Consider the following 57,671-nt stretch of genomic DNA (forward strand, 5'->3'; position numbering starts at 1 on the left):
TTTCATTTTTGTCAGCCTGTGATTCGGTCGCCATCGGAATTTGTGCCTCGAAATGATTGTAATTGCCAAGGCCAATCAGTGCCGCCGCGGCGTCGAACAATCTGCCCAAACTCGATGTCTGCACAACATTAATATTTTTCTCGATTTGCTGTTCGATTATTTTTCTTTTTGTATTGTCAGGTTCGATTTGGTTGAGAAGTTTTTCCGGAATGACAATATTGTATTTTTTCGCAAGTCCCAGCAGCGGCCGAACAGCTTCCTTCGATGCCAAATCGCCGCCCGCAAGCGGATAATAGGATAAATGACCGAACCGCTCGAATTTTTCCAGCGACGCAATCAAACATTCGCATCCCCAAATCGCGTCATCTGTTCCATAGCCTGTGCCGTCGGCGACAAGGCCGATGACCGTTTCGGTTGTATCATTTTCAGCCAAGACAGACGCGATGTGCGCCCAGTGGTGCTGAACTTCGATTATTTTATCAGCTTTTAATTTCCGTGCGTATTGACTCGAAGGATAATTCGGATGCATATCGCACGCGACAACTTTCGGATTGACGTCGATGAGTTTTTTCAGATGCTCAATGGAATTCAGCCAATGTTTGTAAACGTTCGCGTCCTCCATATCGCCGATATGTTCGCTGACGATGAAGCGATTGTTTTTTACAAAGCAGAACGTATTTTTCAAATCCGAACCGGCTGCGAAAATTTCCGCTGACGCAGAGCGTTGAGAAATTATCGGCTGCGGCACAAAGCCTCTCGACCTTCGCAGCAGGGCAGGCGCGTTTGCGACAACGTGCATAACAGAATCGTCAACCTGTCGGTGAATTTCGCGATTGTGCATTAAAAATACATCCGCGATTTTGCCGAGTTTTGATAATGCAATGTCGTCTTTGCAAATCAATGGTTCGTCGGCGATATTTCCGCTTGTCATAACTAATGCGTTTATTTTTCCCTCGGCCATGGCGAATATCAAATGATGCAAAGGCGTAAAGGGCAGCATAAATCCGAAAGTGTTAACGCCTGCCGCGACAGATGGAGTGAGTGTGTTTGGCGTTTTTTTATTTAGCAGAACAATCGGCGATTCAATACTCTGCAATAATTTTTCAGATTGCTGGTCAACTTGTGCGAAACTTTTTATGGTTTCTATGGCCGCCATCATTGCGAATGGCTTTGCGTCTCGCATTTTTCTGCTGCGAAGAGTTTTCACAGCCTGTTCATTTTCCGCATCGCAGGCAAGGTGATACCCGCCAAGTCCTTTTATCGCTGCGATTTTCCCGTCTTTCAAAAGTTCAACGGTTCTTGCAATAACCTTGTCTGAATCTTCTTCGATGATTTTTCCGGTATTGTTGCAAAGATAAATCTTCGGTCCGCAAACAGGGCAAGCTACTGGCTGCGCGTGAAAACGCCTGTCTGTTACATCTACGTATTGTTGTTTGCACTTGTCGCACATTTTGAACTCGGCCATTGTTGTGTTAGGCCGGTCGTAAGGAATCGTTTTTATAATTGAATATCTCGGCCCGCAGTTTGTGCAGTTGATGAACGGATAGCGATAGCGAAAATCGTTTTTGTCAAAAAGCTCACGCAGGCAGTCTTTGCAGGTCGCAATGTCGGCGGTTACTTCAGCAGTGATTGAGCCGGTTGTTTCGCTTTGTTTTATCTCAAAAGATTTTTCGTTTTCTATTGTGTTAATATTCTGCGTTTGCAGAGTTGAAATTTTTATTAGCGGATTTTCTTTGTTGGAATTTTTAAGATTATCAATAAAGTCATTTATATTTTTTTCATTCCCCTGAATTTCAATTATTACTCCCTCGGTATGATTATAAACAAAGCCCGTGAGTTTGAATTTCTCCGCCAGCCTGAACACAAAAGGCCGAAACCCGATCCCCTGTACTTGTCCATGCAGTCTAATTTCTTTTCTGTATATGTGTTTATTCGTGTCCATTCGTGGTTAATAGTTTTTTTCTTTTCATTATTCGTGATTAATAATTTCGTGTGGTAAGCACTCCAACGGGCAGCCGCTGCACTTTGGTTTTGGTCTGCAAAATTCTTTTCCGATACGAACCAGCAGCGCGTGATATTCATTGAAAAGTTTTACATCGTTTTCAAGATTATCCTCAAACAGACTTCGTAGCTGTTCATAGTCTGCTTCCGGCTCGATAAGTTGATGCCGTGTTGTGATTCTGTAAGTATAAGCATCGACGACGAAAACACATTTTTCCAAAGCGTAGAGTAAAATTGAATAAGCGGTTTCTCTGCCGATACCGTTGACCGACAAAAGTTCCTCACGCAGACTGTCGGTGCGCATAGATTCGATTTCCTCAAGTGAACCGTTATGATTTTCAAAAAACCAGTTGAGAAAATTTTTCAGCCGTTTAGCCTTGATATTATAATAGCCGGCAGGGCGGATGAGTTCGGCGATTTCGTCCTGCGGTAAATCGTGAAGTTTCTCAAGACTCATCACGGAAGCATTTTTTAGGTTGTTAATAGCTTTTTCTACGTTCTGCCAGTTGGTATTTTGGGTAAGGATAGCGCCAACGATAATTTCGTCTTTGGTTTCACCCGGCCACCAATGCTGCGGCCCAAACCGCTCAAAAAGCAATTCATAAATCTGATGTATCTTGTCTCGTGTCATACCCTGCATTATTCAATATTGCCCATTTTCCGTCAATAATAATATATCGGATTTAACTGCTTTATTTAAAAGTATTTACAATAACAGTACCATTTGGTCTTGTTTTCATGGGTAAAGCAACGCAATTTCATATTTAAATTGACTGACTGGTCAGTCATTATTATAATATACATAGAGTCAGCATTAGTATAAATCGCTGATATTTTAGAAGGGTATGGCAATGAAATTTAAAAGTTTGGCAGATAGTATAAAGTTATACCGAAAGCCCATAATGCTTGTCGGTGTGATTGTCATTTTGCTGATGCTGTTTTCTTATCAGTATTATTTGTCTCGTCAGAATATTCCGTTCACCGGTTATGTAATCAGTGATAACATTTATATGTCTTCATCAGTTTCCGGCACAGTTTTTTCCGTTGAGGTCAAGCGCGGTCAGCGTGTTGAGATTGGCACGCCGTTGTTTCAGATGGATTTGACATCGCTCACAGCGCAGGCGGAAAAAATCGAGGCACAAATCAAAGAAGCCGAATCGCAAAAAGCCGTTAAGCAGGCGGAATTAGTTTCCGCCGAGGCCGAGAAAAAATTTGCGATATCTGATATGAATCGTTTTGTTTCGATTAAGGATGCCGTATCACAGCAGGACATAGATGCCGCACTTGAACGCGCGACCAAAGCCGGCGCCAATATAGTATCAGTTCAAAATCAAATATCCGCAGCGGCCTCGAATATTGAAAGCTGCAAAGCGGAGCTTCGGGACATAGAGCATAAAATCAAAGAGTTGGCTCCGAGTTCGCCCGTATCGGGAAGAATAGAAGAACTGATGTATAAGCCCGGCGAATGGGCGCCCGCAAACGCGGCGATTATTAGTATTGTGCCGGACAAGGAAGTAAAAGTCAGATTTTACATTCCGCAAAATCAGTTAAGTAAGTACAGCGTTGGCACAAAAGTTGCAATTGCCTGCGATGGCGGCCCGAAGGATATGACCGCGACGGTAGATTTCATATCGACTCGTCCCGAATATACGCCTCCGGTTATTTACAGTCTTCGAACAAGGGACAAGCTGGTATTTATGGCCGAAGCCGCGCCGACCCAGCCGCAGCAATTAATCCCCGGCCAGCCTATGGATGTGCAGCTTGCAGATAGGTGATTTATGGAATATGTAATAAATGTTAGCGGGTTAAATAAATATTATGGCGATAAACACGTTGTTAAGGATGTAGCCATAACAATTGGTAAAGGCCGTATAATGGGTTTCCTTGGCCCAAACGGCGCGGGCAAAACAACAACGCTGCGAATGCTCTGCGGACTTCTCACTCCAGACAGCGGACAGGGGCAGGTGCTTGGTTTGAATTTCAGAACCGAAAGTTACAAAATAAAACTTCGCACAGGATATATGACACAGCGTTTTTCGCTTTATGAGGATATGACAATCGCGGAGAATCTTCATTTTATGGCGAGGATTTATAGTTTGGATCGCCGCGTGGAACGTGTTGACGCAATGCTTGAGCAGCTTGGTCTTTCGGACAGACGGAATCAGTTGGCCGGTGCATTATCAGGCGGCTGGAAGCAGCGTCTGGCATTGGCTGCGACGACTATTCATGAGCCGGATTTGTTACTGCTCGATGAGCCGACAGCGGGCGTTGACCCCAAAGCTCGACGCGAATTTTGGGATGAGATTCACATGCTGGCCGCAAAAGGCCTTACAGTTATGGTTTCGACGCATTATATGGATGAGGCCGAAAGATGCCATGACATTGGCTATATTTTATCCGGCAAACTTATCGCCAGAGGAACCGCGCAGGAAATTATCGAGCAATCAGGCCTTATCACGTTCAGAGGCACCGGCGAAGGCATCAGCGATATTATGCATGAGCTTACCGTGAATAAAGCGGTGCTGACCGCGTCAGCGTTTGGAACAGCCGTTCACATCAGCGGGCTTGGCCTTGATGAACTCAAAACAGTGATAGGGCAGTATAATAAATTCAACTGGCTGCAGATAAGTCCGTCGCTTGAAGATGTTTTCATTTATCTTATGAGTAAAAGGCACGAACAATGATAATATCGAAATTGAGAATTTTCGCTGTGATGGCCAAAGAGTTTACGCAATTGCATCGCGACCGCGTTACTTACGCGATGATTCTGGTGATTCCAATAATGCAGTTGCTTTTGTATGGTTACGCTATCAATATGGACCCGCACCATCTTCCCGCTGCTGTTTTCTCGAACGACAAAAGCACGCTCGCGAATACAATTATTAGCGCGATAGAGCAGACGTCTTATGTCGATGTGAAATATCTGCCGACTTCCGAAGCCGAACTCGACAGGCTTATGCGTCTTGGCAAAGTTATGCTCACGATAACGATTCCGCCTGACTTTACGCAGCGTGTACTGAAACACGACAATGCGCAAATTCTTGTCGAGGCCGACGCATCCGACCCGCAATCTGCCGGCAACGCGCTGGCGGCAATTTCTGCTCTGTCGGAAACAGTGCTTGCGAATGAACTTCGCGGGCCGGTTGGAAATTATAAAACCCAAAAGCCGTTCGATGTTGTCGTTCACAGAAAGTTCAATCCCGAAAATATTTCATCATATAATATTGTGCCGGGTATGCTCGGCGTTGTGCTGACGATGACGCTTGTGATGATGACTGCGCTTGCGGTTACGCGCGAAACCGAACGCGGCACAATGGAAAGTCTGCTCTCAACGCCGGCAATGCCGCTGGAAATAATGATTGGCAAACTGACGCCGTATATTATTGTTGGAATAATACAGGTCAGCGTGATTTTAATATTGGGGAGAATATTATTTGGCGTTCCAATGGCGAAAAGTCTTGCCGGCTGGTTTGCGCTTTCGATAGGCGCCGCGTTGTTTATCATCGGCAATCTTGGGCTTGGGTATTTTATTTCAACACTTGCACGCAATCAGTTGCAGGCAATGCAATTATCCGTATTTGTGTTTTTGCCGTCGATATTTTTGTCGGGTTTTATGTTTCCGTTTTACGGTCTGCCCGGCTGGGCAAGATTTATTGGAAACCTGCTTCCGATAACGCATTTTTTAAGAGTTGTCAGAGGCACGCTTCTGAAAGGCCAGATTTTATCAGATATGGGCACCAGTCTTGCCTGCCTTTCGATTATTGTAGTTGTTATTTTAACCATAACAGTAGTGCGTTCACGTACTACACTTGATTAATATAGAAGGAATGAAAATGAACGACAGCAAAAAACTTACACGTGCCGAAAAAGCAAAGGAAAAACGTGTCGCGATTATCCAGGCCGCGAAGAATGAGTTTATCAGCAAGGGTTTCGAGGCCGCCAGAATCGATGAGATTGCGAAAAAGGCGAATGTTGCCAAAGGCACTGTGTATTTGTACTTTCCGAATAAGGAAGAATTGTTCAATGAAATGATACGAACTGTTATGATGCCGTTGATAGATGATATCAAACAGGCACTTGACGGCCAGACCCAGGCGACAAAGGAATTATACGAGCCGGCGTTTTCGGTGTTATTGAAAAGGATGTTGTCCGCTGAAGTCGGCCCTGTAATGCGATTGATGATTTCTGAAGCGATTAGATTCCCGAAACTCGGCGAATTTTTCAGGCAGGGGGTGGTTGCGCCGATAATAGAAAAGCAAAAAATGTTGTTGAAAAGCGCAGGCCAAACCGGAAAACTGCGTAACCCGTTAATAGCGGAATATCCTCAACTGATTCTTTCGCCGATTTTGTTGACGGTTATCTGGCAGGGACTCTTTAAACAGTTCGTTCCTGACGATGTCTCGGAAATGATGAAGCTGCATTTTGAGTTGCTGTTCAAAAATTAATCAAATATTCCTGTTGTTGATTTTTTTTGTTATTTAGGTTAAACTTCCACACGATGAATAGAAAGGATTCAAAAGTCAGCAGTCGGACTCTCAAGGCCGCGGAAGATAACGGATATTTCGCCCGCACGGCCCGGTCGATATACGCGCTGATTTTTCTGCTGCCTTTCATCGTACTTTACGAAATTCTCGTCCTAAAAATCAACCCACAGCTCCTTAGTTCTCCTTCCAGTCATGTCCGCGGCGGGGTTGTCGCGTTTGTCTGGATACAAAACTTCCTGCAATACATCGGCCTTGACGGCAAATCCTCATGGCTCTTTGCGCCGCTTGTCATTATCATAACGCTTATTATTTTGCAGATGACTTCCCGCAGGCCGTGGAAGATTGTCTGGCTTGATTTTGTCGCGATGACCGGCGAGTGCATTACGATTGCGCTTCCGCTGATTGTTCTGGCGATGGTTCTCAATCGTCCGTCGCAGCAGGGTAAACAATTGGCAGCGGTCATAACGAATCTTGCATCGGGGTATGGCGGCCATAGTTTCTCAATGGATATCATCACCGGAATCGGAGCCGGTATTTACGAAGAGCTGATTTTCAGGCTCGTTTTGATTTGCGTCTTTATGTTCTTCTTCGAGACAGTTCTTGGCGTAAAAAAGACTAACTCTATTTTGTTTTCGGTGCTAATTTCAGCGGTGCTTTTCAGTTTGCACCATCATTATGTTTTCATTCACGGCCATTTCGCAAGATCGGAAATTTTCGCATTGGCGCCGTTTATGTTTCGGACAATAGCCGGTGTTTATTTCGCCATTATATTTGTAGTACGGGGCTACGGCGTTGTTGCCGGCACACACATTTTCTACGATGTTATCGCCACAATTCTGAACATTTTACTGTTCAAACAGTACTGAAAACAGGGAAACCTGACGCCCTCAAGGGTAAAAAAAATTGGCTTTTTGACAAAGTCGAAAAAAATTATATATTTTTTTTACAATCATTATTGCTTCTGTCTGCTGAATTTGTGGAATAATCGTCCTATAAGAGCGCAAAACCCGATTATCAATACTGATAACGGCCTTGATTCAAATCTGCGTTTCTGCTAAAATAACAGGGTAAAGAACAAGAAAAATTGTCGTTCTAAATGGGTTCAAAGATGGATACACCAAATAATACAAATGTAGTTGTCAGCGAGTTGACCTTCACGCTTTACCAAAGGCCGCTTCATCCGGAGCTTTTCAATATTTTTGAGAAGCGCACAATCAAGACGGATAAATATGAAGCCTTGATTTGGGCGACAGGCGGTTCGCACGTGGTAAGTGTATTCTCGAATGAGCTTTGTCTTTCCGAACTTATCAGCACGCCGACTCAACTGCTGCCTCGTCGGGGGCTGATTGAACGTTTCCGTTTTGCCGGCCAAAGAAATCACAAATGCACGCTCGCCAAAGGTTTGAGCTATATGACTGATTTCCAGGTCGAGAAAATGAGCCCGAATCTCTATCGTCAAAGTCATAGCGACCTTGAAAAGTTCGCACGCAATCGCGGTATGTTTGTGAAGTTTCCGAAAATGGCTGTTGGCGGTCTTGAGCCGTTCAGCTATATCGACTTCGAAGCAAGGCGCGATGAACTGCACATTCACGCGTTCCACGCATATCCTGACCAGGTTACGATTATCAAAACCCAGTCGCTGTTCGATATGCACTAAGCGTTAAGCCTCCTTAAAAATAAACGCTTACAAAATTCCAACTAACCCTGCTGTCACAGGGTTAGTTTTTTTATGCCTAAAATTCTTTGTGCCTTCGTGTCTTAATAGCTATAATACCGGTTTTCTACCGGAGTTAATATATGCTCAGATTGGTAAGCTTTGTCGGCTTGTTTGTGATGGTAATTATTGCCTGGCTGCTTTCATCTAATAGGAAGAAGATGAACAGTCGGCTGATTATCAGCGGGATAATTTTGCAGTTTGCACTGGCGGTAATTATTCTTCGCACGTCTTTTGGCCAATGCGCCTTCGATAAGGTCAGACTTTTAATTACTAATCTAATCGGCTTTTCAGCGCAGGGCAGCGAATTTGTTTTCGGCACCGGCTTCAAGGAGCATTTCTTCGCATTTTCAGTTCTGCCTACGATAATTTTTGTTTCGTCATTGATGACGGTTTTATTTTATCTCGGCGTTTTGCAAAAGATTGTCGAGATTATGGCGAAAGTTATGGTTTATGTGATGGATGCTTCCGGCTCTGAATCGCTTGCGACCGCGGCCAATGTCTTTATGGGAATGTCCGAAGCGCCGCTTGTAATCAGGCCTTATATAAAGACAATGACGCGTTCGGAAATTATGACGATGATGACTGGCGGAATGGCGACAATCTCCGGCGCAACGCTTGCCGCTTACACCGGCTTCGGCGCAGATGCAGGACACCTGCTGACCGCTTCGATAATCTCCGCACCAGCCGCGATAGTAATTGCGAAAATTATGGTGCCGGAAACTGAAACCTCGCAAACCAAGGGCGTGGTAAAAGTTGTAATTCCTCGCGAAGACACAAATGTGCTTGAAGCTGCCTGCCGCGGCGCGGTTGACGGCGCGAAGATGGCGATTAGTATTGCTGCGGTAGTTATTTGTTTTATCGGATTTGTCGCGATGATAAATTGGCTGCTGGGTTTTCTGCCGAGTTTGAATGCCGAGCCGATTACGATGCAGCGTGTTCTTGGCTGGCTCTTTTCGCCGCTTGCGTGGACTATGGGAATAGATTTTAAAGATGCTTCGCTTGTCGGCTCATTGCTTGGCGAAAGAATTGTGCTGAACGAATTTATCGCGTACATTGATTTGGGCAAAGCGAAGGAGTTGATTTCACCTCGTTCGTTTACGATAGCGACGTATGCTCTTTGTGGTTTCGCGAATTTCGGTTCGGTTGCGATTTTGATTGGCGGAATGGGTACGATTGTACCGGAGCGTAAAAAGGATTTCGCGCAGCTCGGTTTTAAATCTATGATAGCCGGCATGCTGGCGTGCTTTATGACCGCCTGCATCGCAGGAATCTTAATTTAAAAAAAGGAAAAGGATGCCATTGTATTTTCAATCTTTAAGAAGCGGCAGCACTGGAAATTGTCTGCTTGTGCGCACGGATAAAACCACAATCCTGCTTGATTGCGGCCTGGGTACAATGAGACGAACGCGTGAAATTCTTTCACAGAGCGTAAAAAATCCCAGCCAAATCGATATGATTCTGGTTTCGCACCTTCATTCCGACCATATAAGTCATTATCCAATGCGGGTTATTGCTGATGAAGGAATTAAGCTGAAAGTTCACAAGGATTGCCTTAACGATTTGGAATGCAGACATTTTCGCAATAGCGGAATGGAGAATTTGAAGGTTGAATGTTATGAAACGAAGAAGTTTCAGTTTGGCGATCTTATCATCGAACCATTTCAAATTCCACACAATCCATGTTTTATAACCTGCGGCTTTGTCATTTATCATAACGATAAAAAAATTGTTGTCGCAACGGATTTCAGAGACGCAAAAGATTTGGAACAGTACTTTATCGACGCGGATTTTATTTTCGTTGAGTCTAATCACGACTTGGAACTGCTGCGAAAATTTTTCAATCCCAACAGTCTCTATCACATGCCGAATCCCAAGACAGCGAAATTTGTCTGCGATGTGATAAAAAAAAGCAGAAAAAATCCTTCGCTTGTAATGCTTGGCCATTTGAGCGGCGAAAGAAATACTCCGCAAATCGCGATAAAGGAAATTAAGACGGCGTTCAAACAAACCGGCATAGACGACAATTTAAAAGTCGTAACCGCTCCTCCTCACGAAACCAGTGAAATCATCGAAATATAAAAAAATTCGTGTCTATTCGTGAAAATTCGTGGTTTCATTTCAGCAAGCTCGGCAAATACGTCGCTATCGCCGGAAACAGCATCAGCAGAATAATGCAAACGATATACGCTGGCGTGAAAATGTTCACACCTTTATAAACTTCTTTCATCGGCACATCTTTCGCCATCGAGGCTACAACAAAAGTTACCGCACCGACCGGCGGGCTAATCGCGCCGAACGTAGTAATGACGGTAATCGTAACGCCGAACCACAGCGGGTCATAACCGAGGCTCGTCGCGACAGGGAAAAATATCGGAATTGTAATAATCAGCAGCGCCAGCGCATCCATAATCATTCCGCCGACGATATAAATCCCGAAGATAATCATCATAATCACAATTTTCGGAACCGCCAGCGTCAGCACCCAGTCCGCCAGATTATAAGGCATTCTTGTAACAGCGAGGAATTTTCCGAAAATCATCGCGCCCGCAACAATCATCATCACCATACACGATGACCGCAGCGTATCTTTCACAGCGCCGACAAATTGTTTGACGGACATTTGTTTTCGTATCGCTGCGATAACTAACGCCAGAAACGCGCCCGCACCGCCCGCTTCGGCAGGTGTAAAGAAACCTGTATAAAGGCCGGTCAGTATCAGTGCGAAAAGCAGAATCACTTCGCCGGTACCAGACAGCGATTTTATTTTTGTTTTGAAATCTACTTTATCGCCCACAGGACCCCATTGCGGTTTTATCATACAGATAACATATACGTTGAGTATAAGCAGCAGAGTAAGAACGACACCGACACCGAACCCGCCGTAAAATAATTTGACGATAGATTGTTCCGTTGATAAGCCGATTAAAATAAACACAACGCTCGGCGGAATCACAACGCCAAGTGTCGAGCCTGCCGCGACAGAGCCGGTACTCAACTGTGGATGATATTTATATTTTTTCATCTGTGGCAAAGCGACCGTTGACATTGTCGCCGCCGTCGCCGTATTCGAACCGCATATAGCCGCAAACAGTGAACAGGCCATAACTGTCGCCATCGCTATACCGCCGCGAATATGCCCAATCCAGTTGTAAGCGGTCTTATACAATTTTTCGTTTATGCCGGAATAGAAAACTATTTGCCCCATCAGCACAAACAGCGGAATTACGGTAAGGTCGTATTTTGAGAATGTCCCCCACAGCACCGAGCCGACCATATTAACCGCCGCGTCGAACGATACCACGCAGCAGAATCCGAAGAATCCGACAATCGCCAGCGCGAACGACACCGGCGTTGCCGTCAAAAACAGCACAACCATAAGAACGCCGATGCCCAATAGGCCAATCATCGTCTGGCTCATTGGACACCTTCTTCCAGATTAACTTCAACCGAAGTTGAAAGAGGCTTAACGCTTGTGTCTTTGCTCACAAAGTTTTTCAGCAAGTCGATGACAAAAACAAACGCCAGCGCAGCGAACCCTGCCGCGGTGATGAAGATAAACGGATAAGCTACGATTCGCAGTGTTTCAGTAACTTCGCCGCTTTCGAGATGTTTCAATCCGATTTTCATAATCTGCCACGCTGCAAGAATTGAAAACCCTGTACAGGCAGTGTCGTTCAGAATCGCCGCGACGAGCCGCAGCGATTTAGGAAAATGATTTACAATAATATCGACCGCGATGTTTTCTTTTCTTTTTTGCGTATAGCCAAGCACGCACGCGCAAACGATAGCGCCGAACAGACCGGTCAGTTCGTAAGTGCCCTGTATCGGCATTCCCAATCTGCGCATTATGATATTCGCAACCGTAATAGCGAGCATTGCCAAAAGAAACGCGCCCGCGATTGATACAAGTATCTTGCGAAGCACGTAATCGATACCATCCAAAAATTTAATCATATAAAAACCAATCATTCTCTGTCATTGCGAGAAGTCCTGCGCAGCAGGACGACGAAGCAATCTCAACTATTTTATTTTGGTTGTTCCATCATTTTCTTTAAATCATCAACAATCTCTTGTGCCGGAATTTTCGCCTCATTATCTTTGACCCATTTTGCGATAATCGGCTCAAGCAGTTTGTTCCATTCCGCTTTTTGTTCAGCGGTCAGTTCGATAAATTCAACCTGAAACTTTTCTTTTGAAAATGCGATGGACTCATCCACGTGATTATCCATATAATCGCCGGTCCAGTTCATTTGTTCTTCAGCGAGGTCTTCGAAAACTTTCTTCACATCATCCGGCAGCGATTCGAACTTGGCTTTATTCATAACAACCGCGAACGGATAAATCGAAGTATCGGTCATCGTTACATATTTGCAATACTCGGCATAGCTGAAATCCTTCATAACTTCCAGCGAAGAGAACAGACCCTGTACAACGCCTTTCTGCAGCGCTTCGGGAGTTGCGCTCATCGGCATACCGACCATATTTGCGCCCCAGGCCTTGAGGATTTCGCCCGCTCCGCCCGATGCACGCAGCGACATACCTTTAATATCTTCAAGAGTTCGCACAGGTTTTTTGCTCATAATATTTGATGTCGCCGTTGTGAACATCGTCAAAACTTTTACCGATTCGAATTCAGCAGGTTTATATTTTGTGTACACATCCCACAGCATTTTGCTGCCGGTTTTTGCGTCTTTGATTCCCAGCGGCAAAGCAAGCGAGTTAGTAACCACGAATCTGCCCGGCTGATATGCCATACACAGGCAGCCGATATCGGCCTGACCTGCGACAACGCCGTCGAACATATCTTTCGCGTCTAAAAGTGTTCCGCCGGGGAATGTTTTGATTGCGACTTTGCCGTTCGTGCGTTTTTCAACTTCAGTTTTCCATCTCTCCATCTGCACGCAAGGAAATGTTGAGGCAGGCGGGAAATTCGCGTAAGTCAGAGTAATCGTTACAGCCGCCGGTTCAGCGGGTGTATTGATGCTGCTGCCGGTTCCTTTTTTACATCCATTCAAGCAAGCACACATCATGATGAAACACATTACCAGATACACACACTTTTTCATTTTAAATACCTCCATATAAAATTTTATTTAACGCAACAATGTCATTTCGACCGTAGTCCTGCGCAGCTGTGGCGAAGCAAGACGAAGCAGAGAAATTATTTAAAAAGTATTCCACAATTTTTATTTTGATATTTAATTTTTAATATTATTTCTTATAGAAGACCCGTTGCGCTTTTCCTTCCTGCCTCGGCAGACCGCCGATTGGGAACACATCGCCTTTCGGACTGAAGCCCAGAGCTTCCTTCAAAACCTTTTCAACAGTATATCCTGTAACGCTCGAATCCGCCTCAACATTTATGCGGACATCCTGCACCCCGTTAACCTCTTCCATAATAATCTGATAATTTGCGCCGACGCCGGGTATTTGCATAAGAGCCTGCTCGACCTGCCGCGGGAAGAAGTTTACGCCTTTGACGATAAGCATATCATCGACTCTGCCGGTAATTGACGCGATGCGAACGTGAGTTCTGCCGCAGGAGCATTTTTCACGTGAAATAATTTTGGACAGGTCGCCGGTGCGGAATCTAATCACAGGCAATGCCTGCCGTGTCAGAGAAGTGATGGTAAGTTCGCCGAATTGTCCGTCTTTAACAGGTTTATTCGTTTCTTTGTCTAACACTTCGATATAATAATGGTCTTCCCAGACATGAATGCCGTTGTGTGCCGGGCAATCCATTCCCAATGTGCCTACGCCGCCGGTTTCCGTCATACCGTAAATATCGAAAGTTTCTATTCCAAGCCCTGATTCGATTTTTTTCTTCATAGATTCGGTAAAAATTTCCGCGCCGAAGATTCCAATTTTCAAATCAGGAAGTTCCTCTTTCATTTCTGTCATAACTTCCATAATTCTTATGCCGTAGCTGACAACGCCGGTGAGAACTTTCGTTTTGAAATCTTTCGCGAGTTTAATCTGCCTTTGCGTATTGCCTGCGCCGGCAGGTATGATAAATAATCCTGCCGCCCTTGCTCCGTGATACATTCCGAACCCGCCGTTGAACAGCCCGAACGAAGGTGTGATTTGTACGGTATCGCCTTTCGCCGCGCCTGCCATATAATAGCATCTTGCCATGCAGTCTGCCCATTGAGCCAGGTCGGCAAGTGTATATGGCATAACGACAGGGGTGCCCGTTGAGCCGCTGGACATGTGCATTTCTGCAAGCTGCGATTTATCCACACAGCAGAGATTTATCGGATAACTTTCACGAAATGTTTCTTTGTTTGTGAAAGGAAGTTTTTCAATATCTTCGAGTGTTTTGATATCTTTCGGATGAACGCCTTTGGCGTCGAACATTTTTTTGTAAGCCGCGTTGGATGAGTAAACGTGGTTTGCGATTCGTTTTAAATGTTCAAGCTGGAGTTTGCGAATTGAATCGAGTGAAGCTGTTTCTGTTTCTTTCTGGAAAAAGTTATTTTTCATTTGCAATTTCTTCCGGCTTCAAAGGCTTTCTTATTCAAATCAGTGTACTTTCCTTTAACCGCAGTTTCAATAGCTTTGTGCCAGCATTCCAGCGGCAGGTCAAGATGATTGGACATCGCGCCGAGCAGAACGGTATTCGCTGCTCTGATATTTCCGCACTTGATGGCGATTTTTGCCGCGTCAATGAATACGAGTTTCTTGAAAACGTCATCTAACATTTGCTTTACGTTCTGTGGATACTTTGCTGCGCCCGATGAAACGGTAACCGGAATAATCGCCTGCGAATTTGCGACGCACACTCCGTCTTCCGCCAGATAATCAGCGAATCGCAGCGCTTCAATTTGTTCAAGTGTAACAAGAACTCTCGCCGTGCCTTTTGCGACGATTGGACTGTAAACTTTTTTGCCGTATCGAATTTGCGCCAGCACCGACCCGCCGCGCTGTGCCATACCGTGCACTTCGTTTGTCTTTACATCGTAACCGGCCATCATTGCCGCCTGTGCCGATATTTCGCTCGCCAGTAAAATTCCCTGTCCGCCGACGCCTGCTAAAACTATGCTTGTAATCTTGTTGTCGCTCATTGTTATATCTCCTTTGTCGCGCTGATTGCGCCAAATTTGCATACCTGTTCGCAAAGTCCGCAGCCGTTGCAAAGAAGTTCGTTAATTACAGGTTTTTCGCCCGCGCCGTCAATCGCCGGACATCCGAGTTTCAAACACATCTTGCATTTCTTGCAAAGTTCGTGATTGATTTTGCGGATGTATCCGACCCTGCGTTTCTCACGCAGCGGACATGCCGCCCGTGAAACAATCAGCGATGGCTCATCAGCGTTCAGTTCTGCTTCGATTACCTTTTGTGTTTTTTCCAAGTCATAAGGAAATACCGTTACGACTCGTTTTACGCCGCACGCTTTTCCGATTTCTTCGATTGAGGCAGAGATTGTTTCTTCGCCCATCAGCGTTCTGCCTGTGCCGGGGTTATCCTGATGGCCGGTCATCGCGGTTGTTCTGTTGTCAACGACGATGAGAGTTGATTTGCCTTTGTTGTATGCGATGTCGAGCAACCCTGTAATGCCGGAATGGAAAAATGTCGAATCGCCGACAATGCCGACAACTTTTCGTTTCTCACCGGCCTTATCGAGTCCGTGCGCCATCGAAATTCCGCCGCCCATACAAAGAATAATATCGAGCCGACTCAACGGCTTGAACGTTCCAAGACTGTAACAGCCGATATCGCCGGTAACTATTACATCCTGCTTTGACAGCGCATAGAAAATTCCTCTGTGTGGACATCCCGGACAAAGCACCGGCGGTCGTGCCGGAAGTTCGTCTGCGTATTTCACAGGTTTTTCCGCAGGCAGTTGTCTGCCATCCATCATCGCGCGTGATTTCTGCAAAGTTGGAATTGAAAGCTCGCCCATCCCCGGCACAAATTCTCTGCCGACGCAGTTAATTCCCATCGAGAGAATATGCTCTTCAAGAAAATTATCAAGCTCTTCGACGATAAGAACTTTTTTAACGCCCGCGGCGAATTCTTTTATAAGTTTATCAGGGAACGGAAACGCCATACCCAGTTTCAAAACTGAAGCGTCCGGCCAAACTTCCCGAACATACTGATATGCGATTGATGAAGTAATAATACCAAGCGATTTGTCATTCCATTCGATTTTGTTAATATTGCCGTTCGTGCTGCCGAATTCAGCGGCGTCTATCTGTCGCTGCTCGACTTTCTTTCGCATTTCTCGTGCGTACATTGGAATCGGCACAAACCTCGACGGATTTTTTTCCAGCGCGACAGGTTTAGTATTAACTTTCCGTTCGCCGAACTGCACAAGACTTCGCGAATGACTTACGCGAGTTGTAGTCCGCAGAATCACCGGCGTTTTATATTTTTCTGAAAGCTCGATAGCTGCGATTAAAAATTCTTTCGCTTCGCTGCTGTCTGCCGGCTCGAACAATGGAACCTTTGCGAACCGTGCGAAATTTCTGCTGTCCTGCTCGTTTTGTGAGGAGTGCATTCCGGGGTCGTCTGCGACGATACAAACGAATCCGCCTTCGACGCCCAGATAGCTCAAAGTCATCAGCGGGTCAGCCGCGACATTCAAGCCAACGTGTTTCATTGTAACGATAGACCTTGCACCTGCGCACGACGCGGCCGCAGCAACTTCAAACGCGACTTTTTCGTTTGGCGACCATTCGCAGTAAATATCCTTTTTATATTGAACGACGTTTTCGAGAATTTCCGTGGAGGGCGTGCCTGGATAACCGACGGCGACCGTTACGCCTGCTTCGTAAGTTCCGCGGGCAATTGCCTCATTGCCTGACATCAAATGTACCAATTTTTTACCTCATCCTTAACATGTTGTAATAGTGATTCTAAATTCTAAAATAATTTTATTTGTATACCTTTTTCACTTGTCTTATCCATTACTTTTTTCATTTTTTCCAGAGCGAGTTTAAGTTCTTCGCTGCTCTCGACAAGATTGTAATAGAGTTTATCGTCGTTGACAAGTTTTCCAACGGTGCCTTGTCCGCTGTTGATTTTATTCATGAGCCGCTGAATTTCGATAAGAGTTTCGCCGAGTTGATCGCTGACGACAATGACTTTGTCATTTGCTGTCGTAGAGAACTGCCGTACCGATTGAAGCGTCGTGATGGATTCTTCAGTTGCTTTGGAAAGGTTGGCCAGTGTATTTTTTAAATTCGCTTTGTTGTTTGGGTCGCCGACAATATCATTGACATTATCAACCAGCACGCTGACTTTCACGAACAGCGTTTTGAGTTTATTCTGTAAATCTTCGGGTATGAGTTCGCTTCCGCCCGCTTCGCCCTGCAGAACCATATCGTGTTTGAGATACTTCGGCTCAAGCCTTTCCATTTCCTCTTGCGTGGCTTGAACGTTAGAGATGTCGATATAGCTGCTTCCCATTCCGCGTCTGTACAGTTTCACTCTGACGTTTGATGGAATATTGTTGTAATCGTTAGCGATGGACATTTCGACGGCGACCTGATAGATGTATTCGCCGTCTGGATTGCGATACCTTGCCGGCGGAGAAACGTGCGTAACTTTGCCTATCGGATAGCCGCAGTATTGAACCGGTGTGCTCTCCTCAACGCCCGGCGCGTTCGGAAACAATACCCTTACGCTGTATGAGGTATATTTCGCCGTAACTACCGGCAACTCGCCGAAAAGAAATACCATATAAACAAAAACACACAAGCCGACGATTACAAACGCGCCGACAACCATATTCCTTTTCTTCTGAATTGAATCATAATCACTCATATTCGTTCCTTCATTTTGGTATTTATGCTCTTCCTGCAAGAAACAACTCGCGAATCGCGCGAAGCGGATAACCCGATTTATTCAAAGTCTTTATCAATTTTATTCTTTCAACATTGCCTGCATCAAACAGCCGCCGATTCGTCTGGGTAACAGATGCCGGTTTTATCAAGCCAACCATTATATAGTATTGAAGCGATTGTGTCGAGACACCGGCCAATTTCGCTGCCTTACTTATCGACATCATTTTATTGTCTTCGTTCATAATGTATCAGGGTGGTTTGTCCCGTTGTCCTTTTCAAGTATAACAGGGTCGAACCCTTTGCCGCCGAAAGGGTTGCAACGCAAAATTCTGCCCAAAGACTTATACACTCCCTTGATAAATCCGAATCGCTCAAACGATTCTATCGCGTAATCACTGCAGCTCGGCACAAATCGGCATTGACCGCCTAAGTATCTGCTGATACTCGCTTTATAACAGCGAATCATAAATATCGCAGCCCTTACCGCCAAATTGTTTTTCGCTGGTTTCATTTCTTTATTTACGGGTTTAGGTATTGGTATCGGTAAGGTTGCGTCGAACGTTACTGTTTGAGGTTACGTTATGCACGCAAACCGTTTAACCAAACCGATAAACAAGACGTTACCGAAACCAACAACGAAAACTAATTCTCTGCATCCTTACGGCCTTGTATCTTTTTATATGCCTGCCGGACCAGAGATATAAACCCTTGTCTTACTTCATTTAACGTGATTTTCAATATATCAGATTTTTCCCGCTTCGACAACCACGGAGAATAAATAATTATATAATCAAAACCGCCGGGCAAATCGTTCTGACTCAATCGAAACGCTTCCCTCGCCAGCCGTTTGAGCCGGTTCCTCGATACCGCAGGCTTTATCCTGCCGCTGACAGAAACAGCGAATCGAGGTTTTTCTACAGTATTCGGCGCAATGTAAACCGTCATTAAGTTGCTTTTGGCAAATAACTTATAATCAAAGACAGCCTTAAACGCCGCCTTTGAGTTGAGTCGTAAACACTTTGAAAATCTAAAACCTGTCATACTTGATTATCGGCTTAACCGATACTAAATCCGAAATAAGAATAACGAAATCCGAAAACGAACGCAAATGTTAAAATAGGCAGATTGCTGGTAATTTCGCGCAACTATTCGCATGCGCGGAATTGTACAAAGTTGCATACATCTTTCAAAAACTTGCATATAATTTAGCATAATTTCGTGCGCGGATTCGTCAAACCTGCGTAATTTTATAGCTAACTTGCAGGTATTTTTGCTCAAAAGCCATCAAATTGCGCGTATTTACACGTGAATTGCGCGTATTTTAACGAAAAAACACCAAACTTGCGCATTATTACACGCAAAATCACACAAAACAGTAAATTTTCGCGCTTTTATGCAATTTTATGGCGAAAAAAGTGACAAATATTCAAAAAAACACAGAAAAAAACAAAATTTGTTCGAAATAGAGTGATAGTTGTTAGGATGTAGTCGTTAGTCGATAGTGGAACGCTTCACTTTAAAAGACGCAGAAGCGGATAAAATTTTAGTGTTTTTAGGTTGAGTTTCGGAAAAGAAAAAGTAAAATAGTTTTAAGAGAATTTTTTTAATCGCGGATGACGCTGATTTTTTTGTTGGCCACAGAGTTCACAGAGACGCACAGAGTTTTGTTTTAAGGCGTGTTCTAACGAACACTTGAAAAATCAAATAAAACTCTCCTGCGAACAAGCTCGCATCCGAGTTTTATATTTGACTTTTCTGTCCTAACGGACTATGCCTTAAAGCAATGAGTTGATAGTTGGCAGGTGATAGTCGATAGTAAAATAGTTTTGATCCCCACTCCCCGAACAGGTCGAGGGCAAGTTTCGTGAGGACAAGATTTTTAGTTCTTAGTTTTGAGTTAACACTTTGGTATATATGATTTTAAGACTTGATTTGTTTAGATTTGGTGATAAAATCCAATAATAATCAGTAGTCAGAATATAGTAGCTATCGAAAAAAGGAATTGAAACACAGGTTGAGGAAAATAAGGATGGTAAAGATCAAACCGTGGTCGATATCTACAACTGTTCGAAACCCAGAGCGGCTCGTTGATTTTCTGAAAGTGTTGAAACAATTAGAAGGAGACGATTTTGATACGGCTACACAAGTCAAATATCAAATAATGCTGATTCAACATAGACTATACACTCCTACAATTATTCCGGATAAGTACATAACCTTGTTTAAAGATGTAATTCAGGAAATTCCTTTCGAGGTAGCTCAAGAAGTTTTTGAAACTCAGAATTATGTTGGGCCTGACATGCGAGGCAGACAATCAGTAAACCCATTAAACAAACTAGGGTTTTCAGTGGCTGTTGAGAGGTTAGGGGCTGTGCATATAACAAATTTAGGTAATTTACTTTTGGCAACAGATTCTAAAGTCAGCTACATTTTCTTTAAAAGTCTTTTAAAATTACAATTTCCAAATCCAATGTCTGCACATTTTTCAGAAAAAAAAGGTTTTAATATTTGTCCTTTTATAGCAGTTTTACATTTAATAAAAAAAACTTCAGGGTTGAGTCAAGAGGAATTTTCTTTATTTGTTCCAACTTTGGCGAACTTTAAAGATATAGATAAATATTCTGGATTTATTTTGAAGCGAAGAACATTAAAATCTTCAAAAACAAAAAAGGAATTCGACGTAAATTTTTTAAAAAACTTTTATAAAACTGATGCATTAACAAAGACACAGTGGAATAATCCTTTTGAATATGGCGATAACACGATGCGATATTTTAGACTTACAAAGTATTTCCGTGTTGAAAAACATGCTTTAGGCCATTGGAAAATAAATCTTGAGCCATCTCGAATGAAAGAAATTGATCAATTGCTCAATATGTATGATGGGGCAGCACAAGAATTCAAGGATGTGGTTGATTATGTTAAATATATTAGCGATATTAATGAACCCAAATTACCTTGGGAGATGGATTTTAATAAATCCAAAGACATCTTTATTTCTTTGTTAGACATAGTACGAAATGATTATAAAACGCTTAATTCGAATTTACAAACAGAGCTTAAAAAGGAGTATGTTTGTTTTAATGAGATTGACTTGAAAAAACTTGATTTAAAACAAACAGAAAAATTTATTGAAATGCTAAGAAGTTTTCGCCTGAAAATATTACATCTCAGCAGAAGTAATTTCTTAAGAAAAAATATAAATGAACTTAAGAGAATTGTCAGTCTATTTAAAGATAGACAGAAAATGAAAAAAGTTGAACCTGTTGAGTTTGAATACATGATTTCTCAATGTTTTAAAATATTAAATGATGAAATTGAAATTAAACCTAATTGTATAATAGACGATGATGGAAGCCCAATAGGATTTGCCCCAGGAAATAAAGCGGATATCGAAGGATATTATCATTCATTTAATGGTATTTTTGAAGTAACTTTAGATGTTTCCAGGAATCAAGTATACCGGGAAAGTATTCCTATTATGCGACATCTGAAAGAATTTGAAAATAATAATCCAAGTAAGCCGGCTTTTTGTGTATTTATTGCTCCTAAAGTTCATGATGATACGGTTAATTATCTCTGGATTTCGGTTAAACACGGCTTTGAGGGTAGAAAACAAAAAATAGTGGCACTAGATTTAAATAATTTTTTACGAATATTAGAAATTTTCATTGTTGTAATTGAACAGGGAAAGACGTTTAATCATGGTAATATAGAAAGTTTATTAAATTCTATCGTTACTAATGGTGAAAACGAGAATTCAAGTGTTAATTGGTTTAGAAATGTCTCTTCCAATATACAAGAATGGGAAGCTTCATTAATATGAAAATAATGTCAAAAAATATCTACACTGGTGATTGTGTATCAGTTATGGGGAAAGACATCGGAAAAGAAAGTATAGATTTAATCTACGCAGATCCTCCTTATAACCTTTCTGGGAAGTCGCTGAATTTGGTTAATAATTCTACAGGTGGACCATTTTACAAAATGAATGAAGAGTGGGATACTTGGGATTACGACAAGTATCTTTCTTTTTCTAAAGATTGGATAGAAAAATGTTGGGATGTGCTTAAGCCTAATGGGAGTTTGTATATTTCATGCACTTATCACAACATTGGTGAGATTATTTTTGTTGCAAAAAAATTGGGCTTCAAATTGAACAATGTGATAACGTGGTATAAAACTAATTCAATGCCGAATATTACCAAAAGAGTTTTTACGCATGCTATTGAATATGTATGTTGGTTCGTTAAAGGGAAAAAATGGAAATTCAACTACCATGAATTAAAAGAATTTAATCCACAAAAAACAAAGAGTGGTGAATTGAAACAAATGAGAGATTTTATACAGCTTCCTATTGTTCAAGGCAAAGAAAGAATAAAAAATTCGGATGGCAGAGCGATGCATCCAACTCAAAAACCAGAAAAATTGATTGAGATGATACTTATAGCATCTTCTGATGTTAATGATTTAATTCTGGATCCTTTTTTTGGGAGCGGGACTACTGGGGCGGTTGCAACAAAATTACAACGACGTTGGATTGGTATTGAAAAGAATAGCCAATATGTTAGTATCGCAGAAAAGAGAATTTTTGGAAAAACACATGTTAAATAAAGGCAAAATTGAACTGTTTAAAGGCGATGCTCGAGAATTTCTTAACAATATCCCAGCCAAGAGTGCGAACCTTGTTTTTGCGGATCCTCCATATAATTTATCAGGCAAGAATAATCTTACGTGCAAAAATGGGAAAGTTGCTGTTTGTAACAAGGGTAAGTGGGACGAGATAGAAGACATTCACCTATTTAATAGACAATGGTTAGAAGCTTGCATTAGGGTTTTAGCAGATGATGGAACAATCTGGATATCAGGAACTTTGCATAATCATCCATCTGTAGGTGTCATTTTAAAAGAAATGGGACTTTGGATAATAAATGATATAATATGGTATAAACCAAATGCGGCACCTTTATTACAAGGCAACCGTTGTGCGCCATCTACGGAATTAATATGGTTGGCGAGTAAATCAAAAAAATATTATTTTGATTACGAATTAGCCAGGCAAATTAACGGTGGCAAACAGATGCGTAATCTTTGGGTTATTGCGGCAAGCAGACATCTAACAAGCCATCCGACTGAAAAACCTGAAAATTTATTGCAAAGGATAATATCAATTGGTAGTAAAGAGGGAGATACAATATTAGATCCTTTTATGGGGTCTGGAACAACAGGCGTGGTTGCTAAACAACTAGACAGGAATTTTATAGGTATAGAAATTGATCAATCATATTTTGATATTGCGACTCAAAGAATAGATAGCACCACCAGAAAAACAAACCTATTCGTAAAAAAAAACACAAAGTAAAGTTGACCATTATCAGCTTAGTTTTTCGTAACAATTTACGAGGACACCTTACTAATTTTCTTTTACATAATAATTAGTGCCAGCCATATTTTTAACTACGACCAATGACGGCGGGGCGGATTAAGTGAAAAGTTAAAAGTGAATAGTGAAAAGTTGCGGACATAATTTTGAGTTGAGGGAAACGATGGCGAAGATGAACGTATTGAACAAGGACGTAACGATTTATTCTCAAAATGATGAGGATTATATCTGTCTGACGGATATGGCGAGGTATAAAGACCCTGACAGGACAGATTACATCATACAAAATTGGCTTCGCAGCCGGACAACCATTGAGTTTTTGGGGATTTGGGAGCAATTAAATAATCCAGCGTTTAAACCCATCGAATTCGATGGGTTTAGAAAACAGGCGGGCTTAAACAGTTTTGTGCTTACCGCAAAGCAATGGATTGAAAAAACTCAAGCTATTGGCCTTGTATCAAAAGCCGGCAGATACGGCGGTACTTACGCACATAAGGATATTGCCTTTGAGTTTGCTTCATGGATTTCTGTTGAATTCAAACTATATCTTATTAAGGAGTTTCAACGGCTTAAGAGCGAGGAGTATAAACAGCTTGGCTGGGATATTCGGCGTAACTTAGCAAAAATAAATTATCGAATTCATACCGATGCTATAAAAGAAAACCTCATACCTGCGGAGTTGTCCAAGACGCAAATAAATATAGTCTATGCGACAGAAGCAGATGTTCTCAATATGGCTCTTTTTGGAAAGACAGCCAAACAATGGCGAGACGCAAACCCTAATATAAAAGGGAATATCCGTGATTATGCGGATATTTCACAATTAGTATGCCTTTCTAACCTTGAAAACTTAAACGCCCATTTTATCAATGACGGATTGTCGCAGGCGAAACGGTTAGTAAAACTTAATGAAATAGCAATCCATCAGATGAAACTATTAATGGAAATTCCAAGAATCAAACAAATCGAAGGAAATAAATGATTTTGTTTGATAATGCACGAACATTTATTTGTATTTAGAAAACCAAAAGATGATGAAGATTTAAGCAATGTGAGGTATTCCAGATTTGAGGATAAAAACAATGGCGAGAAAACAAACACATAAAGTAAGGTCAATTAGTGCCAGCCATATTTTAAACTACGACAAATGACGGCGGAGCGTTTTGATGGTAAAAATAGGAAATTCCACATTCGATGTTAAATGTTAAGATAATTCTTCGTGCCTTAGTGTCTTCGTGGCCGCGTAAGAAACAGCACGTTTTCAAAACACCAATTTTTCATTTTTATGATTTCTGACGATTTTACTGCGATTTAGTATCGTTCCAGTTTATTTCAGTGCATTCTACTGTCATTTAATAATTTTTTTTATTTGCGAAACTTGCGCCTTGCGCGATTTTGTTAGCAAAAGTGCGCACGTTCTGTTTTTGCAAAAAGTGAACTACTACATATAGTGTGATTAAAAATTTGCGCACGCGAAAACCTGCGCGAAATTTGCGGAAATTGATTTTTTATATGTTTTTGGCAGGAATTTTGACTGAAAAAATGAAAAATGCCTGAAACGTGCGCATTTTAAACAGTGTTTTTTATGGAAAATTTAAAAACTATAAAAAACGATAATATCTGATATGCCCGATAGTTAAGAAGATTTTCGTTTAAAACGTGCGCTTTTATGTTTTTGTCAAAAAGCGTTATAACCCTTTATTTTGCGTTAAATAGCAGAGTTTACGAGTTGCAGAAAATTGCAGTGTTGTGAAATTTTCTTTTTTTCACAACACCTGTTTTACGCGACGGCTAACTCGTCTGATTTTTCCTGATTCTTAATAATCGCGGCTCCGATTTTTCTTGTTACGGCTCTTAATTTAATTTCGCCGGTAACTGTGTCATCTGCTGAAACGACGGGCATATATTCAATGTCATACTTCTTCATATATTCCAGCGCATCGGCAAGCGGGGTGTCTGCTGTAGTTTTGTCGAGGATGGGCTGGGCGATATCACATGCCAAAAGCCAGTTCGCGACGTTCTGATGCGCGAAGGTTTCACGAATTGCTGGGATGGTTATCAGGCCTTTGATTTTTTGGTTTCTATCCACGACCGGATAATAAAGGCTGTCTGTTCTGGTAAATGTATTTAGAATCTGGTCGAGCGGCGTATCTTCGCGAATTGTTACAGGGTTGTCTGCCATAACATCTCTGACTTTGTATCTGATAATCAAATCCTCTTCGGTTACGTTCATTCCGATTTCGCCTGCGAGCTTGATGCCGAGCTTGACGCAGGGCGGGCCGATGAGCTGGACTATCAGCGTGGTAGCGGTAACGCCGAAGATAATGACTTCCGCCAGCGAAATATCCGGCGTAACCATAATGTTCGTCAAACGCGTACTTGCCATGATTGAAAGGCCGATAGCAACGCCGCCCTGTGCGAAAAGGCCCAGGCCGAGATAGCGTTTAACAACGTTTTCGCCATGTGTAACGGCTGCGCCGATGTATGCACCGGCCATTTTGCCGAGGCTTCTGCCGACAACGTATATAACGATAATCAGCCACAGCCAGGCGGGCATTTTTGAAATGCCGAGTCTCGCACCGACCAGTACGAAGAACAGTACGTAAATCGGAATTGAAAAACTCCGCATCGTGGCGAATATTTTTTCGCTTTTGCGTGGTTCGACGTTTGTGAGTACAAAGCCCAGTGCCATCGCGGCGAGGATAATATCCATCTCTAAATAAACTGACACGGCAATCATAAGAAATATCAGTCCGACGATAAACGCGAGATTTCTTTCGGCCTGAATCTTTAGCCATTTGAGCAGAGCTATCATAATCATCGCGCAAACGGCGCCGAGGACGAGCGAACCGATGAGGTCGATTGCAACGGCAATCATCTGGCGCGAGATTGAGCCGCCGTGGTTTGTAACCATCTGTGCTACGCTTGTGCCCAGTCCGTAAAGACCCATCGCAAGCGCATCGTCGAGCGCAACGATTGCGATTAGTGAAGTTGTCAGGACGCCCCTTGAGCGGTATTCCCACAGCACGTCGATGGTTGACGCGGGGTCTGTTGCCGAGGCGATAGCGCCATAGACGACTGCGCCTGCCAGTGCGGTCGAAAAGCTGTGGAAAAGCAGGTATAGGCAAATGAATATTCCGCTGCCGACGACGAAAAATGCGCCGAGGCCTTCGCCGAATAAAATCGCCATGAATTGCTTGGCGTATTTGCGGAATATGTCGATTTTGAGTTCGCCGCCGACGAGGAAACCAATGATTCCCAACGCGAAGAGATTGAACGGCTCAAGCATTTTGATGTCGGCTGTTGTGATGAGCTTGAAGCCGCTTTCGCCGATAATCAGGCCGATAATGATGTAGCCCATTACCTGCGGAAACTTAATCCTTTGGAAAAACCACGCTCCCAAAAGACCGCAAAAAATGCCAAGGCCTAAAATGAATAAAACGCTATGGCTGATATGGTACATTCTAAAACTTTCTAAATGTGTGAATCTATGTACCATCCGCGGGTTTTGCAAGGTAAAATTTAATTAAAACTGGGCAATATTAGTCCGGTAATTGGCTGCGGTGTCGCGGTTATAAACTGGTTTTTATTCTGCGTACTCGTCGCCGAGATAAATTTCCATTCCGCATTTTCCGCAGAGAAATTTGACTTTGTATTCTCTGCCGTCTTCATCCTGCAGAATCAGCGGCTCTGCGTTCGGCTCGCACATATTCAATTCTCTTCGCAGACAATATTTTGTCGTCATTACTTTTTCGCCTATAAGATTCAGGCCCGACTCTGCGCCTTGTTCGATGGCTTCAACGCCGTGACGGGTATAAAAATCGAACGCCATTGCATTTATTGCGTTGCCGTTGAATGACAAATGCTTTTCAAAATACGGAACATCATTTTTTGTAATCTTGATTTCCTGTCGCGGTCTGTTTTTTTTGCGTTCAATAATTAATTTTTCGACAAGCTGTCGTCTTGCTTCGTTCAATTGAGATGCCGGCACGAAATACATATTGGCAGTTTCGATTTGCAGATTATCGCAATTGAAAATAGTGTTCCCCAGTCTTGTAAGCTGATTATGAAAAGCTTCTTTTGCGGCATCGACTTTTAACGCCAGTTTCTTTTCGCCGGGAATATCCACTTTCTCACAATTCCCATCTTCATCGATACCGCATATAACCAAGCTATTGTCGGTTTCCTGTACTTTTATTGAAAGTCCGATTTTCCGCTCGGCGGGCTGATTGGTGAGTTTTTGCGAGAATTGATGGTCATTATTACGATAAACTTTTAGACCGACGCTGATTTCATTCATTTTTTGAGCGTAAACTTTTTGGCCTTCAACAATATTTATCGTTGTGCCGGACAAATTATTCTGCCAGTCGAAGAAGCATACACCGTCGCCGCTGTGCAAATCTAATTTTGTATCGATAATGAAAAATGTCTTTTCTACTTTTTTAACAGTGCCGACAAATTCGCCGACGGTTTTGGGCGTATTGATTGAACCGATTTTTGCCTGTTTGTCTGCGAAATTAAAATCAGTGAAGCCGCGATTGAAAGTTTTTTCCGGATTCGGCTCGAAATTAAAATGAATTTTGCCGGAAGAATTTTTTTGAAGATTTCTTTTTTCAAGAATCGAATCCAGCAGTTTACGGTAGTAGCTGACGGTATTGACGACATACGTAACATCTTTCAATCGGCCTTCGATTTTGAATGTGCTTATGCCGGCGTCAATCAATTCTTCCAAATGTCCGGAAAGGTTCAAATCTTTAATCGAAAGAAGATACCTGTCTTTTGTCAGTATATTGCCTTGTTCGTCTTTCAGCGTATAAAGCCTTCGGCAGGGCTGTGCGCATTGTCCGCGGTTTCCGCTTCTGCCGCCAAGTGCGCAGCTCAAATAGCATTGGCCGCTTTTGCTGACGCACAACGCACCGTGAACAAAACATTCCAAGTCGATGGAGACGTTGTCGCGAATATGTTTGATTTCCTCAATCGAAAGTTCGCGAGCGAGGATTGCTCTTGAAAATCCGACATCCTGCAGGAATTTAACTTTTTCCAGACTGCTGTTATCCATCTGTGTGCTGGCGATTAACGGAATCGGCGGCAGGTCTAACTCGAGCAGTCCCATATCCTGAATAATCAGGCCGTCAATTCCCATCGCGTATAATTGCTGAATCATTTTTTCGGCGATGGTAATTTCCCCATCGTACATCAGAATATTAAGCGCGATGTAAACCTTCGCGTAATATTGATGAGCGAAATCGAGGACTTTTTTAATATCTTCAGGTGAATTTGCCGCAGCCTGACGAGCGCCGAATCTCTCGGCTCCCATATAGACCGCGTCCGCGCCGCAGGTGATGGCGGCTATGGCGGTTTCGGCGTCTTTGGCTGGTGCTAATAATTCGATTTTTCTGTTCATTTGGAAGGATTATAGCGATTCTTTGTATATCGCAAAGAATATTTTGAAAAATGCGGGATTTTGTGTAGAATAGAGGTTTAGAGTCTTTTTATGATTAAAATCAATACGCCACTGACTGATGATATAGTTCGCACGCTCAAAGCCGGCGATGAAGTCGCGATAAGCGGTATGATTTACACTGCGCGCGATGCCGCTCATAAGCGTTTGTGCGAATTGATTGCGCAGGGCAAAGAATTGCCTGTTTCGCTTGCCGGTCAGGTGATATATTTTGTCGGCCCGACACCTGCACGGCCGGGCAAAGTTATCGGCTCGGCGGGTCCGACGACATCGGCAAGAATGGATAAATTTTCGCCGATGCTTCTCGATGCCGGTCTGAAGGGAATGATTGGCAAAGGCTATCGCGGCGAAGCGGTCAGAGAATCGCTCAAGAAAAATTGCGCGGTACATTTTGCAGCATTGGGCGGAGCAGGCGCACTTTTGAGTCAATATATAATTTCCGCCGAGGTTGTGGCGTATGAAGATTTGGGAACTGAAGCAATTAGAAAATTGGAACTGAAAGATTTTCCCGCGATTGTCGCGTATGATTCTTTCGGCAATACAGTATTTAAAAAAGCAAAATAATTTAATAAAGGTAAATAATGAAAACAGCATTTCTTGGTATAACCGGTTCAGGCAAAAGTACATTAATGGCGGCGGTCAGCGGCAGGAAGATGGCACAGGCCGGCGTGTCACAGATTGAAGAAGCCGTTGCCAAAGTGCCGGATGAAAGGCTCGACTGGCTGCGTGATTTGTATAAACCGAAAAAAAATGTCCCGGCGACAATTGATTGTCTTGATGTTCCGGGTCTTTCGTTTGCCGATGACCACACTCGCGCATCTGCACGAAAACTGCTCACAAATGCCCGCACAACGGATTTGCTTGTGCTTGTGATACGCGCGTTCGATAATGCGGGAATGAAGCCGGAGCCAATGAAAGAGCTTTCAACTTTGATGACGGAAATTCTGCTGGCAGACCTTGAGCTTGTCGAAACGAGAATCATAAATCTTGAAAAGCAGGTAAATAAGCCGTCGAAAGACCAGGCCAAACAAAAAACGGAACTTGCGTTTCAGTTGAGACTCCGCGAAGCGATTGAAAATGAAAAGCCGTTGAAGGCCGCAATTCAAAGCGCAGAAGAAGTTGAACTCGTCAGGCCGCTTGGTTTCCTGACACTCAAACCAATGGTTGTTGTTTTCAACACGCCGGAGGGTGAACCCTCGCAAAGTTTTGATACCAAAGGCGTACTTGATGCGAGCATACCGACAATCAGCGTTTGTGTGAGTATCGAATATGAAATAAGCCAGCTTGATGATGAAGAGAGTAAAAAAGATTTTATGAAGGATTTAGGCCTGACAGAATCCGCAGCGAAAAAACTTGTGCGAAGCTGTTATTCGGCGCTTGGCCTGATAGACTTTTTCACAGTCGGCGAAGACGAAAATCGTGCATGGTCGATTTTAGCAGGTACAACCGCGCTCGACGCGGCCGGCAAAATCCACAGCGATATCAAACGCGGCTTCATTCGCGCAGAGACAATCAGTTATGCAGACTTGAAACAATACGGCGATGAAAAAGCGGTCAAAGCCGCCGGTAAATTCCGTCTTGAAGGAAAAACTTATATCGTCCAGGACGGCGATATTATGAATTTCAGATTTAACGTATAAAATGAAATTAAAAATCAAAAATTAAATATCAAAATTATGGAACGGCCTTTGGCCGAGGTATTTTAATGAAGGCTCTGGCACTGACAGGTTTGAAAAGATTGGAAATTATCGACTGGCCTGCGCCGAAAATTGTGAACGATACGGATGTTTTACTTAAAATGGCCGTAGTCGGAGTTTGCGGCAGCGATATCCATTATTATGAAGATGGCAAAGTCGGTTCGCAGGTCGTAAAATATCCTTACCTCATCGGCCACGAATGTTCGGCGATAGTTGAGCAGGTTGGCAAAGGCGTGAAAAACGTAAAGCCCGGCGATAGAGTTGTTGTCGAGCCTGCGGTTTCCTGCCACAATTGCGATCAGTGCAAAATGGGCAGAGAAAACACATGCAGAAAAATAAAATTCCTCGGCACACCCGGCCAGGGCGACGGCTGCCTTTGCGAATATATGGTTATGCCCGAAGAAAGCTGCCTTGTTATAAATGACAGACTCACACTTATTCAGGCGGCACTTTGCGAACCTTTCACAATCGGTTTATATGCGGCAAAACAGGGACAAGGAACGCATAGTGAGAAAATCGCGATACTCGGCTCCGGCCCGATTGGCTTGAGTTGTATGACCGCTGCGAAATTTCTCGGCGTGAAAAAAGTTTATATGACAGACAAAATTAATTCCAGACTTGCTGTCGCAAAAGCGCACGGCGCGGATTGGACGGCAAATCCTGATGAGATTGATATTGTCAAAGAGATAACGAAGATTGAGCCGCTCGGAGTTGATGTGGTTTACGAATGCGCAGGTCAGCAGAGTACGATTGACCAGGCTCTTGAAATTTTGCGTCCAGGCGGGAAACTCGTGCTTGTCGGCATTCCGCGTCAAAGCACAATGTCGTTTTGTATTGATTATGCCCGCAGAAAAGAAATTACGATTGTTAATATCCGCCGGCAGAACAGAACAACGCACGAAACGATAGAACTGATTGCGGATAAAAAGGTGAATGTTGATTTTATGGTTACGCACAAATTTCCATTTAAGGATGCTGCACAGGCTTTTGAACTTGTCGCAGGTTATAAAGACGGCGTCATCAAAGCAATGATTGAATTTTAATATGAAAAAAGCAGCAATATTAAGCGTTGGTAACGAATTATTAAACGGCAGTACAGTTGATACAAACAGCAACTGGCTGCAAAAGCAACTACTCACAGTTTCGATTCCTGTCGTTTACACTTGTTCGATTGTCGATGATATTGACGAAATCAAAAACGCGATTGAATATGCATCAACAAAAGCCGACGTGATTTTAATCACCGGCGGCCTTGGCCCCACAGACGACGACCTCACGCGGCAGGCCATTGCAAAATACCTGAACGTCGAGCTTGAATATCATCCTGATATTTACGCGAAGATTGAAAATTTCTTCGTCTCAATCAAACGCCCGATGGTTGAGAAAAATAAAATTCAGGCGTATCTCCCTGCCGGCACAAGCGAAATCGAAAATAACCTCGGCACAGCTCCGGGCATTTTCTATCAGAATAATAAAATCCTAATCGCATCATTCCCCGGCGTGCCGTATGAAATGAAAGAGATGTTTGAAAAAATAGTTCAGCCGAAATTGCAGGAATTAAATCGTGGAAATATTTTAGTCGTAAAGAAAATAAAGTGCATCGGCGTAGGCGAATCTTCGCTTGCCGAAATGATAGGCGATATGATGGAGCGGGACAGAAATCCGCTGATTAACTGTACAGTTGACCACGGAGTTATCACTCTGCATATTATCTCGCAGGCAAAAGATGAAAAAACCGCGCAGGCTTCGGCGAACAAAGATATCGAAAAACTTCGCGGCATTCTCGGCGGATTTATTTACGCTTATGATGATTTGAGTTTGCCCGAAGCTGTTGGCCGAAAGCTTGCTGAAAAGAAAAAAACTCTGGCAATTGCCGAGTCCTGCACCGGCGGCCTGATAGCGAAATTACTTACCGATATTTCCGGCTCAAGCAAATATTTCACTTACGGCTGGGTTACATACAGCAACGAGGCGAAAATTTCACAACTCGGCGTTGATAAAAATCTGATAGACAAATTTGGAGCCGTCAGCAGCGAAGTTGCGGCACAAATGGCGATTGGCGCGAAGAAAAAATCCGGTGCCGATTATGCTATCGCGGTAACAGGAATCGCAGGTCCGGACGGCGGAACAACCGAAAAACCTGTGGGTTTAGTGTATGTTTCTGTCGCAGGGCCGAATGAAACAAAAACCGAGCGTTTCCTTTTTGGCGCAAGAAACAGAGATTTTATCAGACTACGAACTTCACAAGTCGCCCTTAATTTACTTAGATTAAACTTGTGTAATTGACCTGAAAGGCCGATAGTGGTATAATGTCCCGGGAAGGGGCGGAGTTAGATTGTATCATTATATTTAAGGCGTTATGAGTAAAAACCGGAGAAAATTAGGCGAAATTCTCTATAAAAGCGGACTGATAGGCAAAGAAGCCTTAATCAGCGCCATCAAAACGAGCCAGCAGAAACACAAGCGGCTCGGCGAAGAGCTTATAGAGCTGGGACTTACGACCGAAGAAGAAATCTGTAAAGCAATCGCCCATCAGTTTGGTCTCAATTACATCGACCTCGACAGATTCCACGTTTCCAAAGAGGCGATGCAGCTTATTCCTAATGAAGTCGTCCAAAAATTCAGCGTTTTGCCGATAGCCAAAGAAAACGGCAAACTTAAACTTATCATCAGCGACCCGCTCGACCTCGATATGCTCGATACTTTGCGTTTCAGGCTCAACAGCGAGCTGGAATGCAGTATCGCAAGTCCCACAAAGATTCGTGCTTTCATCGAACGAAGCATCGATAACGTTCGCAGCAGTATCGACGCCACGGCAGCGGAACTTGCCGCCGAGGGGCACTCGATTGAAGCGGAAATTCTCAAGGCTGAAGCTGCCGGCGAAGATGACGAAGGCCCGGTTATCAGGCTTGTAAACCTCATTATCGACGAAGCTGTTCGTATGAAGGCAAGTGATATTCACATCGAACCGATGACTGACCGCGTAAGGGTTCGTTATCGTGTTGACGGCGTTTGTTCCGAACGAGATACGATACCAAAGCATATGCAGGCCTCGCTTCTCGCGAGATTCAAGATTTTGTCCGGTATGGACATTTCAGAACGAAGACTGCCGCAGGATGGAAGAATTCAGCGTGAAATCGACGGAAAGAAGATTGACTTCCGTGTTTCGGCGCTGCCAGGCTATCACGGCGAAAGTACCGTGCTTCGTATTTTGTCGCCGGAATCGATTAATATCGGTATTCAGGCGCTCGGTTTGGGCGATGAAGATAATCAGAAATTTTTAAGAATCATCAAAAGGCCGAACGGCATTTTCCTTGTAACAGGCCCAACCGGTAGCGGTAAAAGTACAACGCTTTATTCAGCGTTGAAGGAACTCAACAAGCCTGACAAGAAAATTATTACTGCTGAAGACCCTGTCGAATATAACGTAGCCGGCATTAATCAGTGTCAGGTGAAAGAGGATATTGGACTTACTTTTGCAAAGATTTTGAGAGCTATGCTGCGTCAGGCGCCGAACGTGATTCTCGTCGGTGAAATTCGTGACGGCGAAGTTGCGGATATCGCCATTCAAGCCGCTCTTACAGGCCACTTGGTGTTTAGTACGCTGCACACAAACGACGCGTCGAGTGCGATTACGCGTCTTATCGATATGGGCGTAAAGCCGTTCCTTGTCTCAAGTTCCATTCAGGCTATTATGGCACAGCGTCTTGTTCGAAGGCTTTGCCCGAATTGCAAGATTATCGATGAGCATCCCGACCCGCACTATTTAAGACTGCTCAATATCGGGCCGGAAGATTTGAAAAAACATCAGATTTACAAAGGTGCCGGATGCAACAAGTGCCACGGCATGGGTTATAAAGGCCGACAGGGCATTTTTGAAATACTTGAAATGAACTCCCAATTGCGTGAGCTTGCTTTCGCAAGGGCGCCGGCTTCTGAAATAAGAAAAGCCGCCAAAGCGAGCGGTATGAGTACTCTGCTCGAAGACGGCAGACAAAAGATATTTAAAGGTATAACCACGCCTGAAGAAGTATCGAAACATTCACAGGCTGAAGGTTTGGTTTTGGATTAATTATACCGATTGGTATAATTGCTCGCGTGTCGTAAAGTTTGTACGACTTCGCGGCCCGCTTCGCTTTACCCGCGGAGCATCGTACGATAATTTTTTTAACATGTATTACAGGATTTATAAATGGCTACTGTACATATTGACAGGCTTCTCGAAGCATGTATTAAAATGGGCGGTTCAGACTTGCACATCACAGTCGGAAGACCGCCGGTATTAAGACTCCACGGCAGGCTTCGTTCGCTCGAAACAAAAGTTCTCGAACCTGAAGATACGACAGCACTTATGAAGAGTATCACTCCTGACAAAAACCAGCAGGAGTTCCAGGAAGTAGGAAGTACAGACTTCGGTTTTGCTTTTGGCGATAAAGCCCGTTTCAGAACCGCAGTTTTCCGTCAAAAAGGCAACGTCGCGATGGTTTTGCGTTTGATTCCGTCAGAGCTGATGAGCTTTGATAAAATCGGTTTGCCGAAGATTTGCGCGGCTCTGTGCAGAAGGCCCAGAGGTTTGTTCCTCGTTACCGGCCCGACCGGAAGCGGAAAAACCACAACGCTTGCCAGTATGATTAACTATATCAACGAAACGCTCGACCGGCACATCATTACAGTTGAGCATCCTATCGAATATTATCATCAGCACAAAAAATCGATTATCAATCAGCGTGAAGTCGGCATAGACGTGCCTTCATTTGCCGAATCTTTGAGAAGAGCTTTAAGACAGGACCCTGACGTTATCCTCGTCGGTGAATTGCGAGACCTTGAAACAATGGAAAACGCTATTCGTGCCGCGGAAACCGGACACTTGGTGTTCAGTACAGTTCACACCACCGGCTGCCAGGGTACTATCAACCGTATCGTCAACGTGTTCCCTGTTGACCAGCAGGAACAGATTCGTATTCAGTTGAGCACAAACTTGATTGCGGTTTTGAGTCAGGCGTTGTGTCCATTGAAAGTCGGCAAAGGCCGAGTCGCCGCTTATGAATTTATGGTGGTAACACCGGCTATTTCGAACCTTATTCGCGAAAACAAGACCTTTAGAATCGAGTCTGCGATTCAAACTGGTAAGGGACTTGGTATGCAGCTTCTCGATGACCATCTTTGGGAACTGTACGATTCGGACAAGATAAGTCTTGAAGAGATGGTTGAAAAGGCCAGACAGCCGAGTATGCTTCTCGAAAAAGCCGAGAAGAAACTGGGCGGCAGAACTGCCGAATTTATGAAAGAGCTGGAAGGAATCGGGCCTATTATTGGGGCGAAAGAGTAAATGCCGATTTTGAAAAAAATTTGCGGATGAACAGAATTTTGACCGTGATTTTTGAAAAAACAATGGCATTTCCGCTAAGTGTCAAGTCGGGATCGACAGAAAAGCGATAACTTTCCTCATCTAATTTTTCTGTTTATGAAAGTGTTTGTCAAAAAGATAGTTAGAATATGTCGACTTGTTGCATTTTACCCATATTGCCAGTTTAGTGATATGAAAAAACATAATTACTGGACTTTGTTGTTGTGTTTATTACAATAAACCAGTTGTCGTGTTCATAATTTTCTTGCTATAATAAAGTTACGAACGTATAGTTTAATTGTTAAGAAACAATATTAATTAACCCGTAAGGGTTAGTTGGAGGTCTCAAATGGCCAAAGACATTCCAATAGAACAGTTGCGTGGACGATCGTTAGGTCGCATCCTTGTTAAGATGGGCGTCCTGACAAGGGATAAAATTCATCAGTGCCTGGCCGTTCAAAAGAAAAAGGGCGGCGGTGTTCTCCTTGGTCAGGTTATGCTCGAACTTGCGATGGTCGACCAAAAGCAACTCAACAAAGCACTGGCTGCGCAGCGAGGTATGGAATTTATCGAGATGGGCGGTATGGATATCGATAAATCCGTCATCGAGTTGGTTCCCGCACAAATGGCTAATGCATATCGTGTTATTCCCCTTGAATACAGCAAAACCGACAATAGTATGCTGGTTGCGATTGACAGCCCAGACAATTTCAAGGCCACTGACGATTTAAGTACTCTGATGGGTTACAAGGTAAGGGCGAAAGTCGCCACTCCGACCGACCTTGATGAGATGCTCAAGAAATACTACTCCAAAGAAGATGAAAGCATTAACGACCTGATTGGTCAGCTTGAAGGCGATGATTTTCTTGGCGAGTTCGCCGGCAGAGACCACAGTATCGACCTTGACGAGTTGAAAGAGCTTGCCGAGTCGAACCCGGTTAAAAAACTGCTCAACCTTGTGCTGCTTCAGGCGATTAAGGACAAAGCATCAGACGTTCACTTCGAACCATTCGAAGCTGAATATAAAATGAGATACAGAATTGACGGTGTGCTGTATGAAATGATACCGCCGCCGAAACACATTGCCGTAGCGATTAGTTCGAGAATTAAGGTTATGGCGAACCTCGACATCGCGGAAAGAAGAATGCCGCAGGACGGAAGAATTCCGCTTACGGTTCAGGGTCATCAGGTTGACCTTCGTGTCGCTATTTTGCCGACGATGTTTGGCGAAAGCGTCGTGCTTCGTATTCTTGACCGTTCACAGCTCGATTTGAAGCTTGAGAATCTCGGTCTGTCTCCGCGTGATATGGAAACGATTCGTCTGCTGGTGCAAAAGCCGAACGGCATTTTGATTGTTACCGGCCCGACCGGCAGCGGAAAAACAACAACGCTTTATTCAGCTCTTAAAGAGCTTAATACAATTGACGCTAAACTGATTACTACCGAAGACCCCGTCGAGTATGACATCGACGGCATTATACAGGTTCAAATGAAGCCGGAAATCGGTCTGACGTTCGCGAGCTGTCTGCGTTCAATTTTGCGTCAGGACCCGGACGTGATAATGGTCGGTGAAATTCGTGACCTTGAAACCGCGCAGATTTCCGCGCAGGCATCGCTGACAGGCCACCTTGTATTCACCACGCTTCACACGAACGACGCCCCGAGTGCGATTGCCCGTCTTGTGGACCTTGGTCTTGAGCCGTTTTTGATTACAGCGACTCTCGAAGGCGTTATCGCACAAAGACTCGTCAGAAAAATCTGCGAGAATTGCAAAGAAGCGTACGAGCCGACCGAAGAGCAGCTTATGGAGCTTGATTTGAAGCCGGATATGATTCAGGGCAAGAAATTCTATTACGGCCGCGGCTGCGACCAGTGCAACAACACAGGTTACAGAGGTCGAATGGGACTTTATGAAATAATGATATTTGACGATGATATGCGCCAGCTTGTTATGAATAGCGCCTCGACGAACGTCCTGCGAAACGCCGCGAAGAAAACGGGTATGACTACGCTGCGTGAAAAAGGTCTCAAGGCAATATTCGACGGCATTACAACGATTGAAGAAGTTGTAAAAGAAACAGCAATGGAAGAACTATAACGAGTGAAGATTGAAAAATGAAGAATGAAGATTTAAGGAACGCCTTTGGCGTGATATTTATGAAAATCTTCAATCTACAATCTACAATCTTCAATATTCAATTTAAAGGTGATTTATGCCAGTATTTCAATATGAAGCTTTGGATGCCAATGGCGGCGAAATAAAAGGCCAGATTGAGGCGTTGAGCGGCGATGAAGCGTTGAGCAAGATTCGCAATATGGGCTATTTCCCCACAAAACCACCGAAGGCAAAAGGCGGCGTGCGGGAAAAATTAGCCGCTGCGGCAAAGCCCAAGTCTCGCAGAGGTTCCGGCGGTAAAGTTAAAGTTAAGATGCTTACGCAGTTTGCTCGCCAGCTTTCGACTTTACAGGATGCCGGTCTGCCGATTCTGCGTTCGCTTAGAATTCTCGAAGAGCAGCAAAAGGGCGGAACATTCAGGCGTGTTATCGGTTATGTCGCCGACGATATTGAAAGCGGCTCGACGTTATCCGAAGCGCTTGGCAAATTCCCAAAGGCTTTCAACAGATTATTCGTCAACATGGTGGCTGCCGGCGAAGTCGGCGGTGTGTTGGATGTCATTCTCGCAAGACTTGCCGATTTTATGGAAAAGGCGCAGAAGCTCAAAGCGAAAATCAAAGGCGCGATGGTTTACCCGCTCGTAGTTTTGGGCGCTGCGTTTGCTATCGTTATGGGTTTGATGATTGGCGTTATTCCGAAGTTCAGCCAGGTGCTTAAAGATATGACCGGCGGCGAACTGCCCGCGCTTACACAGTTTCTTATAAAGATCAGTAACTGGCTGGCGTTTCAATACGGCTGGGCGGTAATGCTTGCGGTTCCGTTTATTATGATGTTTACCCTGCGAATCATCAGAAAATTCGGCGCAGGCAGATACATCCTTGACGCCATCAATCTTAGACTGCCGGTCGTCGGCAAAATCGTTTACAAAACTACCGTCGCGAGATGGACAAGAACGCTTGGTACGCTAATCAGCGCCGGCGTTCCGATTCTTGAGGCGATTAATATTACAGCCGATACATCAGGCAACGAAGTTTATGCGGCTATGCTTCACAAAGTACACAACGGTATTCGGCAGGGCGACACGTTCGCCAATCCGCTGCGTCAGTCGAAAACGGCTGACGGCCTGGTCGTCAATATGATTGATGTCGGCGAAGAGACGGGCGATATGGACAAAATGCTTTTGAAAATCGCAAACAACTTCGACGAAGATGTTGATGTGCTGGTCGGTTCGCTTATGAGTTTGCTCGAACCGATTATGATTCTCGTACTCGGAGGCGTTGTCGGTACTATCGTGCTGGCGATATTCCTGCCGATGGTCAAAATTATTACATCGCTGATGTAACGAAAATTAAAAATCAAAAATTAAATATCAAAATTGTGGAAGTTTAAAATTAAATATCTCTGTGAGCTCTGTGTTCTCTGTGGCTATTAAAAAAGAGAACTCTGGGGCTAAAAAACGTTAACAGTAATAATATTATTAATAGGAAAGGCAACTAAAATGGAAACGAAAAGAAAATCAGGTTTTACAATCGTAGAATTGCTGACCGTTATGGCAATCATAGCTATTCTAATGGGCTTACTTCTGCCCGCGATGCAGGCGGTAAGAAAACTGGCTAAAGATGTAAGCCAAAAAGCGCAGTTCAAAACTATCGAAGCCGCTCTCGAAGCTTATGCCGGCGAAAACGGTACGTATCCGGAATCGTCAGTATCTCCTACAATTGTTACAAAGGCGACTGTTGGTGCTCACAAGCTTGCTGAAGCTTTAGTCGGAAGAGACATGCAGGGCTTTGACCCGAAATCAAGCTGGGATGCGGACACCGATAGACTTGGTACGGCTAACACTGAAATTTATGCAAACAGAGAGGCTCCGCAGAGTTCTGAACAGGTTGAAGTTGATGCGTCTTTGAAGAGAAGACAGGAAGTGTATCTTAAGATACAGGATGTTGAAGCATATCAGGTTAATCAATTATTCAATAATTGCGGTGTTGTTTATCCCGGCAGCCTTGATAGTATCGGTACAGTAAGTTCAACTTATTATTCGGCACCGGTATTAACAGATACCTATCGTGCTAAGAAAGTTACTTTGCCGAATGGTACAAATTTACTGGCAGGTACGCCGATTCTTTATTATAAAGCTGACACCAGGCCTGATTCAGCTATCATAGCCGCAAATGGCCAAGAAACGGCATTTCCTGATACGCAGAAGGCCACCAATCGTGGAACTGACGATCTTGCTCTGACGCCTTCAATTGATGCCATTGCAGATTATATATATGATGTCAATGATAACGATGATCTTGTTAAGTTGTATCAAATGATGAAACCGACAGCTGCAAACGTACACTATTTTGATTCACAACATGAAGAGCAAGTTATTGTTAGAGGAACATCGCAGACAGTTAATGGTTTGTGGTTATTCTATGATACTATCACAAATGAAAAAATGGCACAGCCGACTCCGTATAATCGCAACAGCTACATCCTGATTTCAGCAGGTTATGATGGCATTTACGGTACAAAGGATGACATCTATAACTTTGAAAAATAAATAACGGTTAGTAATGCCGCAAAGGCACAAAGATGCGAAATGATTTAAGATTGAAAAATGAAGAATGAAGATTTAAGGAACGCCTTCGGCGTGATATTTATGAAAATCTTCAATCTACAAGCTTCAATATTCAATTTCTTTGTGTCTTTGCGGCTGAAAATAAGGGTGCAAAAATGATGACCGAGAAAAAATATTGCCGTAAAAATGGTTTCACGCTCGTTGAGATTCTGACTGTTGTTTTCATAATCGCGATTCTACTTGGCGTTCTTATGCCGGCTATGAATATGGTTAGAAAAACCGCAAAGGACGTTCAGGAAAAAGCGCAGATGGCAAGTATTGACATCGGCTTGAATCTTTATAAAAACGAAAGCTGCTTCGGCGATTACCCGCAGTCTCGCGGTTATAACGAAACCGGTGCTGCGAAGTATTGCGGCGCACAAACGCTTTCTGAAGCGATGTTCGGTCAGGATTTACTCGGCGTTGACCCGAATACAAGTTATGCAGTTGGTACAGGCACGCCTCCTTATGCTCCTGAATATGATTTCGGCAATCCCGCATATAACCTTGATAACAGAAAAGGCCCTTATCTCGACAGAACACATATCAGTGTTATGACTGCGCAAAATATTTATGATTCGAGTGCGTCAGCTATTGAGCCTGATTTATTTTTGATTTGTGATGTATATGCACGGGCGAAAAAATATGTAACACTGCCGAATGGAAACTCAAAGAAGGTGGCCATATCTACGCCGATTTTATATTACAAAGCAAACATTTCAAAAACTAACAATAATGATTTAACAGATACTGGTACTGACAACAATATTTATGACAGTCAGGACAATGAAAAATTAATAGGATTGAAATCTCTGGGTGTGGAAAAAACCAAACTTAAGCATCATTTTGACCAAACTTATACAGAAGAACGGCAAGAAGGTGCAACAGTAGTAACATTAAATGGCAGGCAAATTTTCTATGAATTCATCTCTGACCCTATGACTTCAACAACAACGCCATTAATAAACCGTCCCGTAAGACCGGATAGTTTTCTTTTGATATCGGCCGGCAGCGATGGCCTGTACGGCACGTCCGACGATATCTGTAATTTCGAGCCTAACATTGAGTGAGTACTGATTTAAGATTGAAGATTGTAGATTGAAGATTTGTGGAAACGCCTTTGGCGAATCTTTTTTATTCTTCATTATTCAATCTTCATTCTTAAATCCTTCAAAAGTGTGATTTATGTTAAAAACAAAACAGTCTGGTATGACGTTAATCGAGATAATGGTCTCGGTGCTGATAGTCGCTATTCTCGCGGCCGGTCTGTTTTCCGTCAGCGGCTACATCGATACGCAGATGAAGATTAAAAGTACCGAATCGACGATTCATCTTCTCGTTGCCGCTGTTGAACAGTATCATGATTTTTACAAGGCATTCCCGGATGTAAATTCGACATCTTACGTGGGTGAATACCCAAATGGTAAATATGATAAGGATGCAAATGGTGTCAAAGATGCGAATTATATTGAAAAACTGTACTATAAATTAACGCTTGCTCCTGACGCCAAAAAGATTCTCGACCAGATAAACAGAAAGTATGTTAAGGATTCTGATAAAGATTCCGGAGGCAAACCCGCACCGGATAAAAATCCTGAAATCGTTGACGCATGGGGTAGAAGTTTAAGATATATATATGAAAAGAAAATAAATGCCAATTTTCCGGAAATTATTTCCGCCGGTCCGGATAAAGATTTTGGCGATGGTGATGCCAAAAAAGCAGAAGACAATATCAGCAGTAAAAAACTTTAAAATAGTGAAGCGTATCTTGTGAAGAGTATCTCGAATTTGCTTCACGCTTCACGAAATACGAGATACAAATAAATAGTGTTTATTCGTGTTAATTCGTGGTTAATAAAAGAAAACATAACGCTTTTTCTCTTGTGGAGCTTCTGGTAGTTCTGGGGATTATCGCTGCGCTGGCTGCGATTGCTATCCCTGCGATAAAGGCGATGCAGAAGTCTTATGATTCCACAGGCGCCGATGGTATGATTAGCACTGCTCTTTCGACCGCAAGAACGATTGCCATCAGCAAGCAGAAATACGTCGGTGTCAGATTTCAGAAAGCTTATGATGTGAACAACGTGATTGATGCAGACCAATATATGATTTTTATTATCAATGATGAGGATATGGGAACTCTTACTGACGCATTTCGAGCGGTTGAAGGTTATAAACCGATGAAACTGCCGGCAAATAGCGGTATAATGGATTTGAAAGTTGGAAATACCGGTGTTGATATAAAGGCAGATGGGATGATAAATACTAACGATGCGTTGACGGACACAACGACCTTTTCGATAGTTTTTTCGCCTGCCGGAAAAGTTGCCGTGCACGATGTCCAAACTCGCAATAAAGATGGCGAAACTGATACAAGCGATTCAAGTAAAGATGAAATTTTCAATACTAAAAATAATGCCGAGGCTGGTAAAGCTTTATTTATGCAGGATTATACGGCAAGAATCGATGGTCTTGGCAAAGAACAAAGCCGAAAAACTTTTATTATATATGATCGTGAAAAATTCAAAAAGATTGATGCTGATAAACGGTATGAGGATTATTTAAAAAATTTAAGCTTAAAGCCTTGTACTCTTAATCCTTATACCGGAGCGATAGTCCGAAATTGAAGATTGAATAATGAAGATTGAAATTTTAAAAATTCTGAACCATCCTCAAATCTTCATTCTTCTATCTTCCTTCTTCAATTTATTATATGGCTGTATTTTAAAATGAAATCAAAACTGAAAAATAACGGATTTTCATTAACCGAAGTCTTGATGGCAGCGGGGATTTTGTCTGTCGGCATAATGCTTGTCGCCACGATGTTTCCGGTCGCGATTTATCTTACGACTGTCGCTTCTGAAAAGACGATGGCCTCGATTGTCGCCGATGAAGCCTTCGCCAAGATGCGGCTCTACGGCATCGAGGATATGAATCAAACAAAGATAGATGATCTAACGAAGACATTCGGCTCGTACTGGAAAGATATGAACGATGTAATCGATTTCGATGAATACATGTATCCGTCTTCCGAGGGTAATTGGCAGTATTGTTGGGTTCCGTTATACAAAAAACTAAACTCCGACCCCTGCGATATGCAGTATTTGGTCAAACTGTACATTGCCCGCAGAACAAATCCGAACCAGACATTCTTCAGGGATGGTACGCTTACGAGCACTTCTCAAAGGCCGACTCCTATACGTATTGGTGTTGGCTATATTTACCCAAACAAGTTGAAGATACAATGGGACAATGGGGGTATTGAAAAATGTATTAATCCTCCGCCTTCGACGGCGATTGTTGACGATGCTTCGGGAAGAATATTCCGCGTTGTCAGCAGGGATGCGAAAGATGCAAATACTGTTATACTCGACAGAAGTTGGGACAGCGATATAGGCGTTCCTAATAATGTTTGGGTTTTGCCTGCCGCTGTGATCAACAAGGAACCGTCCGGAAAAAATCCAGACATTGAAATTTACCAGAGAATCATAGACTTCAGGAAAAAATAAAGTGAAGCGTATTTCGTGAAGCGTGAAGCGAATTCGAGATACTCTTCACGAGATACAAGTAAATAGAAATAATTAGTGTTTATTCGTGTTAATTAGTGGTTAATTAAATGAAAAAAGGATTTACATTAACAGAACTGCTTGTTGCGGTTGGTTTGCTCGTGGCTGTGCTTGCCGCTTCGACGATGATTTTTCATTACGCGATTGAAGCGCAGCGAACCGCTATGGCGACCGCCGAGATTATGCGAACGCTCCGCGCCGTTACTGACCAGCTCAACATCAACCTCGCCGGCCTGCGGAAAGACGGCTATCTTATTTTGTACTCCAATACAATACCTTCCGACGGGAATCACTGCGACGCTCTGTATTTCTTCAGCGATGGCGATTTCCAATCGACAGCGGATGACAAAGTGCGTTCTAACATTGCCCGTATTTACTTCGGCGGCGCGAAAAATGATGTGAATAATCTCCTGCTCGATATGAAGCTTTTAGTGCCGAGTAAATTGATGGATGCTAATGATTGGTCGAGTAAAAGCTTTGTAGAATGTCAGCAAAATATTTCTACTTTTGAAGACCCAAACGACAAACTAAATTACTCTGGCAGCAGACCGGAATTTGACGCTAATCATCCGGACAATCTTTTAGCACAGGGTGTCAGCAATCTAAAAATTACCTGGACGTATGACAGTAGTAAATGGCATACCGCCTCTGGCGTACGAAAAATAGAATGGTACGGACTGCTTCCTAATTATGGCGATTCTTCTTTTGAGTCAGCCGGATACAGAGCCGTATGGACGCCGTCGAATCCGGATAAATGGCCGGCCGCGTTACGCTTTGAATTTACGATTTCTGATTCGAGAAAAATCATAAAAGATGGCAAAAGATTTGAGCATATAGTTTATATTGGACAATAGGGTATAGGGGACAGGGAATAGGGTATAGTTATGGAAAAAAATAAAAAACAGGGTTCGGCTCTTATCATGACAATCGTGCTGACGGTTTTGCTCGCGTCTGTCGCGGTTATGTTCGTTGCCATTGCAAGAATGGACAAAGCCTCGACAAGCAATATCTTCGACAGCAAAATGCTCGACACCGCCGCGCAGTCGGTTATCGAAATAATCAATAAGGAACTTGTTTACGATACCCCCGGCGTTGCCAAGCAGAATCCTCATATTTATGAGGCAAATTCTCCGCAGTATTTCGATTACAAAGATTATCCAGACCCCTGCGACGCGTGGCTGGCAAGCAGCGAACCGTATTGCGATTCCAATGATTTGTCAGACAAGAACGCGTACAAATGGCGGCAAATCAGCGATGTTACCGGCTATTTGGCTCGCCATAATTTCCAGACGAGAAACATAAATGTTAAACCTGTCGGCTTGAGCACACTGGATGTAGTCAAAGAATACCCCATTTTCGGAATGGACCCCAACGGCCATTTTCTCAAAGATGATTCTCCAACAAACATAGCAGTAAATGGCGTTTCTGCCGATGCTGATGGCGATGGCATTGCCGATGCGAAATGGTTTGAGATTTCAAATCTTCGCACTCCGACCGGCAGAGTCTTCGCCGCCGTGAGAATCATAGACAATGGCGCAATGGCAAATGTCAACACCGCATACAAATTAGACCCAAATGTTACCGACGCAAACAAAATCGATGGCTCATCGCAGATGCACATTAATCTCGCTGGCCTGCTGAAAAGCGGTGATGATATTGATGTTATGCACACAGCACGTTGCGGCAGCCGCCCAACAAATAATGACACGGATTTCCAAAACGATGTTGTCTGCGATTTTAATAATTTACCGCTAAGCGGATATTTGCCTTTCGATTCATCAGACGAACTCGAACTTCGCTATCGTTTCTGTATCAACAGCAAATTTAAAAGCAGATTTGAAGTTGAATGTAACCAAACAACTAATGCCGCGATTGACAAGGGCAAACTGTATAACGCATCCAGCGAATTGGGGCTTGAGGATTGGACAATAAGAGTTACAGATTATATGGACCCCAACGCCGACCGCAGACATTTGCTCACGACGTATAATTGCGACAGGCTCATCGACCCCAACGGCAATAAAATGCTGAACATCAACGAAGCGAGTGCGATGTCGCTTTATAAATTATTCAAAACCTGTATGGATTCCAATTATGCCGGCCAGATTGCCGTGGACATTATTGATTCCCGCGATGCCGATTCAGACGTCAACGTTCTTACCGTCAATGGGCACACTTTCTACGGCTTCGAAAAGCCCTGTATTTACATCTCCGAAATTGCATACAAACAGGTTAAAAAAGCACCTCTGCCGCCTACATATCCCAAGGTGTATCAATCTTACGCTATTGAGCTTTACAGGCCTTATGGCACTGATATGAACGATACTTGGTATATATATGTTGAAGGTGAACCAAATGGCATTGAAATAAAATGGCTGGGTTCGAGTGAATATCACGCTATAAGAATGAACAACTCATCTGCTGATATTAGTTATGACTCTGGCACTTCTTTGCAGAATATTAAGTACGACCCGCCGTTCTTTTCAAATAACAAGAAAATCTTCCTTATGCGTGAAATAAAAGGCAAGAGGTTGCTTGTTGATTTTAAAAAGGTTCCCGTCGGTTTTATACCTGATTCTAATAATACCAGTAATCTTACCACATCTCTTGAACGAGACATTACAAAGTCAAAATGTATCAGGCGTATATGGCAAACCACTTTGGATAACGATGACAAACATACTCTCGGCAAGGCGAATGAATTTTTCAGCACCGACCCAAACAGCGTTCAGGCGTATCCTGCCGATAAACCTTTTACCAGTGTCGGCGAAATCGGAATGATTTTGCGGGAAGCTCCTTATTCTGTTTTTGATGTGAATAATCCGACTATACCGACCGGCATACTTGGGCTTAATACTACTCCTGTCAATTTGATTAAAGATTGGGCAGTTAAGGTTGATATTGCCGATGCGAATTTGTCTCCGATATTCAATTACCTTACAGCCGTTGACACTCGCCGAACGAATGAAACTCGCGTAAAGGGAAGAATAAACATTAACACCGCGCCGTTCAGCGTAATCGCGCAACTGCCGTGGGTTTCGCAAAGACCCGGCAGTTCCGCTGATGTAAATCTTGCGCAAGCAATCGTTGCATATAGAGACAGCAAAGACGTGAATGGTTTTAAGAATATTGGCCAACTGATGCAAGTTCCCGGCATAACTCATTATGCATCAGATACCAACGATTTGAAAGGTTTCCCAGACCTGACAACCGACAGCCCGACGACTGGCGACGGTGCGGAAAATGATTACGAAGAGCGTGATGTGATTTTCGCGCGAATCAGCAACCTCGCGACCGTCCGCAGCGATATTTTCACTGCGTATATTTTGGTTCGCGTCGGAACTGACGGCCCGCAAAAGAGATACATCGCGATTTTGGATAGAAGCGAGGTTAAGAAACCGACCGACAAGGTAAAAATCCGCGCATTCCAATACGTTCCCGACGCAAGATAAGTTAAAAATGTAGGGGCGAACCTGTGTGTTCGCCCTTTTTCATTCTCGCAACAGCGTAATCCACGATGAAAAATGAGGTTTTTGCGAGGATTTCAACGGTTTTACGCCTGAAATTTTTAACAAATTGACGATTTATACCAACGGCATTAAAAAATTACGTTCGTACTTCGCGGCTTAGCGAAGCTGGCGTAATGACTTATGAACCGTTCAACGCGATATTAAAAAATACCTGTGGTATTATTTACTTGCAATTTGTAGTTTAGTGTGTATAAATAGTCGCATAACTCTTTGTGATGTTAATAAAGTACAGCAATTTCAGGAAGTATTATTTCACCTCTTAATAGTAATTTCCCTAAAAGTTAACAAGAGGTAAGTTGTTTTTAGTAAATGAGTTAAGGAGTACAAAAGTGAGTACAGGTAAAGTAAAATGGTTCAATTTAAGTAAAGGTTATGGTTTTATCACTCCTGATGGCGGCGGCGACGATTTGTTCGTTCACCATTCAGAAATTAAGACCCAGGGTCGCGCTAATCTTAGCGAAGGCCAGTCTGTCACATTTGAAGTCGGCGAGGGCAAAAAAGGCCCATGTGCTACAAATGTAGTACCTGCTTAATGTTACGACTCATTATGACAAATGAAAGGCTCTGATTTTTCAGAGCCTTTTTTATTTATACCCATCTTTTATCACAAATCCACCGCCTTACCAATTTACTAAAAAACCAAGTGTCGAAAAGAGTAAATTACTGTCCCGCAGGGGGATCTCCATTAAAATTACTGCAAGTTTTTTGTAATTTCGCGCAACTAAATTTACACTCGCTGTAAATTCGCGCAAGAAACACTACTTTTCATCACTGTTGACGCTGATTCCGCTGATTTTTTTATGACTTTTTTTAAATTCCCGCAATTTTTTTGGATTTTGAAGATGTTTTGGAAAAATTCGCGCAATTTTCGGAGGGGGGTGTTTTGAAAACTTGCGCCGAACTTGCCCTTTTTTTAACCACGAATTTTCACGAAACGACACAAATTTTTAGACGCGGATCCGCCGTCGTTAAAACTTTTGCGGACAAGTTTCAAGGATTTATTGATTTAAAATAGATAGTTGATAAAATTGGAGACGGTTTTTTTTGTTTACCACGAAGGCATGAAGATTTTTAAAGAATTTGATATATTAAAAGTTTTTGATAGTATAAATAAGTAAGTTTTGATAAATGGAAAAAGAAGAATGGAATCTCATATTATACAATTAACACCTGCTGCCCAAAAATACGGTAATTTAAATATAAGTTGCTGCGGCAAAGGGTTTTTCCCGCCCGATATTTTTGGATGCTCATCCCGAAAAGGTGGCAAAGGTGTGCCGATTACCATTAAAGTTCAGGGACTATCAAAACCTATAGAGACGGATATTCCCACTACTACGAAAGGCAAGCCCCGCTGGTTATTTAGAGAAAGAGCTTGGGTAAAGAATTTTATAAAGTTAAATCAACTCAAGAACAATAATCATATAATGATTAAACGTCTTAATTATAGAACTTATCAGATTATGTCAAATAACAATCTTGCTAAACAGTCTTTACCCGAAAATATCACTTTAAAAGAATTACCAATAAAAATTAAACCAATAACCTTGAATGACCTCATTGGGATAAAAGAAGCAAGTGAATGGGCAACCCAATATCTCGGTAAAAAAGTAACCACATCGAACATTTCTTATTTGATTCAATACGGATGCATAAAAAAAATAGGTGATAATGGTTCTACGCAAATTTCAAAACAAGAATTACTTGATTATTATAAATCTTACAATGGTCAAAGATTAATTTCCTGGAAGAATAAATTAGGTGATGATTTAAATTGGGCATTATCATTTGACCAATATAAAGAAGCGGAGACGACAAAACATGTTCATCGTCTGCATCCTTACAAGGGAAAGTTTATTCCTCAACTTGTGGAGTACTTTTTAGACAACCATACTGATAAATTCAAAAAACATACCTATTTTAAAAAAGGCGATATTGTTCTCGATCCTTTTTCCGGCAGCGGCACCACAATGGTTCAGGCTTGTGAACTTGGAATGCACGCCATCGGCATTGACGTTTCAGCTTTTAATGCTCTTATAGGAAATTGTAAAGTAATAAAGTATGACTTGCCAAATATTAAAAAGGAATTAAGCCGAATAACAGCATTGCTTGAAAAATATCTTGAAAATTCACATACAGTTGACTTTGAAAAAAAGTTGCTGGGGAAAATTTACGAATTTAACGAAAAATATTTCCCTGTTCCTGACTATAAATATAAAGTCAAACGAGGTGAAATTGACGAAAATAAGTACGGTGCGGAAAGGGAAAAAGAATTTTTGCCGATATATAATGATTTGGTTAAACAATACGGTATAACATTACTTCAGGACAAATCTGGCAGTTTTCTCGATAAATGGTATTCTCAACATATCAAAAGTGAAATCCAATTTGTTTTTGGTGAAATCAAGAAAATTAAAAATATTGAGACGAAAAAAATAATTTCAATCATATTGAGCCGAACCATTCGTTCCTGTAGAGCCACAACGCACGCGGATTTGGCGACATTAAAAGAACCTGTAAATACCACTTATTATTGTGCAAAGCACGGCAAAATTTGCAAGCCGCTATTTTCAATTTTAAAAAGGTGGCAAACATATACAAAGGATACGGTTAATCGACTTGAACAGTTTGACAAATTAAGAACACAGACATTTCAAGCATGTCTTGCGGGTGATAGCAGAACGATAGATATTTTCAGTACACTTGAAAAGAAAACTCCTGAATTTGCAAAGTTGGTGAGAAAACAAAAGATTAAGGGCATTTTTTCGAGTCCACCTTATGTTGGTCTGATTGATTATCATGAACAGCATGCTTATGCGTATGACTTGTTTGGTTTCAGCAGAAAAGACAACCTTGAAATCGGGCCTATGAGTAAAGGGCAAGGCAGAGAAGCTAAAGAAAGTTATATACAAGGTATTGCCGACGTCTTGAACAACTGTAAAAAATTTATGGTTGAAGATTTCGACGTTTTTCTTGTCGCAAATGATAAATACAATATGTATCCGACCATCGCAGAAAAGGCCGGAATGAAAATTGTGCATCAGTATAAACGGCCAGTTCTTAACCGCACCGAAAAAGATAAAGGTGCATATTCGGAAATAATTTTCCATTTTAAAAGGCAAGATTTGTGAAATGAAACTATTACTTAAAAAGTTGAGCATATCCATAGAACATCTAAAGTGCCTTGATGAAGTTTTTCTTAAGCATAATGAAGAATACAAGAGAATTAATTCTATATTAAATTCTGTCGAGTTTAAACCTATCTATGAAGAAATTTCAAGAGAACTCTATGCAGGTGGAAAAACGGCTGCACAAAGCCAAATCAGATTAAATCGGCAAATGATATTGGGTGATGTAATTGAGTATATTTTTTCAGGGAGAGCCTATTATTACGCAGCTAAGTCAGATCAAAACTTAAAAAAATTTTACAAACTGATTTTGTATTCAGTGAACCAAATGTTGCTTTATGATACTATAACAGTAAATCCTAAGCTGAGGAAATATTACATTCAAAGATTAGAAAGAAAAATCAATAATAAAGTTCTTTTTGAAAAAGAAGGTGATAAAGCTTTAGCAAAAACAATAAAAGATAGTAATATTAAAATTTGGCAAAAAGGTTGGACAACCGCAATAGATGATTTTATAGATTCAATCTTACCTAAGACATTAGGTGCTCCTAAAGAATTAATTGTTTTTGCTGAATTCATTCGTTTGCAGATTGGTATCATTATCCCTTTACTGTTAATACAAAGAATATTTGGCAATAAAAATCCGATAGCCCCTCCGGATTTTCTTATTCTTAAAGGCAACAAGGAAATTTATGGTATTGAAGTTGGATACAAAAAAGAACTCCAAAGTCGTGAGTTTTCAATAAGAACTTCCATTCCAACATTTGCGGTTGACTTAAAAAATAATATGCATAATAGATGCCCTAAATGTGGCGAGAATATTTTATATTGTGATATCGTAATTGAAAATTTTTCTAATGGAACTCTCGATAATATACTTGCTTCTCGAAATGATAAGAGTCGTGTTTATTGCAATGAGTGTACAAGGTTTAATAACGGAAAATGCAAATACTCAAATTATTATGGCTGGGTAGAAGGAAAAAATTTTAATCAACAACCTCTTGAAGCAAAAGCTGGCAGACATTATCATACATGTTGCGTAAAGGATGATCATTATATGTATAGAAGAACTCCAAGAAAAATTTTTGAAAATCATTTAAAAGATTTTTTTGCACAAATTCCTGAAATAGATGGTATTGAAAATTTGAAAGATAGATAATGGCATTAACTTCAGAACAAAATGCAGGCATTGAAAATATACTTAAGAATAGTTTAAGGCATAAATTTCAAAATTATACTCCAGAACCAGCATTAATGCCATTTCATACGCGGTTGCTTGGCAAAGACCGTATGGCTTTGTTTTCTTTTATTCAATCTCTCAACACGAATTTTGGGACAAGTATTTTTGAACCGGTTGCTTTAGCATTAGCTTCTTCTAGTTTCGCAAGTGCAGCATCACAGCAAAAGGCCGGAACACAAATTTCTTCCGAAGCACACAGAGTTATACAAAATATAATGGACAATCTATTAACTGCTGATACTACGCCGAACAAACCACAGGAAATAGAGGCTATCCGATCTGTTTGTCAACAAGGTGAGATGAAAAATGTTAAACTTACAAAAATTGACATCAAACTTGTTGCGCACAACGGAACTATTTATTTGTTTGATCTTAAAACCGCAAAACCTAATGCAGGTGGTTTTAAAGAATTCAAGAGGACTCTTTTGGAGTGGATTGCAGCTATACTCGCAGTTGACTCAACGGCAGATGTGCAATCACTTATAGCCATTCCATACAATCCTTATGATCCTCAACCTTACAATCGTTGGACAATGCGAGGAATGCTTGACTTGCCCAATGAATTAAAAGTTGCAAATGAGTTTTGGGATTTTATTGGCGGTGAAGGTGCTTATCAAGATTTGCTAAATATTTTTGAACAAATAGGAATTGAATTGCGACCTGAAATTGATGCCTATTTCAGCCGCTATAATAGGGCATAAATATTTATGTTTAAATTTCCGGGGACACCTTACTAATTTTTTTCCATAAAATTATGACCAGTCATTTTTAAGCGCGGATTTAACGTATTTATTGATTTAAAAAGGATGGATGTGCTGTTTTCCCAGGGCTTTGCCCTGGGCTAATATGTTATACCCTTTCAGGGTTGTAAGAAAAAGTAATTTAAGTGATAACTACCGGCGTTCCACATTCTGTCTACTGTGTTCTGTGTTCTATTTTCAAAATGCATGTCGGAGCCATTTGGGCGGAGATCCCCGAGTTTTTAGGAATTTTATTTTACAATCCCCCATGCGGGGACCTTGAAAATAAAAATCAGAGGGGATAGCATTTTTAAAAGCTGTGTAGCATTTTTAAAATGTTAGTAGCATTTTAATTTTTTTTCGCACCTTGCGAACTCACTTTCGCGCAATGGCCTGAAATCCGCAATATTTCCTTCCCTAATAGTATGGCCGTGCACAAATTTACGAAAAAAATGGAAACAAATGACGTTTTCTGGTCGTGGATTAAGAAAACAAAAAATTTTGCGCAATTTTTCCCTTGCGCAAAATGACGAATTTGCGCAGGCGTAATTCTGAAAAATCGTCATCGGCGAGCCGGCCGCGCGTGTAAGTTATTTTGACTTGAATAAAAGCGATATACCAATTACACTATTAAGTTCAATAAATCTCTTTTAAGTATTATTGGAGTCATAATGAATTTAGGACGTATATGGAAATATGTTTTGCCGCAATGGCCGAGGGTTATCATTCTGATAATCTCGATAACTATGGTAAGTTCGCTGTTTGCGCTTAGCTTTTTGACCATTATACCTATATTAAAGGTAATGATGAGTCCGGAGGGCTTACACGGATGGATTGACCGCAGCAGTTGCGAATGGCGGTATGGTACGACTTTTTATATGCCGGATATTACGCATGGGCAGGAATCAATATATGGGCTGCGGGTTCAAAAATTAGCGAAAAAAAGCCTTGCGGAAAAAGCGGGGTTGCGGCCGGATGATATTATCGTCTCGATAGAAGATTTCAATTCTACGGCCGAGGCTAATCAGCCGGCAGAAGCGAAACAGCCATATATGAAAATTCTTGAAAAACTGGCGACGATGACCGGCAACGATTCAATATGTTTGAATATTCAGAGATTAATCAACGGCGAATTGTCTGCTTGTCAGATTGCGATGGCAAAACCAAACGCCCAGATGTATGACAAGGCCGGGTTTATTGACAGGATTAGCTGGGCGGGCAAGTGGTTTGCGTCGGAGCAGTCAGAGAGAATCGCGGCTCTTTTGCCAAGGGATAACAGTAACAACGCAAAGAAAGAGGCGGGGAAAATAATCATATATGGAATGCTTATTGTTACGCTGTTCAGGTGCTTTTTCACATTCATTCAGAAATATTATGGCGCGAAAGTAATGCAGGTTGCGACGGCTAATCTTCGCGAAGAAATGTTTACGCACTCAATGCATATGAATGTGGGGCATTTTACTTCTTACGGCACGAGCGATTCTATCAGCAGAATGATCGGCGATGTCGGCGGTATCGGCAAAGGCATTAAAGTTTTCCTCGGCAAAGATATTCAGGAGCCGATGAAGGCGTTTTTTATGCTTATCGTGGCGTTTATGCTGAATTGGAAGCTGACGCTGATATTTATTACGGCGGCGCCTGCGGTGATGTTTATTTTTTCGACGTTTGGCAGGAAGGTTCGCAAATATGCACGGCGGTCTTTGCAGGGCACGGCTTCGCTGCTGGGCAAATTGCAGGAATCCATCTCGTCGTTAAAAGTTGTGAAGGTGTATAACCGTCAGCAATATGAAACCGATAAATATACCGTGTTGAGCAGAAAACAACTCAAGCAGACACTTCGTCTGGCGAAGGTTGATTCGGCGACTCGGCCGCTGCTGGATTTTCTCGGAATGATAGTCGGTGCGGTGGCGCTGTATATCGGAATCGTATGGGTAACCAATAACGATTTGGATCCTACATCGTTTTTTATGATATTAATCGCGCTGGGCGTGGCGGCGGAGTCCGTTCGCAAGACGAGCGATATTTGGAACCAGATTCAGGACTGCAACGCCGCGGCTGACAGAGTGTTTCAACTTTTAGATACGCCGGCGGAATCGGAAAAGACAAACGCGGTTACTCTTGGACAAATAAAGAAACAAATCGACTTTAAAAATATCGTGTTCACCTATCCGGGCTACAGCGAGCCGGTGCTGCGTGATTTCAGTTTGACTGTGCAGGCGGGACATAACATCGCGGTTGTAGGACCGAACGGGTCTGGGAAAACGACACTGGTTAATCTGCTGCCGAGATTTTATAATCCTGACAGCGGCGCGATTTTGATGGACGGCGTTGATATTAAGGATTGCAGTCTCAAAAGCCTCCGTGATCAAATCGCGATGGTGACGCAGAATGTTGTAACGTTCAACGATACGGTTGCGGCAAATATCAGGTATGGTAATCTCAACGCGACGATGGATGAAGTTATTACCGCGGCCAAACGCGCTTATGTGCACGAATTTATTGAGCCGCTGCCAGACGGTTATAATACGATTATAGGCGAAAATGGTTCTGGGTTCAGCGGCGGTCAGCTTCAGCGAATCGCAATTGCGCGTGCGATAGTTAAAAACCCGTCAATACTTATTTTCGACGAGGCGATGAGCCAGGTTGACGCCGACAGCGAAGCGAAAATACAGAAAGCACTGGAAGAAATAATGCGAGGCAGAACGAGCTTCGTTATCGCGCATCGTTTCAGTACCGTTGTGTCGGCAGACAAAATCGTGGTTATGAATCACGGCAGAATCGCGGCACAGGGAACTCATGCGGAACTTGTCAAGACAAGCGGTTTGTACAAGAGTCTTTATGAGACGCAATTAATGGGAAAATAATTTTTTCGGGTATCGCAAATGCCCAACGTCAGCGTTTGTATTCCAACATATAACAGAGAGAAATTACTCAAACAAACTCTCGACAGCGTTTTTGCGCAGACATACAAAGATTTCGAGGTTGTGATAGTTGATGACGGTTCGACTGACGGCACTAAGCAAATGCTCGAACGAAACGGCTACAATGTGCGTTACCACCGGCAGGAAAACAGCGGCGACGCGGCGGCGAGAAATAAGCTTATCGAACTGGCACAGGGGAGATACATAACATTCCTCGATTCGGACGACCTTTTGTTTGGTGATTCTCTTGAGCGAATGGTCGCTGCAATGCCGGCGAATAGCGATGAAACAATAGTTTACGGACCTTATGCCGCAATTGACGAATTTGGGCATGCTCTTTATAGAAGAAAAAAGAAACTGTACAGCGGCAGAATAACGCAATATCTTTTTGAAAATATTCTTATACATTCCTGCGGATCGCTCTTTTCCAAAAAAGTTCTCATAGAAGCGGGCGGATTTAATACGTCATTTCCAGTATGTTCCGATTACGATTTGTGGCTTCGGCTTTCCCTCAAATACGATTTTGTCGCATTGCAAGAACCGGTTTTCAAAAGGCGAAGGCATGGCGGGAATCTTTCGCAGCCATCGTTTAGGAACAGATATACAGAATATGAAGTTTTGAGAAGATTTTATTTCGAAGGCGGCGGAAAAGAAAAGATTTCATTCAAAGCGGCAATGAAAAGACTGGCTAAAGAACAATACAGAGCCGCCAGAAGCGCTGTTAGAGAATCGAAGATTGAAGAAGGGTGCGATTTATTACAAAATTCACTAAAACTGTATTTCAATGTAAAGACCTTTTTTTGGCTGCTTGCGGCAAAATCAAAATGCTTTAACAGGCCTCAATCCGGTATTCTGATTGTAAGCAATAATCCTTCGCGTGCAAGTTACCGTCAGCGTATCAATGAGTATATTCCATATTTGCATAAAGCAGGAATCAAAACAAAAGTGCGAAAATTGCCTGATAATATATTAACGCGATGGCTGTTGTTTGTGATGAGCCGAAATTTTGACGGTGTTTTTCTGCATAAAAAAAGCTTAAACTTTCTGGATGCGAAAATTCTGCGGTTTTTCAGCAAGGTAATAATTTACGATTTAGACGATGCGATTATGTACAGTCCGAATAAGCCGGAAAGCGACCGGACAAGGCATTTCAGGGCATTTCGCCAAACTGCTAAAATGGTAGATGTGATTATAGCCGGTAACGAATATCTGGCTGAACACGCACGACGTTTTTGTTCAAAAGTTTATCTGCTTGAAACAGGTTTGGATACCAGTGCGTATAAAACTGCGGAAAAGCTGAAGCGGGATGATAAAGTGCGGCTTGTCTGGATTGGAAGTAAAGCGACGCTGAATTACCTTTTGGAATTAAAAGACGCGCTTGAAGATTTAGGGAAAAGCAATTCAAAGATTGTTTTGCGAATTATAGCGGATGAGTTTTTCGATTTGGAAAATATGCCGGTTGAAAAATGCAAGTGGTCTATCGATTCTCAATATTCTGATATAATGGAATGCGATATTGGTCTGGCACCGCTGCCGGATGACAGGTTTACGCGAGGTAAGTGCGGTTTTAAAATTTTGCAATATTTTTCCGCAGGGCTGCCGGTAGTTGCCTCGCCAGTGTGTGTGAATGGCGATTTGGTTTTAAACAGTGGGGCAGGGGTTGTTGCGCAAACAAATGAACAATGGAAAGAGCAAATAACAAAATTGGTTCAGAATAAGGCTCTGCGAAAAGAAATGGGTCGAAAAGGAAAAGATTATGTTAAGCAATACGATTTGGTAGTGCTGGGCGAGAGGTTTTGCGAAATTGTAAAAGACAATTGTCCAATTACGGATTTTGCAGCCAGTAGAAAAATGGGGACAGGCACAGCTCGCCGCTAAAAACCGCGGCTTAGCTTGAGCCAGTCCCCATTTTTTCGCCAATGATTATTTCACGGCGCAGATGCTCATTCT

General features: G+C 42.6%; 48 protein-coding genes (2 of these 48 running past the window's edge). 33 read left to right on the plus strand and 15 right to left on the minus strand.

Annotation, left to right across the window (positions count from 1 at the left end; all coding sequences use genetic code 11):
- Both hypF and LLF92_04360 read right to left on the minus strand, forming a co-directional pair.
- On the minus strand, positions 1-1,942 hold the 5' portion of the coding sequence (hypF, locus tag LLF92_04355) for a carbamoyltransferase HypF (protein MCE5340344.1). The gene continues 362 nt to the left of window position 1, outside the view; 1,942 of the gene's 2,304 nt are visible here — the first part of the coding sequence; its start codon is at positions 1,940-1,942; its stop codon lies off the left edge, out of view.
- Between the two features lie 27 nt (positions 1,943-1,969).
- The gene (locus LLF92_04360; protein MCE5340345.1) at positions 1,970-2,632 is read right to left on the minus strand and encodes an endonuclease III domain-containing protein; all 663 of its coding nucleotides are present in this window, start codon (positions 2,630-2,632) and stop codon (positions 1,970-1,972) included.
- A gap of 220 nt (positions 2,633-2,852) precedes the next feature.
- On the opposite strand from LLF92_04360, the gene LLF92_04365 reads away from it, so the two are divergent.
- The 8 genes from LLF92_04365 (at position 2,853) to LLF92_04400 (ending at position 10,281) form a co-directional block, all read left to right on the plus strand.
- Positions 2,853-3,776: an HlyD family efflux transporter periplasmic adaptor subunit gene (locus LLF92_04365; GenBank protein ID MCE5340346.1), complete on the plus strand. Its 924-nt coding sequence runs from the start codon at positions 2,853-2,855 to the stop codon at positions 3,774-3,776.
- Positions 3,777-3,779: 3 nt separating this feature from the next.
- A complete protein-coding gene (locus LLF92_04370; protein MCE5340347.1) occupies positions 3,780-4,685 on the plus strand; it encodes an ABC transporter ATP-binding protein in 906 nt (301 codons plus the stop codon).
- The gene (locus LLF92_04375) at positions 4,682-5,818 is read left to right on the plus strand and encodes an ABC transporter permease (protein MCE5340348.1); all 1,137 of its coding nucleotides are present in this window, start codon (positions 4,682-4,684) and stop codon (positions 5,816-5,818) included. The genes LLF92_04370 and LLF92_04375 overlap by 4 nt, the downstream gene beginning before the upstream one ends.
- Before the next feature lie 16 nt (positions 5,819-5,834).
- Positions 5,835-6,446 carry a TetR/AcrR family transcriptional regulator gene (locus LLF92_04380; protein MCE5340349.1) on the plus strand — a complete coding sequence of 204 codons (612 nt, stop codon included), beginning with the start codon at positions 5,835-5,837 and terminating at the stop codon, positions 6,444-6,446.
- A gap of 53 nt (positions 6,447-6,499) precedes the next feature.
- Positions 6,500-7,351: a CPBP family intramembrane metalloprotease gene (locus tag LLF92_04385; GenBank protein ID MCE5340350.1), complete on the plus strand. Its 852-nt coding sequence runs from the start codon at positions 6,500-6,502 to the stop codon at positions 7,349-7,351.
- A 242-nt stretch (positions 7,352-7,593) separates the two neighbouring features.
- Entirely contained in the window at positions 7,594-8,142 is a 549-nt protein-coding gene (locus tag LLF92_04390) for a DUF2617 family protein (protein MCE5340351.1), read from the plus strand.
- Between the two features lie 140 nt (positions 8,143-8,282).
- Complete coding sequence (locus LLF92_04395) at positions 8,283-9,482, plus strand: hypothetical protein (protein MCE5340352.1); 1,200 nt, start codon at positions 8,283-8,285, stop codon at positions 9,480-9,482.
- A 13-nt stretch (positions 9,483-9,495) separates the two neighbouring features.
- Entirely contained in the window at positions 9,496-10,281 is a 786-nt protein-coding gene (locus LLF92_04400; protein ID MCE5340353.1) for an MBL fold metallo-hydrolase, read from the plus strand.
- Positions 10,282-10,315: 34 nt separating this feature from the next.
- Here the strand turns inward: LLF92_04400 and LLF92_04405 are convergent, their stop codons facing one another.
- From LLF92_04405 to rnpA, 10 genes are all read right to left on the minus strand, one after another.
- Positions 10,316-11,620: a TRAP transporter large permease gene (locus LLF92_04405; protein ID MCE5340354.1), complete on the minus strand. Its 1,305-nt coding sequence runs from the start codon at positions 11,618-11,620 to the stop codon at positions 10,316-10,318.
- Entirely contained in the window at positions 11,617-12,156 is a 540-nt protein-coding gene (locus LLF92_04410) for a TRAP transporter small permease (GenBank protein MCE5340355.1), read from the minus strand. Before LLF92_04410 ends, LLF92_04405 begins: the two co-directional genes overlap by 4 nt.
- Positions 12,157-12,227: 71 nt before the next feature.
- Positions 12,228-13,268 carry a TRAP transporter substrate-binding protein gene (locus LLF92_04415; protein MCE5340356.1) on the minus strand — a complete coding sequence of 347 codons (1,041 nt, stop codon included), beginning with the start codon at positions 13,266-13,268 and terminating at the stop codon, positions 12,228-12,230.
- 145 nt (positions 13,269-13,413) lie between these two features.
- On the minus strand, positions 13,414-14,685 hold the full coding sequence (locus tag LLF92_04420) for a phenylacetate--CoA ligase (GenBank protein ID MCE5340357.1): 1,272 nt from the start codon (positions 14,683-14,685) through the stop codon (positions 13,414-13,416).
- Positions 14,682-15,266: an indolepyruvate oxidoreductase subunit beta gene (locus LLF92_04425; GenBank protein ID MCE5340358.1), complete on the minus strand. Its 585-nt coding sequence runs from the start codon at positions 15,264-15,266 to the stop codon at positions 14,682-14,684. The genes LLF92_04420 and LLF92_04425 overlap by 4 nt, the downstream gene beginning before the upstream one ends.
- Positions 15,267-15,268: 2 nt before the next feature.
- Positions 15,269-17,011 carry an indolepyruvate ferredoxin oxidoreductase subunit alpha gene (gene iorA / locus LLF92_04430; GenBank protein ID MCE5340359.1) on the minus strand — a complete coding sequence of 581 codons (1,743 nt, stop codon included), beginning with the start codon at positions 17,009-17,011 and terminating at the stop codon, positions 15,269-15,271.
- A gap of 56 nt (positions 17,012-17,067) precedes the next feature.
- On the minus strand, positions 17,068-17,970 hold the full coding sequence (locus tag LLF92_04435) for an MlaD family protein (GenBank protein ID MCE5340360.1): 903 nt from the start codon (positions 17,968-17,970) through the stop codon (positions 17,068-17,070).
- A 22-nt stretch (positions 17,971-17,992) separates the two neighbouring features.
- Positions 17,993-18,232, minus strand: a complete 240-nt coding sequence (locus tag LLF92_04440) for a MerR family transcriptional regulator (protein ID MCE5340361.1) — start codon at positions 18,230-18,232, stop codon at positions 17,993-17,995.
- Positions 18,229-18,501: a membrane protein insertion efficiency factor YidD gene (gene yidD, locus LLF92_04445; GenBank protein MCE5340362.1), complete on the minus strand. Its 273-nt coding sequence runs from the start codon at positions 18,499-18,501 to the stop codon at positions 18,229-18,231. The genes LLF92_04440 and yidD overlap by 4 nt, the downstream gene beginning before the upstream one ends.
- 131 nt (positions 18,502-18,632) lie before the next feature.
- A complete protein-coding gene (gene rnpA / locus LLF92_04450; protein ID MCE5340363.1) occupies positions 18,633-19,031 on the minus strand; it encodes a ribonuclease P protein component in 399 nt (132 codons plus the stop codon).
- A 988-nt stretch (positions 19,032-20,019) separates the two neighbouring features.
- Between rnpA and LLF92_04455 the strand changes: the two genes are divergently transcribed.
- The 4 genes from LLF92_04455 to LLF92_04470 all read left to right on the plus strand — a co-directional run bounded on the left by LLF92_04455 (position 20,020) and on the right by LLF92_04470 (position 24,355).
- Positions 20,020-21,816: an AlwI family type II restriction endonuclease gene (locus tag LLF92_04455; protein ID MCE5340364.1), complete on the plus strand. Its 1,797-nt coding sequence runs from the start codon at positions 20,020-20,022 to the stop codon at positions 21,814-21,816.
- Positions 21,813-22,604: a site-specific DNA-methyltransferase gene (locus LLF92_04460; protein MCE5340365.1), complete on the plus strand. Its 792-nt coding sequence runs from the start codon at positions 21,813-21,815 to the stop codon at positions 22,602-22,604. The genes LLF92_04455 and LLF92_04460 overlap by 4 nt, the downstream gene beginning before the upstream one ends.
- Entirely contained in the window at positions 22,594-23,352 is a 759-nt protein-coding gene (locus LLF92_04465) for a site-specific DNA-methyltransferase (GenBank protein ID MCE5340366.1), read from the plus strand. The genes LLF92_04460 and LLF92_04465 overlap by 11 nt, the downstream gene beginning before the upstream one ends.
- 184 nt (positions 23,353-23,536) lie before the next feature.
- Positions 23,537-24,355, plus strand: a complete 819-nt coding sequence (locus LLF92_04470; GenBank protein ID MCE5340367.1) for a KilA-N domain-containing protein — start codon at positions 23,537-23,539, stop codon at positions 24,353-24,355.
- A gap of 798 nt (positions 24,356-25,153) precedes the next feature.
- Here LLF92_04470 and LLF92_04475 read toward each other — a convergent pair.
- The gene (locus LLF92_04475; GenBank protein ID MCE5340368.1) at positions 25,154-26,836 is read right to left on the minus strand and encodes a cation:proton antiporter; all 1,683 of its coding nucleotides are present in this window, start codon (positions 26,834-26,836) and stop codon (positions 25,154-25,156) included.
- A gap of 123 nt (positions 26,837-26,959) precedes the next feature.
- Positions 26,960-28,777 carry a U32 family peptidase gene (locus LLF92_04480; GenBank protein ID MCE5340369.1) on the minus strand — a complete coding sequence of 606 codons (1,818 nt, stop codon included), beginning with the start codon at positions 28,775-28,777 and terminating at the stop codon, positions 26,960-26,962.
- 90 nt (positions 28,778-28,867) lie between these two features.
- Between LLF92_04480 and LLF92_04485 the strand changes: the two genes are divergently transcribed.
- The 21 genes from LLF92_04485 (at position 28,868) to LLF92_04585 (ending at position 57,599) form a co-directional block, all read left to right on the plus strand.
- Complete coding sequence (locus tag LLF92_04485; protein MCE5340370.1) at positions 28,868-29,398, plus strand: Fe-S-containing hydro-lyase; 531 nt, start codon at positions 28,868-28,870, stop codon at positions 29,396-29,398.
- A gap of 17 nt (positions 29,399-29,415) precedes the next feature.
- Positions 29,416-30,474: a YchF family ATPase gene (locus tag LLF92_04490; protein ID MCE5340371.1), complete on the plus strand. Its 1,059-nt coding sequence runs from the start codon at positions 29,416-29,418 to the stop codon at positions 30,472-30,474.
- 65 nt (positions 30,475-30,539) lie between these two features.
- Positions 30,540-31,574, plus strand: coding sequence for an alcohol dehydrogenase catalytic domain-containing protein (locus tag LLF92_04495; protein MCE5340372.1), 1,035 nt, complete (start codon positions 30,540-30,542; stop codon positions 31,572-31,574).
- 1 nt (position 31,575) lies between these two features.
- A complete protein-coding gene (locus LLF92_04500; GenBank protein ID MCE5340373.1) occupies positions 31,576-32,817 on the plus strand; it encodes a competence/damage-inducible protein A in 1,242 nt (413 codons plus the stop codon).
- A 73-nt stretch (positions 32,818-32,890) separates the two neighbouring features.
- Entirely contained in the window at positions 32,891-34,603 is a 1,713-nt protein-coding gene (locus tag LLF92_04505; protein MCE5340374.1) for a GspE/PulE family protein, read from the plus strand.
- 120 nt (positions 34,604-34,723) lie between these two features.
- Positions 34,724-35,860, plus strand: coding sequence for a type IV pilus twitching motility protein PilT (locus LLF92_04510; GenBank protein ID MCE5340375.1), 1,137 nt, complete (start codon positions 34,724-34,726; stop codon positions 35,858-35,860).
- Positions 35,861-36,227: 367 nt separating this feature from the next.
- A complete protein-coding gene (gene tadA / locus LLF92_04515) occupies positions 36,228-37,976 on the plus strand; it encodes a Flp pilus assembly complex ATPase component TadA (protein MCE5340376.1) in 1,749 nt (582 codons plus the stop codon).
- A 115-nt stretch (positions 37,977-38,091) separates the two neighbouring features.
- Positions 38,092-39,336: a type II secretion system F family protein gene (locus LLF92_04520; GenBank protein ID MCE5340377.1), complete on the plus strand. Its 1,245-nt coding sequence runs from the start codon at positions 38,092-38,094 to the stop codon at positions 39,334-39,336.
- Positions 39,337-39,492: 156 nt separating this feature from the next.
- Entirely contained in the window at positions 39,493-40,542 is a 1,050-nt protein-coding gene (locus LLF92_04525) for a type II secretion system GspH family protein (protein MCE5340378.1), read from the plus strand.
- Between the two features lie 173 nt (positions 40,543-40,715).
- Entirely contained in the window at positions 40,716-41,669 is a 954-nt protein-coding gene (locus tag LLF92_04530; protein ID MCE5340379.1) for a type II secretion system GspH family protein, read from the plus strand.
- 115 nt (positions 41,670-41,784) lie between these two features.
- Positions 41,785-42,351, plus strand: coding sequence for a type II secretion system GspH family protein (locus LLF92_04535; protein ID MCE5340380.1), 567 nt, complete (start codon positions 41,785-41,787; stop codon positions 42,349-42,351).
- 95 nt (positions 42,352-42,446) lie between these two features.
- The gene (locus LLF92_04540) at positions 42,447-43,226 is read left to right on the plus strand and encodes a prepilin-type N-terminal cleavage/methylation domain-containing protein (protein MCE5340381.1); all 780 of its coding nucleotides are present in this window, start codon (positions 42,447-42,449) and stop codon (positions 43,224-43,226) included.
- Positions 43,227-43,328: 102 nt separating this feature from the next.
- Positions 43,329-44,108 carry a prepilin-type N-terminal cleavage/methylation domain-containing protein gene (locus LLF92_04545; GenBank protein MCE5340382.1) on the plus strand — a complete coding sequence of 260 codons (780 nt, stop codon included), beginning with the start codon at positions 43,329-43,331 and terminating at the stop codon, positions 44,106-44,108.
- A gap of 107 nt (positions 44,109-44,215) precedes the next feature.
- Positions 44,216-45,019: a type II secretion system GspH family protein gene (locus LLF92_04550; protein MCE5340383.1), complete on the plus strand. Its 804-nt coding sequence runs from the start codon at positions 44,216-44,218 to the stop codon at positions 45,017-45,019.
- Positions 45,020-45,049: 30 nt separating this feature from the next.
- Positions 45,050-47,617: a helix-hairpin-helix domain-containing protein gene (locus LLF92_04555; protein MCE5340384.1), complete on the plus strand. Its 2,568-nt coding sequence runs from the start codon at positions 45,050-45,052 to the stop codon at positions 47,615-47,617.
- A gap of 407 nt (positions 47,618-48,024) precedes the next feature.
- A complete protein-coding gene (locus LLF92_04560) occupies positions 48,025-48,228 on the plus strand; it encodes a cold shock domain-containing protein (GenBank protein MCE5340385.1) in 204 nt (67 codons plus the stop codon).
- Between the two features lie 609 nt (positions 48,229-48,837).
- Positions 48,838-50,823: a site-specific DNA-methyltransferase gene (locus LLF92_04565; GenBank protein MCE5340386.1), complete on the plus strand. Its 1,986-nt coding sequence runs from the start codon at positions 48,838-48,840 to the stop codon at positions 50,821-50,823.
- A 1-nt stretch (position 50,824) separates the two neighbouring features.
- Complete coding sequence (locus tag LLF92_04570) at positions 50,825-51,979, plus strand: hypothetical protein (protein MCE5340387.1); 1,155 nt, start codon at positions 50,825-50,827, stop codon at positions 51,977-51,979.
- A complete protein-coding gene (locus LLF92_04575; protein ID MCE5340388.1) occupies positions 51,979-52,761 on the plus strand; it encodes a TdeIII family type II restriction endonuclease in 783 nt (260 codons plus the stop codon). Before LLF92_04570 ends, LLF92_04575 begins: the two co-directional genes overlap by 1 nt.
- Before the next feature lie 710 nt (positions 52,762-53,471).
- Entirely contained in the window at positions 53,472-55,664 is a 2,193-nt protein-coding gene (locus LLF92_04580; protein MCE5340389.1) for an ATP-binding cassette domain-containing protein, read from the plus strand.
- 18 nt (positions 55,665-55,682) lie between these two features.
- Positions 55,683-57,599: a glycosyltransferase gene (locus LLF92_04585; protein MCE5340390.1), complete on the plus strand. Its 1,917-nt coding sequence runs from the start codon at positions 55,683-55,685 to the stop codon at positions 57,597-57,599.
- Positions 57,600-57,644: 45 nt separating this feature from the next.
- Here LLF92_04585 and LLF92_04590 read toward each other — a convergent pair whose 3' ends face one another.
- Positions 57,645-57,671: the end of a class I SAM-dependent methyltransferase gene (locus LLF92_04590; protein MCE5340391.1), read on the minus strand. It continues 960 nt past the right edge of the window; only the last 27 of its 987 coding nucleotides appear in the window; its start codon lies beyond the right edge, outside the window — the gene reads right to left on this strand; the stop codon is at positions 57,645-57,647.

This window comes from Planctomycetaceae bacterium, from assembly GCA_021371795.1.
In the GTDB taxonomy this organism is placed as follows: domain Bacteria; phylum Planctomycetota; class Phycisphaerae; order Sedimentisphaerales; family UBA12454; genus UBA12454.

Excerpts from the sequence above, each read along its gene's own strand:
- LLF92_04385 (MCE5340350.1), top strand. The coding sequence starts at position 6,500 with ATGAATAGAAAGGATTCAAAAGTCAGCAGTCGGACTCTCAAGGCCGCG.
- LLF92_04410 (MCE5340355.1), bottom strand. The coding sequence starts at position 12,156 with ATGATTAAATTTTTGGATGGTATCGATTACGTGCTTCGCAAGATACTT.
- LLF92_04380 (MCE5340349.1), top strand. The coding sequence starts at position 5,835 with ATGAACGACAGCAAAAAACTTACACGTGCCGAAAAAGCAAAGGAAAAA.
- LLF92_04585 (MCE5340390.1), top strand. The coding sequence starts at position 55,683 with ATGCCCAACGTCAGCGTTTGTATTCCAACATATAACAGAGAGAAATTA.
- LLF92_04470 (MCE5340367.1), top strand. The coding sequence starts at position 23,537 with ATGGCGAAGATGAACGTATTGAACAAGGACGTAACGATTTATTCTCAA.
- LLF92_04580 (MCE5340389.1), top strand. The coding sequence starts at position 53,472 with ATGAATTTAGGACGTATATGGAAATATGTTTTGCCGCAATGGCCGAGG.
- LLF92_04370 (MCE5340347.1), top strand. The coding sequence starts at position 3,780 with ATGGAATATGTAATAAATGTTAGCGGGTTAAATAAATATTATGGCGAT.
- LLF92_04535 (MCE5340380.1), top strand. The coding sequence starts at position 41,785 with ATGTTAAAAACAAAACAGTCTGGTATGACGTTAATCGAGATAATGGTC.
- LLF92_04395 (MCE5340352.1), top strand. The coding sequence starts at position 8,283 with ATGCTCAGATTGGTAAGCTTTGTCGGCTTGTTTGTGATGGTAATTATT.
- LLF92_04510 (MCE5340375.1), top strand. The coding sequence starts at position 34,724 with ATGGCTACTGTACATATTGACAGGCTTCTCGAAGCATGTATTAAAATG.
- LLF92_04475 (MCE5340368.1), bottom strand. The coding sequence starts at position 26,836 with ATGTACCATATCAGCCATAGCGTTTTATTCATTTTAGGCCTTGGCATT.
- LLF92_04525 (MCE5340378.1), top strand. The coding sequence starts at position 39,493 with ATGGAAACGAAAAGAAAATCAGGTTTTACAATCGTAGAATTGCTGACC.
- LLF92_04545 (MCE5340382.1), top strand. The coding sequence starts at position 43,329 with ATGAAATCAAAACTGAAAAATAACGGATTTTCATTAACCGAAGTCTTG.
- LLF92_04565 (MCE5340386.1), top strand. The coding sequence starts at position 48,838 with ATGGAATCTCATATTATACAATTAACACCTGCTGCCCAAAAATACGGT.
- iorA (MCE5340359.1), bottom strand. The coding sequence starts at position 17,011 with ATGTCAGGCAATGAGGCAATTGCCCGCGGAACTTACGAAGCAGGCGTA.
- LLF92_04520 (MCE5340377.1), top strand. The coding sequence starts at position 38,092 with ATGCCAGTATTTCAATATGAAGCTTTGGATGCCAATGGCGGCGAAATA.
- rnpA (MCE5340363.1), bottom strand. The coding sequence starts at position 19,031 with ATGACAGGTTTTAGATTTTCAAAGTGTTTACGACTCAACTCAAAGGCG.
- LLF92_04505 (MCE5340374.1), top strand. The coding sequence starts at position 32,891 with ATGAGTAAAAACCGGAGAAAATTAGGCGAAATTCTCTATAAAAGCGGA.
- LLF92_04455 (MCE5340364.1), top strand. The coding sequence starts at position 20,020 with ATGGTAAAGATCAAACCGTGGTCGATATCTACAACTGTTCGAAACCCA.
- LLF92_04415 (MCE5340356.1), bottom strand. The coding sequence starts at position 13,268 with ATGAAAAAGTGTGTGTATCTGGTAATGTGTTTCATCATGATGTGTGCT.
- LLF92_04485 (MCE5340370.1), top strand. The coding sequence starts at position 28,868 with ATGATTAAAATCAATACGCCACTGACTGATGATATAGTTCGCACGCTC.
- LLF92_04365 (MCE5340346.1), top strand. The coding sequence starts at position 2,853 with ATGAAATTTAAAAGTTTGGCAGATAGTATAAAGTTATACCGAAAGCCC.
- LLF92_04440 (MCE5340361.1), bottom strand. The coding sequence starts at position 18,232 with ATGAACGAAGACAATAAAATGATGTCGATAAGTAAGGCAGCGAAATTG.
- yidD (MCE5340362.1), bottom strand. The coding sequence starts at position 18,501 with ATGAAACCAGCGAAAAACAATTTGGCGGTAAGGGCTGCGATATTTATG.
- LLF92_04575 (MCE5340388.1), top strand. The coding sequence starts at position 51,979 with ATGGCATTAACTTCAGAACAAAATGCAGGCATTGAAAATATACTTAAG.
- LLF92_04490 (MCE5340371.1), top strand. The coding sequence starts at position 29,416 with ATGAAAACAGCATTTCTTGGTATAACCGGTTCAGGCAAAAGTACATTA.
- LLF92_04390 (MCE5340351.1), top strand. The coding sequence starts at position 7,594 with ATGGATACACCAAATAATACAAATGTAGTTGTCAGCGAGTTGACCTTC.
- LLF92_04495 (MCE5340372.1), top strand. The coding sequence starts at position 30,540 with ATGAAGGCTCTGGCACTGACAGGTTTGAAAAGATTGGAAATTATCGAC.
- LLF92_04500 (MCE5340373.1), top strand. The coding sequence starts at position 31,576 with ATGAAAAAAGCAGCAATATTAAGCGTTGGTAACGAATTATTAAACGGC.
- LLF92_04360 (MCE5340345.1), bottom strand. The coding sequence starts at position 2,632 with ATGACACGAGACAAGATACATCAGATTTATGAATTGCTTTTTGAGCGG.
- LLF92_04465 (MCE5340366.1), top strand. The coding sequence starts at position 22,594 with ATGTTAAATAAAGGCAAAATTGAACTGTTTAAAGGCGATGCTCGAGAA.
- LLF92_04375 (MCE5340348.1), top strand. The coding sequence starts at position 4,682 with ATGATAATATCGAAATTGAGAATTTTCGCTGTGATGGCCAAAGAGTTT.
- tadA (MCE5340376.1), top strand. The coding sequence starts at position 36,228 with ATGGCCAAAGACATTCCAATAGAACAGTTGCGTGGACGATCGTTAGGT.
- LLF92_04480 (MCE5340369.1), bottom strand. The coding sequence starts at position 28,777 with ATGAACAGAAAAATCGAATTATTAGCACCAGCCAAAGACGCCGAAACC.
- LLF92_04530 (MCE5340379.1), top strand. The coding sequence starts at position 40,716 with ATGATGACCGAGAAAAAATATTGCCGTAAAAATGGTTTCACGCTCGTT.
- LLF92_04555 (MCE5340384.1), top strand. The coding sequence starts at position 45,050 with ATGGAAAAAAATAAAAAACAGGGTTCGGCTCTTATCATGACAATCGTG.
- LLF92_04420 (MCE5340357.1), bottom strand. The coding sequence starts at position 14,685 with ATGAAAAATAACTTTTTCCAGAAAGAAACAGAAACAGCTTCACTCGAT.
- LLF92_04460 (MCE5340365.1), top strand. The coding sequence starts at position 21,813 with ATGAAAATAATGTCAAAAAATATCTACACTGGTGATTGTGTATCAGTT.
- LLF92_04570 (MCE5340387.1), top strand. The coding sequence starts at position 50,825 with ATGAAACTATTACTTAAAAAGTTGAGCATATCCATAGAACATCTAAAG.
- LLF92_04425 (MCE5340358.1), bottom strand. The coding sequence starts at position 15,266 with ATGAGCGACAACAAGATTACAAGCATAGTTTTAGCAGGCGTCGGCGGA.
- LLF92_04405 (MCE5340354.1), bottom strand. The coding sequence starts at position 11,620 with ATGAGCCAGACGATGATTGGCCTATTGGGCATCGGCGTTCTTATGGTT.
- LLF92_04550 (MCE5340383.1), top strand. The coding sequence starts at position 44,216 with ATGAAAAAAGGATTTACATTAACAGAACTGCTTGTTGCGGTTGGTTTG.
- LLF92_04435 (MCE5340360.1), bottom strand. The coding sequence starts at position 17,970 with ATGAGTGATTATGATTCAATTCAGAAGAAAAGGAATATGGTTGTCGGC.
- LLF92_04400 (MCE5340353.1), top strand. The coding sequence starts at position 9,496 with ATGCCATTGTATTTTCAATCTTTAAGAAGCGGCAGCACTGGAAATTGT.